The following is a 56,444-nucleotide window of genomic DNA, read 5'->3' on the forward strand; positions in this document are numbered from 1 at the left end:
ATCACCTCCAGGTAGCACTTCAGCTTCGGCTCGGTGCCGCTGGGCCGGACGATCACGCGGGCGCCGCGGACGCTTCCCTTCCCGGCGAGCTGATAGCGCAGGCCGTCCGTCGGGGGCAGCGTGTCCGTGCCCCGCGTCAGGTCCTCCGCCGAGGTCACGGCGAGCCCCGCCAGCTCGGTGGGCGGCTGTTCGCGCAGCCGCTTCATCGCGCTGCCGATCACGGAGAGGTCGGTGACCCGGACGGACAGCTGGTCGGTGGCGTGCAGCCCGTGCGCCACCGCGATGTCGTCCAACAGATCCACGAGGGTGCGGCCCTGCTCCTTGAGCTCCGACGTCAGCTCGGCCACGAGCAGCGCGGCCGTGATGCCGTCCTTGTCGCGTACGCCCTCCGGATCCACGCAGTAGCCGAGCGCCTCCTCGTACGCGTAGCGCAGCCCGTCCACCCGGGCCAGCCACTTGAAGCCGGTCAGCGTCTCGGCGTACGCCAGCCCGGCGTCGTCCGCGATCCGGGACAGGAGCGACGAGGAGACGATCGTGGTCGCGAACGCCCCGCGGGCGCGCTTGTGGACGAGGTGGGTGGCGAGGAGCGCGCCGACCTCGTCCCCGCGCAGCATCCGCCAGCTCGCGGCGTCCGTGGGGGCCGTGGGATTCGTGATCGTGGGGACGGCGACGGCGCAGCGGTCGGCGTCCGGGTCGTTGGCGATGATGATGTCCGGCGCGACCCTGCGGGCCGTGGCGAAGGCCAGGTCCATCGCCCCCGGCTCCTCCGGGTTGGGGAACGCGACGGTCGGGAACGCCGGGTCGGGCTCGGCCTGCTCGGGCACGACCGCGGGCTCGGGGAACCCGGCACGGGCGAACGCCGCGGTGAGGGTCTCACGGCCGACGCCGTGCAGCGGGGTGTAGACGACGCGGGCGTTCCGGGGCGAACCCTGGGTGAGAACCGCGTCGGTCCGCGCGAGGTACGCCTCCAGGACGTCGTCGTTCAGCGTCTCCCAGCCGGTCTCGGGCCGGGGCACGTCGTCCAGGCCGCGGATCGCCGCGATCTCGGCCGCGATCTCGGCGTCGGCGGGCGGCACGATCTGGGAGCCGTCGCCGAGGTACACCTTGTAGCCGTTGTCGCGCGGCGGGTTGTGGCTCGCGGTGACCTCGACTCCGGCGATCGCGCCGAGGTGGCGGATGGCGAAGGCGAGGACGGGCGTGGGGAGGGGACGGGGCAGAACGGCGGCGCGGAAGCCGGCGCCGATCATGACGGCGGCGGTGTCGCGGGCGAACTCGGCGCTCTTGTAGCGGGCGTCGTACCCGACGACGACGAGACCTTGACCACTCTGGTCCTCCCGGTCGTGGTACGTGCGCAGATACGCGGCGAGCCCGGCGGCGGCGCGGATGACGACGGCGCGGTTCATCCGCATGGGCCCGGCCCCGAGCTCACCCCGGAGACCGGCGGTACCGAACTGCAGCGTGCCGGAGAACCGCACGGCGATCGCGTCGACGGCGTCGTCCTGGAGCAGTTTCCCGAGCTCATCCCGCGTCTCGGGATCGGGATCCTCGGCAAGCCATGCGCGAGCCTGGGCGATGAGATCGGGCTCCGTGGCCATGGGGGCCTCCTGGGGGTGGTCGTATGGGTGCTGCGGGCTGCGGGCTGCGGGCTGCGGGCTGCGGGTGCGGGTGCGTTGGTGGTTGCTGGGGTGCGCCGTGGGTCCGTGGTCGGTTGCCGGGGGCGGGGCCTCCGGGGCGGGGCTCTGGACCGTATATTTACGGCGCCATTGGCCGGGGGCTTGCGTGGGCCGGAGATTGGCGCCACAAATACACGTAAGCGTCCAGAGCCCCGCCCCTGCGACCCCGCCCCCTCCCGAGCGTCGGCGACCGCCCCCCGGTGACACGAGCCCCGGCCGAGTCCCTGACCGTTCGAGGCGGGGTGCGCCTCCGTCCCTCGCGCCTTGTCGGCATCCGTGCCCGGTCCCGTCCGGGGGCGTCCCTTGGCCTCATCGGCGACCGCGCCCGGGGCGATGCCCGCCTAGGGCGAGCCACCGATGGCCTTGGCGGCGGAGAGCCGCCGTCGGGCGGTAGGGGCGGGGGACCGCCACTCGGCGAGGGGCCGGAGTCGGACAAGCGGCTTGTGCCACTCACGGGTAGCCGTGAGACGGAGGGCGGGGGCTGGGGCGCGTCCGGCAGCCGGGTCCCGGGCGATCCGGGGCCGGCAAGGCGCCCGCCACCGGCGGGTGGTCGCCGTTCCCGGGGGCCGGGGACGGCCAAGGCGCTCGTGCCACTCGCGGGTGGCCGCTGTGAGACGGGTTGGGCCGGGGACGGACGAGAGGCGCCCGTGCCACTGGCGGGTAGCCGCGGGACGGCGGGAGGGGGCGGGGTCGGAGGGGTGGTGTCCTGGACACTTACGTGTATTTGTGGCGCCAATCTCCGGCCCACGCAAGTCCCCGGCCAATGGCGCCGTAAATATACGGTCCAGGGCGCCGCCCCGGAGGCCCCGCCCCCGGCACCCACCACACAACCGACCGCACACCCCGGCCGGCCCCGCGCCCCCGGCCCGCCCCGCCCGCGCTCCCGGCTCGCCCGACCCGGTCCGACCCGCGCTTCCGTCGCGCCCCGCGTACCTCGCGCATCGCTGTTCAGTTAGGCAAGGAGTGAGTACCCGCGCAGGGCGCCGTGACGCCGCGCCCCGGGGATCAGAGGCGGTCGAGGACCTGGGACAGCAGGCTGCCCATGCGGGAGGCGGAGTCGCGGCCCGCCTGGAGGACCTCCTCGTGGTTGAGGGGTTCGCCCGTCATTCCGGCCGCGAGGTTCGTCACCAGGGAGATCCCGAGAACCTCCGCGCCCGCCTCGCGCGCCGCGATGGCCTCCAGGGTGGTGGACATGCCCACCAGGTCGGCCCCTATCGTGCGGGCCATGTTGATCTCCGCAGGAGTCTCGTAGTGCGGCCCGGGGAACTGGGCGTAGACGCCCTCCTCCAGGGTCGGGTCGACCTGCTGGCACAGGGCGCGCAGCCGCGGCGAGTACAGGTCGGTGAGGTCGACGAAGTTGGCGCCCACGATCGGCGAGGTGGCCGTGAGGTTGATGTGGTCGCTGATCAGTACCGGCTGGCCGGGGCGCATGCCCTCGCGGAGGCCGCCGCAGCCGTTGGTGAGGATGATGGTCTTGCAGCCCGCGGCGACGGCGGTGCGTACGCCGTGTGCGACGGCGGCGACACCACGCCCCTCGTAGTAGTGCGTACGGCCGAGGAAGACCAGCGCCCGCTTGTCGTTGATCCGGTACGACCGGATCCGGCCCGCGTGGCCCGCGACGGCGGGCGGCGGGAAGCCGGGCAGCTCGGTGACGGGGAACTCGTGCTCGGGCGCCCCGAGGGCGTCGGTGGCGGGGACCCAGCCGGAGCCCAGGACCAGCGCGACGTCGTGGGTTTCCGCGCCGGTCAGCTCGCGCAGGCGGGTGGCGGCGGCGTCGGCGGCGGCGTGCGGGTCGCTCTGATTGTCCCAAGAAACTGATGCGTTCACGCGCACGAGGGTAGCCGCTAACTGCCTACGCGCGTAGACGGACTTCGTCAGGGTGTTCGGATCGTTGCATTGCCGCAAACCGGGGAGCCGGGGCAACCGGGGAACCAGAGCAACCGGGAAGCCGGCTCAACCGGAAACACCGGACTCAGCAGGGACGCTTGCGCAGCTCCATCACATAGTCGTGCGGCGCCCCCGCCGACTCCGCCGCGTCGGCGATCTCACCCAGGTAGCGGGCCGAGGGCAGGCCGCCCTCGTAGCCGTTGAGGACGTAGAGCCAAGCGGCCTCGTCGCCGTCCAGCGTGTGGACGCGGATCCGCATCCGGCGGTAGATGTCGAGGCCGACGCCCTCCCAGCGGTCCATGGAGTCCTCGTCCATGGGGGCGATGTCGTAGAGGGCGACGAAGACCTGGGAGCGCGGGGCCTCCACGATCGTGGGGAGGGCGCCTTCCCAGCCCATCTGCTCACCGCCGAAGGTGAGGCGCCAGCCGTTCAGCCAGCCCGTTCCGCGCAGCGGGGAGTGTGGTGCGCGGCGGGACATCAGCCGCGCGTCGAGGTTGCCGGCGTACGCGGCGTAGAGCGACATGGGTCTGAGGGTACGGGAGTGGGGTGGAACGGCCCTCGGGGCGGGAGGTTCGGCGGGAGGTTTCGTACGGCGGTCGCTCCCGCGAAACCCCCCGGGCTGAAGGCATTCGAACCGGTGCGGGACAATGGAGCATGTGACTCGGATCGTGATCATTGGTGGCGGACCCGGCGGCTATGAGGCGGCGCTGGTCGCCGCGCAGCTCGGCGCGGAGGTGACCGTCGTCGACTGCGACGGTCTGGGCGGGGCGTCGGTGCTCACCGACTGTGTGCCGTCGAAGACGTTGATCGCCACCGCTGAGGTGATGACGACCTTCGACTCCTCCTACGAGGAGCTGGGGATCATCGTCGCCGACGACACCCCGCCGCTGGAGCAGGCGGCCCGGGTGGTCGGCGTGGATCTGGGCAAGGTCAACCGCCGGGTGAAGCGGCTCGCGCTCGCCCAGTCGCACGACATCACGGCCTCGGTCACCCGGGCCGGTGGCCGGGTCATGCGCGGCCGCGCGCGGGTGGAGCCGCAGCAGTCGCTGGACGGCTCGCGACGGGTGGTCGTGCGGGCCGCGGACGGCAGCGAGCAGACGCTGGTGGCGGACGCGGTACTGCTGGCGACGGGCGCTCATCCGAGGGAGATCCCGGACGCGAAGCCGGACGGCGAGCGGATCCTGAACTGGACGCAGGTGTACGACCTGGACGAGCTCCCCGAGGAGCTGATCGTGGTCGGCTCCGGTGTCACGGGTGCGGAGTTCGCGGGTGCCTACCAGGCGCTGGGGTCGAAGGTCACGCTGGTCTCCAGCCGGGACCGGGTGCTGCCGGGCGAGGACCCGGACGCGGCGGCGGTGCTGGAGGACGTCTTCCGGCGCCGGGGGATGAACGTGATGTCCCGGTCCCGGGCGCAGGCCGCCAAGCGGGTGGGGGACCGGGTGGAGGTCACGCTCTCGGACGGGCGGGTCATCTCCGGCACCCACTGTCTGATGGCGGTCGGCTCGATCCCGAACACGGCGGACATCGGCCTTGAGGAGGCCGGGGTCAAGCTGGCGGAGTCGGGGCACATCCTGACCGACAAGGTGTCCCGGACCAGCGCGCCGGGCATCTACGCGGCCGGTGACTGCACCGGTGTGCTGGCGCTGGCGTCGGTGGCGGCGATGCAGGGCCGGATCGCGATGTACCACTTCCTCGGGGACGCGGTGACCCCGCTGAACCTGAAGACCGTCTCGGCGAACGTCTTCACCGACCCCGAGATCGCCACGGTCGGCTACTCGCAGGCGGACGTGGACGGCGGGAAGATCGACGCCCGGGTGGTGAAGCTGCCGCTGCTGCGCAATCCGCGGGCGAAGATGCAGGGCATCCGGGACGGCTTCGTGAAGATCTTCTGCCGTCCGGGCACCGGCATCGTGGTCGGCGGTGTGGTGGTCGCGCCGCGGGCGAGCGAGCTGATCCACCCCATCTCGCTGGCGGTGGACAACAATCTGACGGTGGAGCAGATCGCCAAGGCCTTCACGGTCTACCCCTCGCTGTCCGGCTCGATCGCCGAGGTGGCCCGGCAGTTGCACACCCGGAAGACACAGGAAGAGTCATAGACTCGGTCCTTAGCACTTCGTGCCCTCACAGATGTACAACTTCTGCTAATTGGTGCAAGCTGCTGAAAACAGACGGTCGTTGGCGTTACTGTCAGTTTCGTGTTCGCTGCAGAACGTCGCCAATTGATCCTTGAAATGGTGCGTGCGAACGGAGCGGTGTCGCTCCGGGAGCTCGCCCGCGTCGTCCAGACCTCCGAAGTGACCGTCCGGCGTGATGTGCGGGCACTGGAGGCAGAAGGACTGCTCGACCGCCGGCACGGCGGTGCGGTGCTGCCGGGCGGATTCACCAGGGAGTCCGGCTTCCCGCAGAAATCCCATCTAGCGACCGCGGAGAAGACGGCAATCGCCGATCTCGCGGCCGGTTTCGTCGAGGAGGGCGAGGCCGTCGTCGTCGGCGCCGGGACCACTACGCAGGAGCTGGCCCGCCGGCTCGCGCGGGTCCCCGGGCTGACCGTGGTCACCAATTCCCTGCTGGTCGCGCAGGCGTTGGCGCATGCCAACCGGGTCGAGGTCGTGATGACCGGCGGCACCCTGCGCGGCTCCAACTACGCCCTGGTCGGCAGCGGCGCCGAGCAGTCCCTCCAGGGGCTGCGGGTCTCGCGCGCCTTCCTGTCCGGCAGCGGGCTGACCGCCGAGCGCGGCCTGTCCACCTCCAACATGCTCTCGGCCAGCGTCGACCGGGCGCTGGTCCAGGCGGCGGCGGAGGTGGTCGTGCTCGCCGACCATACGAAACTGGGCACCGACACCATGTTCCAGACGGTGCCCACCGATGTGATCACCCGGCTGGTGACCGATGAGCCGCCCGCCCATGACGACCGTGCCCTGACCGAGCTCCAGGCCCTCGCGGACCAGGGGGTTCAGATCGCCGTGGCCGGGCCGGGCGCGGGGTCCGGCCCGGCCGGGAGCGGTGAGGGCGGCGGTTCGGCGGGGCGGCAGTCGGGGCGGCTGGGCCCGTCGCAGGGCCGTGGCGGCGGCGAGGAGGGCCTGCCGCTGCCGGGGCCGCGCCGTAACCACCCCCACCCGCCGGGCGGGCCCGGCTCCGCCCAGTTGCGTACCGCGGTGCCGCTGGCGGAGCAGCAGCCGGGGCGGGTGGCGGACCTGGCGCCGCGCCGCCGCTAGGGGGTGTCCGACGGCTGGGGGGGTGTCCTACGGCTCGTGACGCCTGCGGCGGGCTGTTCCCCTACCCGCCCCTTCCCGAAACTGGGGCTCCGCCCCAGACCCCGGGGTCCAGGGGCGAAGCCCCTGGTATCGGGAAGGGGCGGGTAGGGGAAAGATCCGCCGGGCACCCTGGAGCTGGTGGTCGCCGACTCACGTCAGTGGGCCGTGGGGCCCGGGAGTCAGCGGGCCGCGAGCCCCCGGTGTCAGCGGGCCTTGAGTCCGGTGAAGGCCAGCGCCAGCAGCCGGTCGGCCAACTCCGGGTCGTCCGGCGACTGCTCCACGGCCAGCGCGATCGCGTTCGTGAGCTGCATCAGATCGGCGATGACCACATCGGACCGTACGGCACCGCTCTGCTGGGCGCGGGCGAGCAGTTCGCTGCCCGCCTCGCGCAGCGGCAGACCGCAGCCGCGGGACAGCTCCGAGGTCTCGTCGCCCGAGCACGCCATCAGGGCCTGGGAGAGCCCGCGGTAGGTGCTCGCGTGGTCCACGATGGCGCGCAGCCAGTCGATCAGCGCCTGACACGGCCGCGGCGCCTGGGCCAGTTCCCGCGACCGCTCCAGCAGGGCACATATCTCGCCCTGGAAGACCGCGCCCATCAGCGCGGTGCGGTTCGGGAAGTGGCGGTAGAGCGTGCCGATGCCGACGCCCGCGCGGCGTGCGATGTCCTCCAGCGAGGCGTCGGTACCGTGCTGGGTGAAGGCCGTGCGCGCCTCGGCCAGCAGCCGCTCGTAGTTGCGGCGCGCGTCGGCGCGCATGGGGCGCGGTGGCGTCTGCGCCGTGGCTGTCTCCATCGCCATCGCGGTCCTCCCTGCCGTGCCTGCCCGTGGGTCAAGCATGCCATTTCGTGACCGCAGGCACGCCCTGGCCAGGCAACGCGGGTGCCGGAGGCGGCATCAAACAGGGCGACGGCACCGTGCGTTGCGGTGCGCCGGAGTGGAAGAACAATGGGACTGACCAGTCGATCACTCGAGTATGTGATGATCGCCCTCGCCGTGGCGTGCGCGGGGCTGACGCTCTGGCTGTGGCCGCGCTTCGCGGGCCGGGGCGTACGGGCCTGGGCGGGCCGGCTGGCCGCCCTCGCCGTGACCCAGTGCGCGATCGTGGCCGCCCTGGCCCTCGCGGTGAACAGCGCCTTCCAGTTCTACGGGTCCTGGGACGAACTGCTGGGCGAGGACGATGCGGCACCGGCGGCCCTGTCCCGTGTGCAGGGCGGCGCCGCGGGGCCGGTCGGGGCGTCGGGCGGTCTGGTGCGGCCCGCCCCGCCGCAGGGGCTGAACACGGTGCACGGACTGCCGAGCGGGCCGCCCGCCGAGGCGGGCAAGGTGGAGTCGGTGCGGATCCTGGGCCGCCGCAGCCAGGTGGCCAACCCGGCGTATGTCTATCTGCCGCCGCAGTACTTCCAGCGCCAGTACGCCCGGCAGCGCTTCCCCGTGATCGTGGCGATCAGCGGCTACCCCGGCGGATCCTTCCTGCTGGCCCAGCATCTGCGGCTGCCCCAGACCGCGGGCGGGCTGATCCGCACCGGGTCGCTGCAACCGGCCGTCATCGTGATGGTGCGGCCCACCATCGCCCCGCCCCGCGACACCGAGTGCGTGGACGTCCCCGGCGGCCCCCAGGCCGAGACGTACTTCGCCCGGGACCTGCCGGAGGCGCTGCGGGCGAGCTACCGGATCGGCCATGACCCCAGCGCCTGGGGCGTACTGGGCTACTCGTCGGGCGGCACCTGCGCCCTTCAGCTGACCCTGCGTCATCCCCGTGTCTACGGCGCGGCCGCGGCCCTGTCGCCCGACTACCGCGTGGTCAACGACCCCACGACCGGCGACCTCTTCGGCCGGGGCCCGGCGGGCGAGCGCAGGAAGCGGGAGCACGATGTGCTGTGGCGGCTGCGCCATCTGCCTCAGCCGCAGGTGTCGGTGCTGGTGGCCTCCAGCCGCCGGGGCGAGCCCGACTACGGCGCCACCCGCGACTTCCTGGCCGCGGTCCGGCCGCCGATGAGCGCGCAGTCGATCATCCTGGACCGGGGCAGCCACAACTTCCGCACCTGGCGCCGCGAACTGCCCACCGCCCTGCGGTGGATGAACGGTCAGCTGACCTTCCCGCAGGACGTGGTGCACGGCCGCTGAGCGGGCCGTACGCGACGACGGCGGGCCCCAGCCGGATGATTCCGGCCGGGGCCCGCCGTCATGGGGCATGTGGTGGGGCGGTCAGCCCTCGATCTCCGCGTCCGTCCTCGACCTTCGCGTCAGCCCTCGATCTCCCCGTCAGTCCTCGTTCTCCGCGTCAGCCCTCGTTCTCCGCGTCAGTCCTTGATCTCGCAGATGACCGCGCCCGAGGTGAGGGACGCGCCGACCTCGGCGGCCAGACCCTTGACCGTGCCCGCGCGGTGGGCGTTGATGGGCTGTTCCATCTTCATGGCCTCCAGGACCACGACGAGGTCGCCCTCGGCCACGGTGTCGCCCTCGCCCACGGCGACCTTGACGATGGTGCCCTGCATCGGGGAGGCCAGGGCGTCGCCGGAGGCGGCGGAGCCGGACTTCTTGACCGCCTTGCGCTTCGGCTTCTTCGAGCCGCCCGCGGGGGCGGTGGCCACGCCCAGGGAAGCGGGCAGCGAGACCTCCAGCCGCTTGCCGCCGACCTCGACCACGACCGTCTCGCGGCCGGTGGGTTCCTCGGTCTCGTCGGCCCCGGTGGGGGTGAACGGGGCGATGGTGTTGTTGAACTCGGTCTCGATCCAGCGGGTGTGGATGGTGAACGGCTCGTTGGTGAACGCCGGGTCCTTCACTACCGCCTGGTGGAACGGGATCGCGGTGGCCATGCCCTCGACCTGGAACTCGGCCAGGGCGCGGGCCGCGCGCTGGAGGGCCTGCTTCCGGGTGGCGCCGGTGACGATCAGCTTGGCCAGCAGCGAGTCCCACGCGGGGCCGATGACGCTGCCGGACTCCACGCCCGCGTCCAGCCGGACACCGGGGCCGGTCGGCGGGACGAAGGAGGTCACGGTTCCCGGGGCGGGCAGGAAGTTGCGGCCCGGGTCCTCGCCGTTGATGCGGAACTCGAACGAGTGCCCCCGCATCGGCGGGTCGTCGTAGCCGATGGCCTCGCCGTCGGCGATGCGGAACATCTCGCGGACCAGGTCGATGCCGGTGACCTCCTCGGTGACCGGGTGTTCCACCTGGAGCCGGGTGTTGACCTCGAGGAAGGAGATGGTGCCGTCGTTGCCGACGAGGAACTCGACGGTGCCCGCGCCGACGTATCCGGCCTCCTTGAGGATGGCTTTGGAGGCGGTGTAGAGCTGGGTGTTCTGGTCCTCGGTGAGGAAGGGGGCGGGGGCCTCTTCGACGAGTTTCTGGTGGCGGCGCTGGAGGGAGCAGTCGCGGGTGGAGACCACGACGACGTTGCCGTGGGTGTCGGCCAGGCACTGGGTCTCGACGTGGCGGGGCTTGTCCAGGTAGCGCTCGACGAAGCATTCGCCGCGGCCGAAGGCGGCCACGGCTTCGCGGACGGCGGAGTCGTAGAGCTCGGGGACCTCTTCCATCGTGCGGGCGACTTTCAGGCCGCGGCCGCCGCCGCCGAAGGCGGCTTTGATGGCGATGGGCAGGCCGTGCTGTTCGGCGAAGGCCACGACCTCCTCGGCCCCGGAGACGGGGTCGGGGGTGCCGGCGACGAGGGGGGCGCCGGCGCGCTGGGCGATGTGGCGGGCGGCGACCTTGTCGCCCAGGTCGCGGATGGCGTGTGGCGGGGGGCCGATCCAGGTCAGGCCGGCGTCGAGGACGGCCTGGGCGAACTCGGCGTTCTCGGAGAGGAATCCGTAGCCGGGGTGGACGGCGTCGGCGCCGGATTCGGCGGCCGCGGCCAGGACCTTGGCCTGGTCGAGATAGCTGGCCGCCGGGGTGTCACCGCCCAGCGCATAGGCCTCATCGGCCGCGCGCACATGACATGCGTCCCGGTCCGGATCGGCGTAGACGGCTACGCTCGCGATCCCGGCATCCCGGCAGGCACGGGCAACACGGACAGCGATCTCGCCACGGTTGGCGATGAGCACCTTGCGCACGATGGCTCCCTCCTTGAAACAAGCCGAGTTTAGGTACAGGCGACACCTCGCGCCGAGCAGACCCCGGGCGTGAGCTTGACCACACGGAGCGTGAACCTCGCGTTGGACGAACGTCCGGATCCCCCGTCGCTCCACGGTACGCCCGGTTTTCGGGGCGGTGGCGCGGTCCGCGATGTGGGCAAGGTCTCTGGTACGCCGTGCTGCGGCGCTTCATGTTTCTTTGTGGAGACCCTACGAATGCCGGGCGGAAACTTTGCCACGGCGTTCAGCTCGTCCGCACCTCTTGTGGCGACGCTTACCCGTTAGTAGCGTGCTTCGGCACTGACAGAGTGGAGGGGATCGCGGTGGCGCGCAGACCAGTGGCCGCGGTGGCGGCAGTGACGCTGATGGTCGAGGCGGTCGGCATAGCGCTGCTGAACTGGATCCTCGGCCTGGTCGTGGACCGTCAGCAGATGTCCTTGGGCGGCATGGACACCGACGCGATGTCGATCGGGACCTGGGTCGCGGGCGGCCTCTTCGGCCTCTATCTGCTGGTGTGCGGGGCGGTGCTGCTGCGCACCGCCGTGCGCGACCGCGCCCCCGGCCGTCTGGCCCGCATCCTGCTCATCACCTGCGCGGTGGTGCACGGGCTGTTGGGCGCGTTCTCGGTCGGCCTGGTGGGCTGGGCGGCGTTCGCGTTCATGATGGTGGTGCTGGGGCTGATCGTGCTGAGCCTGCTGGGGTACGAGGCGGAGCCGCCCGCCGAGCCCTCCGTCGAGGCCGCGGGCGGCGGCCACGACGCCCCCAGCCCGGCCTGAGCCGGAAAGATCCAGGGAAAGGCCTAAGACGAGTCCGGGGAAAGACCTAAGGCAGATCCAGGGAAACGCCTAGCCGGAATTCCCTAGTCGCTCCAGAGGTCCGTGATCCGCACGTCCAGTTCGGCGAGCAGCCGGCGGAACAGCGGCAGGGACAGCCCGATCACGTTTCCGGAGTCGCCCTCGATGCCGTCGACGAACGGTGCCGAACGGCCGTCGAGCGTGAACGCGCCCGCCACGTGCAGCGGTTCGCCGCTGGCGACGTACGCCGCGATCTCCTCGTCCGTCGGCTCGCCGAAGTGGACGGTGGTGGACGCGGTGGCCGAGGCGCGGCGGCCGTCGGCCGTGTCGATCACGCAGTGCCCGGTGCGCAGCACCCCGGCCCGGCCGCGCATCGACTTCCAGCGGGCGGTGGCCTCCTCGCCGTCCGCCGGTTTGCCGAGCGCCTGACCGTCCAGCTCCAGCACCGAGTCGCAGCCGACGACGAGGGAGCCCGCCGTCTCCGGAAGCCCGGCCACGGCGGTGGCCTTCGCCTCGGCCAGCACCCGGGCCAGCTCGGCGGGGGTCTCGGCGCGAATCGCGTCCTCGTCCACCCCGCTGACGATCACCTTCGGCGCCAGCCCGGCCTGCCGCAGCAGCCCGAGCCGGGCGGGGGAGGCGGACGCGAGGACGAGAGTGCGCTGCGCAGTCATGCGCACCAGGGTAAGCCGGTCCCGGAGAGGGGCCGGGGGCCAGGGCCACCTGCCACGCGGCGGAGCCGCATATCGTCAGGTGTCGGGGAGGGGCGGGGAGGGGGAAGCATCGATATGCGGCTCCGCCGCGTGGCCCGCCGCAGGCGTACGCGTACCGCCGGACACCCCCTGGCTAGGGCCACATCCCCAGGATGCACATCGCCAGCAGCACGGAGACGGTCAGAACGGTGCGGGCGCGGCGGAGCATGGCCTCGGCGCGCCGCAGTTCCTCGGGCGGCTCATCGGGCGGCTCGGACCACAGCATGAATCCGATCCTGAGGCCGCAGATGCCGGGGCGCCTGAGTACGCGTACTCAGGCGCCCCGGCACGAAGCTGCCATCCGGCCCGCCGCGGGCCGCTCAGGCGGGCCAGTAGGTGGTGCGCCAGGCCTTGGGGCCCGGGTGCGGCACCCGGTGGCTGGGGACGGTGCGGGCCGGGTCGGACCACTCCTCCGGATCGTTCTCGGTCTGCGCAGCGGCCATGGAGGCCGCCGCGCGTGCTTGCACCACCGCCAGAGCGGCGGCCAACTCCTCGGGGGTCGGGTTGCCCCGGACAATGCGGATCATGGGAACAGCCCTTCGCTAGGGGGGCTAGAGGGGGATGTTGCCGTGCTTCTTCGGGGGCAGCGCCTCGCGCTTGTTCCGCAAGGTCCGCAGGCCGCGGACGATGTGGCGGCGGGTCTCGGAGGGCATGATCACAGCATCCACATACCCCCGCTCGGCCGCGATATACGGATTGAGGAGGGTGTCCTCGTAGTCCGCGATCAGCTCGGTGCGGGTGGTCTCCGGATCGTCGGAGGAGGCGATGGTGCGCCGGTGGAGGATGTTGACCGCGCCCTGGGCGCCCATGACCGCGATCTGCGCGGTCGGCCAGGCCAGGTTGAGGTCCGCGCCCAGGTGCTTGGATCCCATCACGTCGTACGCGCCGCCGAACGCCTTGCGGGTGATGACCGTGATCAGCGGGACGGTGGCCTCCGCGTAGGCGAAGATCAGCTTGGCGCCGCGCCGGATGATGCCGTTGTACTCCTGGTCGGTGCCGGGCAGGAAGCCGGGCACGTCCACGAAGGTCAGGACGGGCACGTTGAACGCGTCGCAGGTGCGCACGAAGCGCGCGGCCTTCTCGGAGGCGTCGATGTCCAGGCACCCGGCGAACTGCATCGGCTGGTTGGCCACGATGCCCACCGGGTGGCCCTCGACCCGGCCGAAGCCGGTGATGATGTTGGGCGCGAAGAGCGCCTGCGTCTCCATGAACTCGTTGTCGTCCAGCACGTGCTCGATGGCCTTGCGCACGTCGTACGGCTGGTTCGCCGAGTCCGGGATGAGGGTGTCCATCTCCCGGTCCTCGTCCGAGACCTCCAGATCGGCCTCGTCGGGGAAGGCCGGGGGCTCGGAGAGGTTGTTGGAGGGGAGGTAGGACAGCAGCGCCTTGACGTACTCGATGCCGTCCTTCTCGTCCCCGGCCATGTAGTGCGCGACACCGGAGGTGGTGTTGTGGGTCCGGGCGCCGCCCAGCGCCTCGAAGCCGACGTCCTCACCCGTGACCGTCTTGATCACATCGGGCCCGGTGATGAACATGTGCGAGGTCTGGTCGACCATCACCGTGAAGTCGGTGATCGCCGGCGAGTAGACCGCCCCGCCCGCGCACGGGCCCACGACCAGGCTGATCTGCGGGATCACCCCCGAGGCGTGGGTGTTGCGGCGGAAGATCTCGCCGTACATGCCGAGGGAGACCACACCCTCCTGGATGCGGGCGCCACCGGAGTCGTTGATGCCGACGACCGGGCAGCCGGTCTTGAGCGCGAAGTCCATGACCTTGACGATCTTCTCGCCGAACACCTCTCCGAGCGCCCCGCCGAAGACCGTGAAGTCCTGGGAGAACACGGCCACCGGGCGGCCGTCGACCGTGCCGTAACCGGTCACGACCCCGTCCCCGTAGGGCCGGTTCTGGTCGATGCCGAAGTTGGTCGAGCGGTGCCGGGCGAACTCGTCGAGCTCGGTGAAGGACCCCTCGTCCAGGAGGAGGTCGATCCGTTCGCGCGCGGTCAGCTTGCCCTTGGCGTGCTGCTTCTCCACCGCGCGCGCGGACCCGGCGTGGGTCGCTTCTTCGATGCGGCGCTGCAGGTCCGCGAGCTTCCCCGCGGTGGTGTGGCGGTCTGGAATCTCGGGGGCGGTCTCCGGCTCGGTGGACATCGGGATGCGGCTCCTGCTCGTCCTGGGGGTGGATACGGCGGGTCTTCAGGATCGGGGGAAGGCGGGGAACGGGGTCGTACGGGTCGTGATGGTGATCAGACGGGGTCTGTCGGGTTTCGGGGGTTCCGGACCGTTCGGCGGCTTTGCGCTGGCTGGGCTACCGGCACGTAGCGTATCGGCGGCACCGCTTGGTGGCAGTGCGTCGTTGGCCACACCTCCTGACCCTAGGCTGGCCCCCATGACGCCTTCTGACACCTCAGGGAGCCCAGGTGACGCGCGCGGACGCTGGTCCGACCTGGAGCGGCCACCGCTGAACGCCGCCGCGCTGCGCCGGGGGCTGGTGCGCCCCGGCGGGCTGTGGACCGAGCTCGAGGTGGTGCGGGCGACCGGCTCGACCAATACGGATCTGGTCACCCGGGCCCGGGCCGGAGCCCCCGAGGGCGCGGTGCTCATCGCCGAGGAGCAGACCGCGGGGCGCGGCCGGCTCGACCGCGCCTGGACGGCCCCGGCCCGGTCCGGGCTCTTCTTCTCCATCCTGCTACGGCCCGGCGACGCCGGCGTGCCCACCGAGCGCTGGGGCTGGCTGCCGCTGCTGGCCGGGGTCGCGGCGGCCGGGGCGCTCAGCCGTACCGGGGGCGTGGACACCGCGCTGAAGTGGCCGAACGACCTGCTGGTGACGGTCGCGGGCGAGGAGCGGAAGTTCGGCGGGATCCTCGCCGAGCGGGCCGGGGACGCGGTGGTGATCGGCATGGGGCTGAACGTCTCGCTGCGCGCCGGTGAACTCCCCGTTCCCACCGCCGGGTCGCTGGCCCTGGCGGACGCCATCTCCACCGACCGCGATCCGCTGCTGCGGGCCGTGCTGCGCTCGATCGCCGAGTGGTACGGGGAGTGGCGCCGCTTCGAGGGCGACCCCGGGGCGAGCGGCCTCCAGGAGACGTACGCGGCGGGCTGTGCGACCCTCGGGCGCCAGGTGCGCGCCGAGCTTCCGGGCGGCCGGGAGCGCGTCGGCGAGGCGGTCGCGATCGACGGCGACGGGCGTCTGGTTCTGGCCACAGAAGGCGGGGTTCAGGAGCCGGTCTCCGCCGGGGACATCGTGCATCTACGCTCCGTACCGAGGGAGGAATGACCCTCCCGCGCAAGAGTGAGCTACGGCACACCTGACGTATCGTGGTCGCGGTCGGTCCAGCTCGGGGCGGCTGTGGGCGAGCTCGGGACCGGGCCGGGAAGAGGGAACGGAAGGGCAGTGCGCAGGGATCGGACAGGGGGCGGGCGGTGACCGCCGACGACGCGGGTTCCGGCACGGCCGAGGAGCGCGAGGTGCTGGACGCCGCCGCGCCCGACGGGGCCGTACGGGACACCGGGGCGCGGGAGAGCGCCGCCGCGGAGACCCCCGACGACGAGGACCAGCCGGACCCCATCGCGCTCCGGCTGGAGCAGCTGATCCTCGGCGCCGAGCGGCGCTACACCCCCTTCCAGGCCGCCCGCAGCGCGGGCGTCTCGGTCGAGCTGGCCACCCGCTTCTGGCGGGCCATGGGCTTCGCCGACATCGGCCAGGCCAAGGCGCTGACCGAGGCCGACGTACTGGCGCTGCGCCGGCTGTCCGGTCTGGTCGAGGCCGGGCTGCTGAGCGAGCCGATGGCCATCCAGGTGGCCCGCTCCACCGGCCAGACCACCGCCCGGCTCGCCGACTGGCAGATCGACTCCTTCCTGGAGGGGCTCACCGACCCCCAGGAGACCGGGATGACCCGGACCGAGATCGCGTATCCGCTGGTCGAGCTGTTGCTGCCGGAGCTGGAGGAGTTCCTGGTCTACGTCTACCGGCGTCAGCTCGCGGCCGCGACCGGCCGGGTGGTGCAGGCGGCGGACGACGTCGAGATGGTGGACCGGCGGCTGGCGGTCGGCTTCGCGGACCTGGTGAGCTTCACCCGGCTGACCCGGCGGCTGGAGGAGGAGGAGCTCGGCGAGCTGGTCGAGGCGTTCGAGACCACGGCCGCCGACCTGGTGGCGGCGCACGGCGGACGGCTGATCAAGACGCTGGGCGACGAGGTGCTCTACGCGGCCGACGACGCGGGCATCGCCGCCGAGATCGCGCTGCGCCTGATCGAGACGCTGACGCATGACGAGACGATGCCCGAGCTGCGGGTCGGGATCGCGTTCGGCACGGTCACGACGCGGATGGGCGATGTCTTCGGCACGACGGTGAACCTGGCCAGCCGGCTGACGTCCATAGCCCCCAAGAACGCGGTCCTGGTGGACGGCGCGTTCGCCGAGGAGCTGAGCCGCACCGGGGAGGCCCCGGTGTCGGAGGCGGAGGCCGCGGAGGCGGCCGCCGCGGCGGAGAAGGAGGGCGAGGAGCCGCCCTCGTACCGCTTCGCGCTGCAGCCGATGTGGCAGCGGCCGGTGCGTGGCCTCGGGGTCGTGGAGCCGTGGCTGCTGAGCCGTCGCGCGTGAGCCCGTGCGGTGCGGGTGGTGTGCGGGTGGTGCGGGTGGTGCGGGTGCGTCCGGATTCCTTCCGGGCGGGGGCGTCCGGATCGTTCCCGCGGCTCTGTCCGGATCGTTCCCGCGGCTCCGGCCGGATCATTCCGGTGGCGCTGACCGGATCACTGAACTGGGCCCGGCGCGGGGCCCGTTGGGCTAGCCTACGTCCGCAAGATCCACTCGGTGGATCCCAGGTCCTGTCGTCGAAGTAGCACCGTCCGCGTCCGCCCGCGGGGTGGGCCCGGCGGTGTCCAGGAGCACGTGTGACCCAGCTTTACGATTCGAGTGCTCAGCGTCCGGGCGCCTTACCTCCGCCGGGCTGTCCCGCCCACGGGGAGACCGGTGCCGAACCGCTCCACGCGCCCGAGTTCGGTGCGGACCCCTTCGCGGTCTACCGGCGGCTGCGCGAGGCCCACGGCCCGCTCGCGCCGGTGGAGCTGGACAGAGGCGTACCGGCCATGTTGTGCCTGGGGTACGACACGGCGCTGGAGGTCATGCGGCGCCCCGAGACCTTCTCCAAGGACCCCCGTCACTGGCGGGACAGGAACGAGGGCCTGCTGCCGGAGTCCAGCTACGCCCCGCAGGTGATCAGGCCCCGGCCGCAGGTCGACTTCGTGGACGGCGAGGAGCACCGGCGGCTGCGCGGCGCCATCGAGGACACCACCGGCCGGATCGACTCCAGCGCCCTGCGGAACTATGTCGAGCGCATCGCCGACTCGCTGATCGACCAGTTCTGCGAGGCGGGCGAGGCCGAGCTGATCGGGACGTACTGCGCACTGGTCCCGATCATGGTCACGAGCCAGCTCTTCGGCTGCCCGCAGGAGATCATGGACCGGATGCTGCGGGGCGTGGCGGCGTTCATCGACGGCTCGGACCCATCGGGCGGGGACCGGACCTCGGGCGCGGCGCTGCGCGAGCTGATCGACCTCAAGCGGCGCGAGCCGGGCGCCGACATCACCTCCTGGCTGATCGCCCACCCGGCGCGGCTGAGCGACGAGGAGCTGGTCGAGCAGCTGCTGCTGCTGATCGGGATGGTGACCGGGGTGGTGCCCGGTCTGATCGGCAACTCCCTGCGGGTGCTGCTCACCGACGAGCGGTTCTCGGGCGAGCTGATGGGCGGCAGCATGCTCGTCGAGGACGCCCTCGACGAGGTGCTGTGGACGGACCCGCCGCTGGCCAACATGGGGCTCTACTTCCCGGTCCACGACACCAACCTCGCCGGGAAGCGGCTGCGCGCGGGCGACGCCGTGATGATCAGCTTCGCGGCGACCAACCGGGACGCCCTGCTGCGATCCCCGCACAAGCAGGGCAACCGGGCCCATCTGGCGTTCGGCGCGGGCGCCCACGCGTGCCCCGGCCGGTCCTCGGCCCGGCTGATCGCCTCCGTCGCGCTGGAGAAGCTGCTGGACCGGATCCCCGATCTGGCGCTCGCCGGGGAGATCGAGGAGCTGAAGTGGCTGTCCGGGATCTTCGTACGGGGGGTGATCACGCTGCCGGTGCGGTTCGCTCCCGTCCCCAGGCCGGGGAGCCGGCGCGGCGCGCCGCCCGCCGCCCGCCCGGGGGAGCCGGGCCCGCACGGGCCGCAGGGCCGGCCGGGTCAGCCGGGTCAGCCGGGTCAGCGGCAGGAGATGCCGCCGGGGATGCCTCCGCCGCCGCCCATCCCGCCGATCTCACTGCCGTTCGCCACCGACGCGGCGTCCGCGGCTGAGGCCCCGGCGGAATCGGGGGCGGACCCGGAGCAGGGGGAGGACGGGCAGAAGCAGCAGTCGATCCTGCTGGGCTTCCTGAACCGGTGGCGGCGGGCCCGCTGAGCGCTCCGCGGGGAGTGGCGCGGGGTGCGGTCGTTCATCCGCGGCCGCGTCGTGGCTGGTCCCACGCGGCGTAGCCGCATATCGACACAGCCCCGCGCCCCTTCGGGGGCGCAACCGAACCGCACCGGACTTCAGCGAGGGCGCTCAGAGCCTGTCCGGGCGCTCACAGGTTCCGCACGCCCCTGGGAGCTGCAATGATCGCGGGCAGTGTGTTCACGGTCGTTAACCGGGAGGGTGCGTGATGATTGAGCAGCGGTACGGGGAGTGGGTCGCGGTCCGCAGGGACGGCTTCGTGGCCGAGCTGGTGCTGGACCGGCCCAAGGCCATGAACGCCGTCTCGTCGGATATGGCGCGCTCCATCGCGGCGGCCTGTGCGGCGCTGTCCGCGGACCGTGACGTCCGGGCCGTGGTGCTGACCTCGACCCATGAGCGGGCCTTCTGCGTGGGCGCCGACCTCAAGGAGCGCAACTCGCTCACCGACGCCGAGATGATGCGGCACCGGCCGGTCTCCCGCGCCGCCTACACCGGGGTGCTGGAGCTGCCGGTGCCCGCCATCGCCGCGGTGCACGGCTACGCGCTGGGCGGCGGCTTCGAGCTGGCCCTGTCGTGCGACGTGATCGTCGCCGACCCCACCGCCGTGGTGGGGCTGCCCGAGGTGTCGGTCGGCGTGATCCCGGGCGGCGGCGGCACCCAGCTGCTGCCGCGCCGGGTGGGCGCCGCGCGCGCCGCCGAGCTGATCTTCTCCGCGCGCCGGGTGGCCGCCCCCGAAGCCCATGCGCTGGGCCTGGTGGACCGGCTGACTGCGGAGGGCGAGGACCGGACGGAGGCGCTGGAACTGGCTCGCGGCATCGCCGCCAACTCCCCGGTCGGCGTGCGGGCCGCCAAGAAGGCGCTGCGGCTGGGGCAGGGGCTGGATCTGCGGGCCGGTCTTGAGGTCGAGGACGCGGCGTGGCGGACGGTGGCCTTCTCCGGGGACCGCGCGGAGGGCGTGGCCGCGTTCAACGAGAAGCGTCCGGCGAACTGGCCGGGGCAGTGACGCACCCGGACCGGGAGGTGGCGGACTTTTCGGCAGGAGGAGTACCGGACCCGGACCGGGGAAGTTGACCGGATCCGGGGAGCGGCCCCGGCCCGGGGGGAGCGAAACGGCCACCGGGGGTGACCGTTCGCTCGGATACCCGGGGTGAACGGCCCGCAGCGGATTGTTCTCGACGTTCTTACGCTGGAGAGCAGAGCGAACGATGCATGGCCGTGAGGAATGCGAGGCCGTCGTGACGGACAACGGGGAGATCGGCGGACGGCCCGATGGGGTCGACGGACGATTGCGGGCCGTCGTGCGGCTCGCTCAGGAGATGGCGGCGGCCCACACCCCGCAGGAGTCGATGGGCGCGGCGGCCGAGGCGGCCCGCCGCGCTCTCGGCGGCAGCTTCGCGGCGATCTCGATGTGGGAGCGCGAGCGGGGGCGGCTACGGGTCCTGGTGAACGTGGGCGAGCTGATGGCGGGCGAGGAACGGCTGCCGGAGGACGAGTCGTACCCGGTGCACGACTTCCCGGAGATCGCCGAATTCGTACATGAGCACTGGGCCGCGGGCGGGGAGCCGCACGCCTGGGTCGAGACGGCCGAAGGCGTGGGCACGGGCGTCGGCGTCGGCTCGGCCTCGCCCAGCGGCAGCTGGGGAAGGGTGGCCGCGCTGCGGCGGCGCGGCCGCGGCAGCTGTGTGGTGGCCCCGATCGTGCTGCACGGGCGGGCGTGGGGCGAGCTGTACGTGGCCCGGGCGGCCGGACACCCCGTCTTCGACCGCGACGACGCCGACTTCGCGACCGTGCTGGCCTCGGTGACCGCCGCCGGGCTGGCCCAGACCGAGCGCCTGGAGGAGGCCCGCCGCCTCGCCTTCACCGATCCGCTGACGGGCCTCGGCAACCGGCGGGCGGTGGACATACGGCTGGACGAGGCGCTGGAGGCGTACCACGCGGACGGCACCGTGGTGAGCCTCGTGGTCTGCGACCTCAACGGCCTCAAGCGAGTGAACGACACCCTCGGCCATGCGGTCGGCGACCGCCTGCTGGAACGGTTCGGCTCACTCCTGTCCATATGCGGCGCGATGCTGCCCGGGGCGCTGGTGGCCCGGCTGGGCGGCGATGAGTTCTGCCTGCTGGGGGTCGGGCCCCCGGCGGACGAGGTGGTCCGGGTGGCCGACGAGCTGTGCCGGCGGGCCGCGGAACTGGAACTGGGCGAGGGGGTGGCCTGCGGAATCGCCTCCACGGGCGATCCGATCGGCCCCGTGCCGTCGGCCCGCCGCCTCTTCCGCCTGGCGGACGCGGCCCAGTACCGGGCGAAGGCGGCGCGGTCGCTGAAGCCGGTTGTGGCGGGGCGGGACGGGGGTGCGGAGGACGCGGTGATCCGCCTCGCCGACACGTCTCCCGCCCACCCTCCGGAACGCCGCCGCTTCCGAGGCCGCCGCTAACCCCCACCGGGCGCCCCGCCCAGGGGCTCCGCCCCCGCCCCGAACCCGGGGCCAGCCCCCCCGCCCCCCCGGCCCCCGCCGGGGCTCCGCCCCGGACCTCGCTCCTCAATCGCCGGAGAGGCTGAAAGCGGGCTCCCGCCCCTGGCGACACGGGGACTGAGAGGCGGCGCCGCAGCCCTGCGGGGCTCAGGGGCGCGGCCCCATGTTCGAGCCTCTCCGGCGATTGAGGAGCGGGGGCGGGGCCGGAGCCCCGGTTCGGGGAGGGGCGGGGTGGGGAATGACAGCGGGGTGACAGGCAGGGATTCACTCTCTAGGGTGCCTGAATATGGATATGCACACTGTGGTGGTGGGGACGTCCGGAACGACCGCCGACGATGTCATCGCCGTAGCCCGCGGCACCGCGCGGATCGAGATCTCCGAGGCGGCGCTCGACGCCATCTCCGCGGCCCGGCGGGTGATCGACGACCTCGCGGCCAAGCCCGAGCCCGTCTACGGCGTTTCCACCGGCTTCGGCGCGCTGGCCGTGCGCCACATCAGCCCCGAGCTGCGCGCCCAGCTCCAGCGCAACATCGTGCGCTCGCACGCCGCAGGCATGGGCGCGCCGGTGGAGCGCGAGGTGGTGCGGGCGCTGATGTTCCTGCGGCTGAAGACGCTCGCGTCCGGCCGGACCGGCGTCCGGCCCGTCGTGGTCGAGACGATGGCCGCGCTCCTCAACGCGGGGATCACCCCCGTCGTGCACGAGTACGGCTCGCTGGGCTGCTCCGGCGACCTGGCACCGCTGTCCCACTGCGCGCTGGCGCTGATGGGTGAGGGCGAGGCCGAGGGGCCCGACAAGATCGTGCGGCCCGCCGCCGAGCTGCTGGCCGAGCACGGCATCGAGCCGGTCGAGCTCCGCGAGAAGGAGGGGCTCGCGCTGCTCAACGGCACGGACGGGATGCTCGGCATGCTGATCATGGCCTGCGCAGACCTCGCCCGGCTGTTCACCGTCGCCGATGTGACCGCCGCCCTCTCGCTGGAGGCGCTGCTCGGCACGGACCGCGTCCTCGCGCCCGAGCTGCACGCCATCCGCCCCCATCCGGGGCAGGCGGCCAGCGCCGCCAACATGCTGCGGGTGCTGGCGGGTTCGGGGCTCACCGGGCACCATCAGGACGATGCGCCGCGGGTCCAGGACGCGTACTCGATCCGCTGTGCCCCGCAGGTCGCGGGCGCCGGCCGGGACACCCTCGCGCACGCCCGGCTGGTCGCCGAGCGCGAGCTGGCCTCGGCCGTGGACAACCCCGTGGTGCTGCCGGACGGGCGGGTGGAGTCCAACGGCAACTTCCATGGCGCGCCCGTCGCGTACGTCCTGGACTTCCTGGCCGTCGCGGCGGCCGACCTCGCGTCGATCGCCGAGCGCCGCACCGACCGGCTGCTGGACAAGAACCGTTCCCACGGCCTGCCGCCCTTCCTGGCCGGTGACCCGGGCGTGGACTCGGGGCTGATGATCGCCCAGTACACCCAGGCCGCGCTGGTGAGCGACATGAAGCGGCTCGCGGTGCCCGCCTCGGTCGACTCCATCCCGTCCTCCGCGATGCAGGAGGACCATGTCTCGATGGGCTGGTCGGCGGCGCGCAAGCTGCGTACGGCGGTGGACAGCCTGGCCCGCGTCCTGGCCGTCGAGCTGGTCGCGGCCACCCGGGGCATCGAGCTGCGCCGGGGTCTGGAGCCCGCGCCCGCGAGCCGGGCGGTGCTGACGGCGGCGCGCCGGGCGGGCGTCGAGGGGCCGGGCGAGGACCGTTATCTGGCGCCCGACTTGGCGGCGGCGGACGCGTTTGTACGATCCGGAGAGCTGATCGGGGCCGTGGAGTCGGTGACGGGCCCCCTGGACTGAACCGGGCCGGGGGCCGGTGCGCCCCCGATGCGGCTCGTAAGCGAAGGGGCTAGTACGCCTCCGGGCGGGTGCGCCGCACGGAGGCGGTCACCATCGCCACGCCCAGGCCCAGGAAGGCCGTGCCGCCGAAGAGGTACGGGGTGACGTCCACGCTGCCGGTGTCGGCCAGATCCCCGTCGGGCACGGCTTCGGTCCTGGGCCCGGAGCCGGACCCGGCCCCTGGCGAGCCCTCGGAGGTCCGCGAGGACGCCGATGACGATCCCGGGTCCTCCACGGTCGCGTTGGCGGACGGGACGAACCACAGGGCGCACAGCAGCGAACCGGCAGCGGCGGCGGTCAGCAGCGGTCGGCGTGCGTTCAACGGCATCCTCCTTGAGGCTGCGGCAAATTGACCCCGTGCGCCGATCGTAGTGACAACTGCGGGTCGTGCGGAAGCGAGACGGGTCGGCACCCTAACCTCCGTCGCATGACGAGTACCGAGACATCACGGTTTGTCCGGCTTCGGGCGGAGCTTGTGGTAGAGATCGCCGATGCGGACCGGCTACGGCGCGCGGCGTATGAGCGGATCGACGGCGACGATTCCATGGCCGCCGAGGAGCGGGGCCACGCACGCCGCATGGTGGAGTCGGACGAGGCCGAGGCGCTGGCCTATCTGGTCGAGCCGTTCGAGCTGGTGGGGGAGGTGCCGGGGGTGGAACTCGCCCAGGCGTCCTGGAGCAGCGAGCACGTCGACTACGATCCTCGCTCCGCCGAGTGGTCCGGAGCCTTCGTCGGCCCGGACGAGGAGGACTGAGCCCGGAGGGCCGTATCCGGAGGGCCATATTCCGGGTGACGAAGACGGCTGAGCCGTGCGGGTCCGGGTGTCGGCGGGTCTTACGCTTGACTGGCGCCTTTGCTAAGTGGTCTTGCGCACAGTTTTACTGTGCGTGGAACCGGCCAAAAGGTACAGGCGTTCTTATCGGGCAGGTCCGGGGTTTCTGGGGTCCAGATCAAGATCCAGGTCAAATGGAGAAGCGTGTGATGACGGACGGCAAGCGCCGTAAGGGGCTGGTGGCCGTGGCCGCCGTGCTCGGCGGCGTACTCACTCTCGCCGCGTGCGGCGGGGATGGCGGCGGCGACGACGCCAAGAACGACGGGCACAAGTCGCAGTCGCAGGTCGACGAGGCGGCGGCCAAGGACGCGTCGGACGCCCACATCAAGATCACGCCGAAGGCCGGTGCGACGAACGCGGGCATCAACAGTGACACCAAGGTGACGGTGAGCGAGGGCAAGCTCACCTCCGTCACGATGACGTCCGCGGCGACCGGCAACACCGTGGCCGGGACCATATCGCCCGACAAGACGTCCTGGAAGCCGAGTGGGCAGCTGGAGCGGGCCACTCAGTACAAGATCAGGGCGTCCGCCGAGGACTCCAAGGGCCGTAAGGCGACCGAGAACTCGTCCTTCACCACCGTCTCGCCCTCCAACAGCTTCATCGGCAACTTCACGCCGGAGGACGGCTCCACGGTCGGCGTGGGCATGCCGGTGTCCATCCGGTTCGACAAGGCGGTGACCAACAAGAAGGACGTCGAGTCCCACATCAAGGTCACCTCCAGCAGCGGCCAGCAGGTGGTCGGGCACTGGTTCGGCGGCAACCGGCTCGACCTGCGCCCGAAGGACTACTGGAAGGCGGGCTCGACCGTCTCCCTGAAGCTGGACCTGGACGGCGTCGAGGCGTCGTCCGGTGTCAAGGGCGTCCAGGAGAAGACGGTCAACTTCAAGATCGGCCGCTCCCAGGTCTCCACGGTGGACGCCGAGTCCAAGGAGATGAAGGTCGTCCGCGACGGCAAGCTGGTCAAGACCATCCCGATCTCGGCCGGCAGCCCCGACAACACGACCTACAACGGTCAGATGGTGATCTCCGAGAAGTTCAAGGAGACCCGGATGAACGGTGCGACGGTCGGCTTCACGGACGACGACGGCAAGGGTGAGTACGACATCAAGGACGTGCCGCACGCCATGCGGCTGTCCACCTCGGGCACCTTCATCCACGGCAACTACTGGGGCGCCAAGTCCATCTTCGGCAGCGTCAACACCAGCCACGGCTGTGTCGGTCTGTCGGACACCAAGGGCGCGGGCGACCCCAACACGGACGGCGCCTGGTTCTACGACAACTCCCAGGTCGGTGACGTCGTCATCGTGAAGAACTCCAAGGACAAGACCGTCCAGCCGGACAACGGCCTCAACGGATGGAACATGGACTGGAGCCAGTGGGTGGCCGGAAGCGCCGTCGGCAGCGCCTGACACACCCTCTTCTCACCACCGCCGGGCGGCGGCCGGCCTCCGGGCCGGCCGCCGCCCGGCTTTGCGCGGGGCTTTGCGCCCGGCTTTGCGCGGGGCTTTGCGCCCGGCTTTGCGCGGGGCTTTGCGCGGGGCCGTACGCAGGGCGGCGTGCGGGGCCTTGTGCGGCGGCTTCATGCCGGGGCCGGGAAGCCGTGTGCCGCGTTCACGGCCCGTCGGCGAACCGGTGCGCCCGGTAGCGGTCCGCGCCGAGTGGCGTGACGCCCGGGCCGGAGGAGAATGGGCCATGGGGGCATCCCGTACCGGCCGCGCACGGCCGGAAGTGGCGATACGGAGGCGGCCCCATGCCCGAAGTCACGTCCTATCAGCCTGGAACGCCCTGCTGGATCGATCTGATGGTCCCCGACCAACAGGCCGCCCTGGACTTCTACTCCGGGCTGTTCGGCTGGGAGGGAGAGGTCGGCCCTCCGGAGACCGGGGGCTATGCGACCTGGTCACTGCGGGGCAAGCCCGTCGCGGGGGTGATGTCCGCGCAGTCGATGGGGGAGGAGGCCCCGCCGCCGACCGTCTGGACCACCTACTTCTGCTCCGCAGACGCCCAGGCCACCTCGGAGTCCATCAGCCGGGCCGGAGGCACCGTGCTGATGCCGGTCATGGATGTGATGGACCTCGGGCGGATGCTGGTGGCGGCCGACCCGCTGGGAGCCGTCTTCGGCGTCTGGCAGCCACTCGGCTTCACCGGCGCGGGCCTCGTCAACGAGCCGGGCACGCTGATCTGGAACGAGCTCAACACCACCGACCGGGAGGCGGCTTCGGCCTTCTACGCGGAGGCGCTGGGCGTGGAGTCGACCCCCATGGAGGGCGAGGGCGCCGAGGGCTATTTCGCGCTCTCCGTCGACGGCCGCACGGTAGGCGGGCTCCAGCCGCTGCGGGAGGGGATGCCACCGGAGGTGCCCCCGCACTGGCTGGTCTACTTCGCCGTCGAGGACACCGACCGCATTTCGGCCAAAGTGTCCGCCGAGGGCGGCACGGTCCTCCGCCCGCCGTACGACATGGTCGCGGGCCGGATGTCGCTGGTGAAGGATCCGCAGGGGGCGCCGTTCGCCCTGATCGCCCCGAAGCCCATGCCTTCCAGCCCCTCAGGGGGCACCTCCCAGCGGTAGCTGGGCGAGTTTGAGGAGCGGGGTCCGGGGCGGAGCCCCCCACGCGGCGGAGCCGCATATCGATGCTGCCGGGAAGGGGCGGGGCGGGGAGCAGCCCCGCCGCAGGCGCCAAGCTCCGCCGGACAACCCCCAGCCGGACAGACCCTAGCCCCGCTTGAGGACGAAGTAGCCGGACGTGGAGCCCACGGGCGTGTACGAGCTGCCCGGGTGGAGCTGCCCGGCGTACTCGATCACCTGCCGCTCGGTGCGCTCCGGCGGCTCCTGGAGGGCTATGTAGTCCGGCCGTATGTCCTGCGTGGCGCCGACCCACAGCACCCGGCAGCGGCTGGTGAGGCGGCTTATCGGCCCGACGTTGGCCTCCACCGTCGCCCCGTCCGGGATCCGGTCCAGCAGCCGCTCCACCGCCCGCGTCTGCGGTGACTTGTCGTATGTGGCGCCCTGGGTGAGGCCGTACAGCGGCATGGAGGACGACAGCGCCAGGGCCGCGCCGCACACCGCGGCGGGCAGCTGACGGGCGTACGAGGCGAGCCAGGGCCGGTGGGTGTCGCGGACCCGGTCCAGGGCGTCCACCAGGGCCAGCAGGGCGACCGGCATCAGGACCGCGCTGTAGTGCCAGTCCGTGCCCCAGTAGTGGTCGTCGTGGGAGAGGAAGCGCCAGCCGAGGGTGGGCACGGCGGCCAGCAGCAGCGGGGAGCGCAGCGCCAGCAGACCGGTGGTCGGCAGCAGGATCCACAGCAGGGTGCGCAGCGCGGTGCCGAACGGGATCGTGCCGGTCTGGTCGCCGCCGCTGCCGACCTTGTCCCAATAGTCGTACGAGCCCGCGCCGTTGAAGCCGGGGATGACGACGCCGAGCGCGAGCGCCGAGACCGCGACGCCGAAGCCCATCAGCGCGACGGCGAGCGGGACGGCGCGGGGGCCGCGCTCCGGGTCGCGCCGGGCGCGGATCCAGACGACCGCGCCGATCGCGGCCACCGTGGCGCCCATGTCCTCCTTGACGAAGACCAGCGGGGCGGCCCACAGCAGCGCCGCGTACCAGCGCCCGCGGATCACCGCCTCCAGGGAGAAGGCGATGAGCGGGATGGCGAAGCAGATCTCGTGGAAGTCGAAGTCCACGGCGCGCTGGAGGCCCCAGGACACCCCGTAGGCGATGCCGATCGCGAGCCCCCGGCCGCGCCCCAGCAGCCGGGCGGCGACGCGGGTGACGGGGACGGCGGAGACGGCGAACAGCGCCGCCTGCGCGACCAGCAGGGTGACCGGGCCGGGGAAGACCCGGTAGACGGGGCCGAGCAGGGCCGTTATGGGGCTGAAGTGGTCGCCGAGGATATTGGCGCCCGGGCCCTTGAGATCGGCTATGGGGGCCTGGAAGTGCGCGTACGCCCGTATCGCCTGCTCGAAGATGCCCAGGTCCCAGGACATGGTGGCCATGCGGCGGTAGCGGCAGACCGACAGCGCCGTGAAGGCGGCGAAGAGGGCGAGGGCCAGCCAGTACGGATCGGCCCGTGGCTGCCGCAGTACGCCTGCCCTCGTGACAAGCCGGGTACGCCCCCTGATGGCGGCGGTCGCCCCCTCGGCGCCGGTGCCGGGCGGAGCGGTTGCGGCCGTGTCCATCCAGGATCCTTATCGTGTGGGCGGTCTGTGCGAAAAGATACGCGAAGGGGGCGGGAAGATTGCGGGGACGGTTTCGCATACCGATGCGAAGTTCCGCGGCGGTGCTGGCCGCGCTGCTGGCGGTCGGCGGCTGCAAGGCCGGTGACCAAGACGGCAAGGGCGCTGACGAGGGCGGGGGCGGTCCGAGCCGGCCCGCGGCGTCCGGCTCGGCCCTGGCGGCTGTGTCCTCGCTCACAGTCAAGGGCCGTGCGCCGAAGACGGGTTACGAGCGCAGTGAGTTCGGCAGTTCGTGGGTGGACACCGACGACAACGGCTGCGGGACCCGCGATGACATCCTCAAGCGCGACCTCGAGGGCGTGAGGTTCCGTGACGGCCACTGCCTGGTCGCCTCGGGCACGCTCGCCGACGATCCGTACACCGGCCGTGATGTCCGGTTCGTCCGGGGTCACAGCAAGGTGGACATCGACCATGTGGTCGCGCTGTCGGACGCCTGGCAGAAGGGCGCCCAGAAGTGGGACCGGGACAAGCGCCTGGAGTTCGCCAACGATCCGCTCAATCTGATCGCCGTGGACGCCTCCGCCAACCGCCGTAAGGGCGACGGCGACGCGGCGACCTGGCTGCCGCCCAACAAGGCGTACCGCTGTGCCTATGTGGCGCACCAGGTGGCGGTGAAGAAGACGTACGGGCTGTGGGTGACCGGGGCCGAGAAGGGTGCGATGCGGCGGGTGTTGGGCGGCTGCCCCGGCACGAAACTGCCCGCGCGCTAGCCTGCCGGGGCCGGGGGCGGCCGGGAGGCTGACCAAGACCGTGGTGAATCGTTGTCCAAGCAGTGGCCTAGGCCGCGCCGACTCCATACCATCGATCAACGCCAGATCGTTTGTCGCGCCGCACGATCTCTGCCGGGAGGCTTAATGATCCGCCGCCGTACTGCGCTCACCGTCTCCGCCGCGTCCGCGCTGCTGCTCTCCGCACCGCTGATCACCGCGTGCGGCGACGCCCCGCGGCCCGGTGCCGCGGCGGTCCTGGACGGTGGCCGGATCACCGTGTCCCAGCTCCAAGCGCAGGTCAAGGCCGTCCGGCAGGCTCAGAGCAGCGACCCGAGGGCGGCTCAGACGGTCGCGGGGAGCGGCCGGCTGAACCAGGACACGCTGATCCGGATGATCCAGTTCCGAGTGATCGAGCGGGCCGGTAAGGACAACGGGATCAGCCCCAGCCGCCGCGAGGTCCAGCGCGCCCGCTCCGCCGCCGAGAAGCAGAGCGGCGGGTCCACCGCCCTGCGCGCCCTGTATCTCCAGCAGGGCATCGCGCCCGGCGGGATCGACGAGGCGGTCCGGATGGACCTCACGCGCAACGCGCTGCTGCGCAAGCTGGGCACCTCCAAGGTCAATGAGGTGTTCACCCAGACCTCCAAGGCGCTCGACATCCGGGTGAACCCCCGCTACGGAAAGTGGGACAACACCCAGGGCACCGCCGTCCTGGCCAAGGAGGCCTGGCTGCGCACCTCCGGCGGTACCCCCGAGCAGGCGTAAGTTACGTTGCAAGGGTGACCGCACCCGACTCGCCCGCCCCTGCCGACGCCGCCCCCACCGGGCGCATCGTCCTCCTCACCACAAGTCACCGGGTGGCGCCCGGACTGCTGTCCTGGCCGGCCTGGCAGGCGCTGCGCGGTGCCGACCGGGTGCTGTCCGGCGATCCGGACCATCCGCAGCTGCCCTATCTGCGGGACGCGGGCGTCGAGGTGGAGCCGGGCGCCGCGCCGGGCGCGCGCGAGCTGGTCGACTACTGCGTGGCGGAGGGCGGCCGCACGGCCGTCGTGATCACCTCCGCCGAGGGCGAGTCCGAGCTGACCGACGGGCTGGCGCGGCTGGCCGGATCCGGCCGTGAGGCGATGCCGGACCTGGAGCTGCTGCCCGGTTCCTACGATCTGCCGGGCGCGCGGCTGCTCGATCTGGTGCAGGTCATGGACCGGGTCCGGGCCGAGTGCCCGTGGAGCGGCACCCGGACCAACGAGGAGCTGGTGAAGTACGGCATCGAGGAGGCGTACGAACTCGTCGAGGCCATCGAGGAGGGCGACCGCGAGGCGCTGCTCGAGGAGCTCGGAGATGTGCTGCTCCAGGTCGTCTTCCACGCCCGGATCGCCCAGGACGACCCCGAGCACCCGTTCTCGATCGACGATGTGGCGGGCGGCATCGTGGACAAGCTGATCCACCGCCATCCGCATGTCTTCGGCGACGAGGCCGCCGAGACCCCGGAGGACGTCCGGCGCCACTGGCTGCGGACCAAGGCGGCCGAGAAGCGGCGCGATTCGGTCACCGAAGGGGTGCCGCTCGGCCAGCCCTCGCTCGCGCTGACCGCCAAGCTGGCCTCCCGCGCCCGGACGGCCGGGCTCGACGTGGCCCTGCCGGACGGGGCGGGCATCGGCTATGAGCTGCTGGCGCTCGCGGCGCGGGCCGAGGCGGACGGCGTGGACCCGGAGGCGGCGCTGCGCGCGGCGGCCCGCGCCTACCGTGACGCGATCCGGGCGGTGGAAGGGGCCGCGGCGGAGGGGCCCTCGGCGGAGGGGCCCACGGCGCGGTGACGCCGGGCCGGGTGTGACGCCGAGGCGGCCGGAGTGATATCCGGGCGGGTCCGGGTACCCGGCCGCCATGGATACGTACACCGAGGATCTCGCCGTGACCCGGGACCTGCTGGTCGGGACGGGGCCGCTCATCGTCGGGCTGGTGGTCGTGATCCTGTGCTTCGGGGCCGTGTGGTGGGGGATACGGCTACGGGCCCGTGAGCCGGTCCCGCCCCAGCGGCCGCAACGCCGCGCCGGTTCCTGGCAGAAGGCCCAGGAGGCCGACCACGAGGCGCGGGCGGCGGGCCACGGCCCGGGGCACCAGGACGACGAGGACAGCGTCGGCTATGTCACCCAGAACCGCGAGCCCGATGAGGTGGACCGGGACGGCCGCCGCCGGTTCCCGTCCGAGCTGGGCGGCTCCGGGACCCGCGACTCCGGTAAGCGTGGCACCGAGGACAGGCCCAACTGGCGCGAGGGCAGCAGCGGTTCGTTCGGCAACGGCTGAGCGGTCGCGGGTGCACGGTGGGTGCGTACGACGACGAGACGACGAGGGCCCGGCACCGGTGGTGTCCGGTGCCGGGCCCTCGTACGGCCGTCGTGGAGGTCAGCGCCTGATGGGCACCGGCTCCAGCGTGGCGCGGAAGTGGCGCAGGATCGGGGACTGGTCGGTGATCCGGAAGCCGTAGACCTGGTCCGCGTTCTTGGCGATCTTCGCGAGCGTCTCGCCCACGTGGTCGTAGTGGCTGCGGGTGTAGACCCGGCGCGGCAGGGCGAGCCTGACCAGCTCGTACGGCGCGCTCTTGACCGGGTTGCCGTGCTCGTCCTCCTCGCCCAGGTAGAGCGACCCCAGCTCGGCCGAGCGGATGCCGCCCTCCAGGTAGAGCTGGCAGGCCAGGGCGTGGCCGGGGTAGTGGTGCGGCGGGATGTGCGGCAGCAGCCGCCCGGCGTTGAGGTAGAGGGCGTGCATGCCCGGGGGCTCGACGATGTCCACGCCCGCGGCGCGGACCCGGTGGGCGAGGTGGGAGGCGATCTCGGCGCGCTCGGCGAGATAGCTCGGCTCGGTCACCTCGGTCAGCCCCTGCGCCATCATGTCGAGGTCGCGTCCGGCCAGACCGCCGTAGGTCGCGAACCCCTCGGTGGCGATGAGGAGCAGTTCGCACTTCTGGGCGAGCTCGGGGTCGTTGGTGCCGATGAAGCCGCCGATGTGGACGATGCCGTCCTTCTTGGCGCTCATCATGCAGCCGTCCGCCAGGCGGAACGCCTCCTCCGCGACCTGCCGCGGGGTGCGGTCGCGGTAGCCCAGCTCATGACGGGTGACCAGCCAGGCGTTCTCGGCGAACCGGGCGGCGTCCAGGAAGAGCGGCACCCCGTGCTGACGGCACAGGGCGGCCGTCCGCTTGAGGTTCTCCATGGACACGGGCTGACCGCCGCCGCCGTTGTTGGTGATGGTCATGACGACCACGGCGACCCGGGAGCCATCGGGCCCGGACAGTGTCCGGGCGAGCGCGTCCAGGTCGATGTTGCCCTTGAACGGGTCGGTGCTGTCGAGGTTCTTGGCCTCGGGGCACGGCAGGTCGCGCGCCTCGGCGTCGTTCAGCTCGACATTGGCCCGGGTGGTGTCGAAGTGGGTGTTCGACAGCACGAGGTCGCCGCGCTCCAGCAGGGTGGTGAACAGCACGCGCTCGGCGGCGCGCCCCTGGTGGGCGGGGAGGATATGGGCGTAGCCGGTGAGCTCGGTGACCGTCTCGTGGAAGCGGTAGAACGAGCGGGAGCCCGAGTAGGACTCGTCGCCCGCCATCCCCGCGGCGAGCTGGGCGGCGGACAGCGCCCCGGTGCCGGAGTCGGTGAGCAGGTCGATGGTCACCTCTTCGGCGCGCAGGTCGAAGAGGTTGTAGTTGACACGCTTCAGCGCCGCTTCGCGCTGCTGCCGTGTGGTGACGGGTATCGGTTCGACAACCTTGATCCTGTACGGCTCCACGCTGCCCCTGCTCCTGTCTGTTCGTCGTTCGGTGTTTCGGCGTGCTCGGCGTGCGGTGTCCCGGAGTTCGATTTCCCGGTGTGCTCGGTGTGCTCGGTGGTTCGATGGCCCGGCGGAGTTCAGAGCCGAGCCCGCACCCGGTCACGGGTGGGGACCGTCTCGCGGGGCGGCCGGGTCTCGTACGCCTCGGAGGAGACGTAGACGGTCACCCGCCGGGGCCGGCCGCGCTGGTGGACGAGTGCCAGATAGGCGATCAGGCCCACGCCTTCGCCGAGGGGACGCGGGCTCACGGCGGCCAGCGCCCGGTCGAGGGCTGCGCTGTCCATGTCATTGCTGCGCAGTACGGCCACGGCCCGCTCCCGCGCCTCGCCGTCGTGCCGGACGTAGTCGCGGACGGGCACGTGGAGCGTGTATCCGCTGGGCAGCCCGGTCGCCGTCTCCGTGAAGGAGTGGCAGGTGAGGGCGGGGCGCCCGGCGAGCCGGTCGGCGCCCTCGTCGTCGGCGAGGTCCCCGGTGGGGAAGTCACCCACGGTGCGGAAGAACTCCTCCAGCCCCTCCCGGCCCGGTGCGGGGGTCATCCGGGGCAGGGAACCCGCCTCGGCGGGGGACATCCCGGGGTGCCTGAGGTAGACCTTCACCCTCGGGGCGTCCCAGTCGCCGAGGTCCAGGGCGAAGAACGGGAAGCCCTCCGCCCGGGGCAGCGAGTCGAACGCTTGGCCGTGGCCCAGCCTCGCCAGCGCCTCGCGGACCGTCTCGGCGGCCCGGTCGGCGCCGTTCGCCGAGGGGTTGAGGTAGACCTTGACCCCGGGGACGCCGCCGGGGCGGAGCTCCAGGGCGCACCACAGGGCCATCGGGCCCTCGGGGGACGGGGGGAGGAACAGGTCCTCGATCCGGTCGAGCTGGTCGGTCGAGAACCCCCAGCGGTCCGCCATGGCGTGAATCGACCGCAGACCGGTCCGGCCGTTCTCCGCCAGGTCGTTCCCGCTGGAGCAGCCCGGCTCCACCAGCACCCGCAGGTCCGGGGTCTGGCCCGGCAGGAAGGCCAGGGAGAACTCGACGGGGCTGTGGTCGTCGGAGAGAAAGGTGTGCGACGGGGGCGGCAGTGCCAGCGGCCGTCCGGCCGTGGCCCCGAGGCTCTCGATCAGCACCCCTGTGTACGCGGCCATATCGGCCTCGCTCAGCCCGGCCACGTGGCACAGCCGGGTCAGCTGGCCCGTGGTGAGGTCACCGAGCAGGGCCTCGCCCGAACGGAAACCGTTCATCGAACCTCCCGCTGAATCGAGAGGAACGGCTGTTTTGGTTTAGGCGGTGGGGATAGCCGGTGTTCCGGTACCACGAGAAGATACCCGCCCCGGGGGGCGGGTATCTGGGTTCCCATCGCGTGTGCTTCCGCGAAATTAGGGTAGGTGTTCGATTGGCCGCGGGTGTGGGGGTGCGGTCGGGATATGAGTGAAACCGCTGATCGTCGACCGACAGTGATGTCGCCGGCGGCGGGAGACCTCACGACAGCTCCTCTTAGATTTTGGCCAACATAAATTGCGCAACACTGCCTACCCGTTCACTTGAACATTCATGCGGTATGAAATGGGTTCCCGATGTGACCTAGATCACGCTCTCCACCACGAGAGGAACGAACTCCACAAGCCGCCCTTCTCCTGCTTATTCTGGGCGTGGGCGCGATGGTCGCCCGTGGGGATCTGTTGCTGCGTAACGGGCTGTTTTTCCGTACGTATCGGAGTGAATCGGGCAGGGAGTGCGTTCAGCCCTCGGTTGAATGGTCCGGGGCGCCACGTCAGGCTCGACTCGGGCACCGCGAGCTCGATGTCCGGCAGCTTGTTGAGCAGTTTTTCGATGGCCACCACACCGATCAGCTGGCCGGTGTCCTTGGCCGGGCAGGCGTGCGGACCGGCGCTCCATGCCAGGTGAGCGCGCTTGCTGAGCTGCTGCCGGGAGGCGGACAGCGCGGGGTCGCTGTTCGCGGCCGCGATGGAGACCAGCACCAGATCGCCCGCCCGCAGCCGGGTCCCGGCGAAGTCCACATCGGTAACCGGGTAATGCGGGGCGTAATTGGCCATTGGCGGGCTGTTCCACAGCACATCGTCGAGGGCGTCCTCGACCAGCAGCCCGGCCCCCGCGTACCGCTCGTCCGAGAGCAGTAGCAGCAGCGCGTTGGCGATGAGATTCCGCTGCGGCTCGGCCCCGGCGCCCAGCAACAGCACCAGCTGATGAACCATTTCACCGTCGTTCAGCTGGGCATGGTGTTCCATAAGCCAGGAGGTGACATCGTCTCCGGGCTGCTTGCGCTTCAACGCGACGAGTTCGGCCACGCTCTGGCCGAGTACCTCGTTCGCCTTCTCCGCATTGATTCCGTCGAATATCCCGGAAATGCCGAAGATGACCCGGTCGCCAATTTCCGCCGGACATCCGAAAAGCTCATTGAAAACAAACAGCGGCAGCAGTTTGGCATAATCGTTGAGCAGATCGGCCGAGCCGCGGGAGATGAACTGGTCCATCAGATATTCCGCGACGCGTTCGACATGGCGGCTCAGCCGATGCGTGTCCACCCGGGCCAGGCTGTCGGTCACCGCCTGACGCAGCCGCATATGCTCGGCGCCGTCGGTGAACATGCAGTTCGGCCGGTACTCCAGCAACGGGACGACCGGATTGTCCCGGGAGACCTTGCCCTCGTTGTATTCACGCCAGCGGCGCGAGTCCTTCCGGAAGGTGTCCGGGTTCTGCAGCAGCTGGAGCGCCGCCGAGTAGTCCGTGACCAGCGTGGCCTCGACGCCCGGGGAGAGCTCCACCGGCGCGGTCGGGCCGTACGAGCGCATGTAGGTGTAGTAGGCACCCGGATCGGCGGCGAACTCCGTCCCGTACAGCGGCACCCGCTTGCCACTGCCATGGGCGGGGCAGCCGGGTGGTGGCGCCGCCGGAAAATCCGATTGCATGTTCATCAGGTGCTCCTAGCGGGTACGTTCCTGTAGGTAACGGACAAGCGTTATCAGCGCGTTGGCCGATGACTTCTCGTCACGTGCGTCACAGGTGACGATCGGGGTCTCGGGCAGCAGATCGAGCGCCTCGCGCAATTCGTCGTCGGGGCGGTCCGGCGTGCCATCGAAGTGGTTGACGGAAATCGCATAGGGCAGTCCGTAGTGCTCCACCAGGTCGATCACCGGGAAGGATTCCTTGAGCCGTTCGGGATCGACGAGGATCAGTGCCCCGAGAGCGCCTCGGGTCATGTCCTCCCACACCTGGACGAAGCGCTCCTGTCCGGGCGTGCCGAAGAGATACAGGACAAGTCTGTCGCTGAGCGTGAGCCGGCCGAAGTCCATGGCCACGGTGGTCGTGGTCTTGCCCCGGGTGCCCATGAGGTCGTCGACATGGGCTCCGGCCTGAGTCATCCGCTCCTCGGTGCGCAGCGGAGGAATCTCGGACATGGTGCCGATGAACGTCGTCTTTCCGACCGCGAAATGCCCCACGACCAGGATCTTGGCCGCGATCTGCACCGCTTCGTTCAGATAGACGTCATCATCCGAAACGGGCCTGGAGCCCATCCAGCACCTCCTGAAGGAGCGAAACGTCGACAAGCTGCGCGGGAGGCGCGGGTGCGCGGGTGACGAGGTATCCGTCCGAGGAGAGATCGGACAGCAGGACCTTCACGATGCCGATCGGAAGTCCCATGTGTCCGGCAATCTCCGCGACCGAGAGATAACCACCCGAGCACAGCTCCAGGAGCCCGCGCTTCTCCGGGTCGAGATGGCTGGGGGGTCTCTCTTCGGAGGCGGTGACCAGCGTGATCAGGTTGAACTGGTCGTTCTCCGGAAGCCCTCGACCGTTGGTGATGACGTACGGTCGCACTAATTGAGCGGATTCGGGCTCCTGCTCGCCTGGCGCCGTCATGCCTGAATTCCGGTGTTTTCGCGAGGTGGTGTGCTCAGCGCCTTGCCGAGCTGCCCGACAAGCTGCTGCATCCGGAAGGTGATGTCGGCCATGTCGACATCCGGCGCCGAGGAGACCGCCAGATACGCGCCCTCACCCGCGGAGATGAGGAAGACCCAGCCACCGTCGAACTCGACCAGGGTCTGGCGCCACGTCATATGGGAGCCACCGCAGAAGCCGGCCATGGTGCGGCTCAGCGACTGGATGCCGCTCATCGCCGCCGCGACGGTGTCGGCCTCGTCCTTTTTGACCTCTTGAGAACGGGCCATCAGCAGACCGTCGGCGGAGACCAGGATCGCATGACGAGCCCCTGGTACTTCCAGGGCGCTCTCAAGCATCCATGACAGGTCGTTGTTCACTGAGGATCATGCCCTTCCCTGTTCGGGGTTCCTGCTGAGCGTCCGGACTGAGTGCCGCGCTGGAACGCGCCCATGATCGAAGCGGATTCCTCGCTCGTCCGGGCCGGGGCACTGGCGGAGTCTGCTCTGGGAACGATGGAAATCGAGCCCTTACGGCGACGTTTGGGCAGGCCCCCGGCGGTGGAACCGCCCACGGTGGAACCGGTCATGGTGGAACCGTCCGGCTGCGGCTGCGGCTGCTCGACCGCGGCGGGAGCGTGGGTCGTCGGCTGCTCTTCCGGCTCGGGCATATTGGTCAGAAGGTCCTCGGGGAGAAGCACGACCGCGCGAACACCACCGTACGGAGAGGCCGAATCGACGGACACCGTGAAGCCATAGCGCGCGGCGAGCACACCGATCACCGCAAAACCGAACTGCGGCGGATTGCCCAGTCCCGTTACACCGGTGGCGTGCGTGGCCGAGAGCAGCTTGTCCGCCCGGTTCTTCTCCTCCTCGTTCATACCGACGCCGGCGTCGTCGATGATGACGCAGACGCCCTTGGGGACGGTGCGAATGGTGATGTCGATGGGCGAGTCGGGCGCGGAGTAACTCGTCGCGTTGTCCAAAAGCTCGGCCAGCGCCAGCGCGACCGGTTCCACGGCCCGGCTGACCAGGGCGAAATTGCTCTGCGAGCGGATTTCCACCCGGGTGTAGTGACGGATGCGGCCCTTGGCGCTGCGCACCACGTCGTAGACCGAGGCGACGGCGCGCTGCCGGCCCAGCCAGCCGTCACAGAGCACCGCGATGGACTGCGCACGCCGACCGAACTGCGAGTTCATGTGGTCGATCTCCAGGAGGTCCTGGAGAAGCTGGTGCTCGCCGTACTTGTCCTGCGTCTTGGAGAGGGCCAGCTGCTGCTCGTTGGCGAGGCCCTGAAGGGTACGCATGGCGGACTTCAGCGCGCTCTTGGTGGCCTCTTCGGCGCGGTTGTGGGCTTCCTGCACCGCCTCGGCGTAATTGTTCTCGAGGTCGGCCGCGCGTTTCTCTAGGTCCGCCTTCTCCTGGCGCAGATTCGCTCGCGCCTTTCGCCCGCGGATAATGGCGGTTGCGGCGAGAGGCGTGCCAGCGATCAGGGCCCAGAGCGCTGGATCCTGTAGATATTGCGTCATTGAGACTCTCTTTAAACGACTAGACCGCCAGGGACTTTAGGGAGGTGTGGTGCGTTATGCGTCTGGAATGGTCGGGGCGGCGGTAAGTCAGCGCCCGTACGGCGCCCGCGGGTTCCGGGGACATCGCACTCGTCTTGCCGACGGCAGCGCACAGGAGTCGGTGCGCCGGAACGGCTCCGTATGCCCGACTGGCGGCATAATGCTCCTCAGAGTGGGGATCCTCTCGGCGTGATGTGCCGGATCGCCGTGTGTCTTACGCGCCCTTGGCTCGCCTGGCAAGCGCGGTGATCGTATCACCGGTATCACTGGGCCCCGTGCATGTGCCCCAGTCCCATTCGTTCACCTGACGACGTTTCAGCCACACCGCCAGTTCACCGCGTTGACCGACGTCAGGGCATGTTCCGGGGGTTCGTAACGGGGCGGCGCGGGCATCCGCCGAACGGCGGCCTCAGCCATCAGATATCCGGGCATTCGGCCCCGGCTGTGTGTGGGTGGTGAAGGGTGTGTGGAGATGAATTGGGAATTCCGCTAGACATTCATCCCGGTCATGACTCTCTTATTCTCTTTGTTCTGCTTATTCCCTTATTTCTCTTGTCTGCCGTTACTTCCGGCAGACCGGGAGAGAGCGGCCCGCGCCGGTATCGTCGGGGGGTGTCGGAACAGCCCCGTGACAGCTCCGCTCCCACCCTCTTCACCTGGGAGTTCGCCAGCGATCCCTACCCCGCGTACGCCTGGCTACGCGATCACGCCCCGGTGCACCGGACCACGCTGCCCAGCGGTGTGGACGCCTGGCTGGTGACCCGTTACGCCGATGCCAGGAGGGCGCTGGCCGATCCCCGGCTCTCGAAGAACCCCCAGCGGCACAGTGCGGCGGCCCACGCCAAGGGCAAGGTGGGCATCCCGGGCGAACGGCGCGCCGAGCTGATGACACATCTGCTCAATATCGACCCTCCCGACCACACCCGGCTGCGGCGGCTGGTGTCGAAGGCGTTCACCCCGCGCCGGGTGGCCGCGTTCGCCCCCCGGGTGCGGACCCTCACCGACCAGCTCATCGACGCCTTCGAAGAGAGGGGAGAGGCGGATCTCATCCATGAGTTCGCCTTCCCCCTCCCTATTTACGCCATCTGCGATCTGCTCGGGGTGCCGCGCGAGGACCAGGACGACTTCCGGGACTGGGCCGGCGCGATGATCCGGCACGGCGGCGGCCCGCGCGGCGGAGTGGCCCGCGCCGTGAAGAGGATCCGGGCGTATCTGGGCGAGCTGATCCACCGCAAGCGCCTGGAGCTCGCGGAGTGGAGGGAAGAAGAGGACGGGGAGGATCTGATCTCGGGGCTGATCCGGGCCGGCGACCACGGCGAGCACCTCACCGAGAACGAGGCCGCGGCCATGGCCTTCATCCTTCTCTTCGCCGGCTTCGAGACGACCGTCAACCTGATCGGAAACGGCGTCTACGCACTGCTGCGCCATCCGGAGCAGCGCGCCCTCATGCAGCGGGCCCTGGAAGAAGGGGACGAGCGGCTGCTCGCCGCCGGGGTCGAGGAACTGCTCCGCTACGACGGACCCGTGGAGATCGCCACCTGGCGGTTCGCCACCGAGCCGCTCACCCTCGCCGGGCAGCACATCGCCGAGGGGGAGCCGGTGCTGGTGGTGCTCGCCGCGGCCGACCGGGACCCCGAACGGTTCGCGGAGCCGGACGTCCTCGATCTCACCCGCCGGGACAACCAGCACCTCGGCTACGGCCATGGCATCCATTACTGTCTGGGTGCTCCGCTGGCCCGGCTGGAGGCCCAGACCGCGATCGCCACCCTGCTGCGGCGGCTGCCCGGGCTGCGGCTCGCGGAGGATCCGGAGGATCTGCGGTGGCGCGGCGGGCTCATCATGCGCGGGCTGCGCACGCTCCCGGTGACCTGGGATTCCGCGGACGGCTGAGACCCGCGAAACGGGTGGCCGGGACTCCCAAGGCCCCTGCGGGCGGACATACGTGACGAATGATCAGCCGTGTGACCGTGGCGTGACCTCGGATACATCGCCTTGTGATGATCGAGTGCCCTCGCTATGTTCACCGGCAAACCTTGTCGCCATAGGGCCATAGCGCCATAGGAGAGGTCAATCGCATGCGTTCCGGTAATGGTCGACACCGTCGCCCCCGTCAGGCTCCGGCCATCATCGTCGCGGCGGGGGTCACGGGAGCGGGCCTCGCCATGCCCCTCTTCGGGGCGACCGGCGCACAGGCCGCCCAGACCGCCACGTGGGATCACGTCGCCGAGTGCGAGAGCGGCGGTATGTGGAGCGCCAACGAGGGCAACGGCTTCTACGGCGGGCTCCAGCTGACCCTCGACATGTGGAAGAAGTACGGCGGCGCGGAGTACGCCCCGCGCCCCGACCTCGCCAGCCGCTCCCAGCAGATATCCGTCGCCGAGGCGATCCTCGGCGACCGCGGCCCCGACGCCTGGCCGAGCTGTGCGCTGGGCGCCGGGCTCACCGACGGCGGCGGCGCCCCCGATGTGGACCCCGGCAGCACGGCCACCCCGGACCCGGGGACGGGCCGCGGCGGGGACGACCAGGGGGACCGGGGGCGGGACGGCTCCTCCTCGGACGCGGACCGTTCGGGGACGTCCGACGGCGCCGGCAAGCCGGACGCGCCGGACGCGTCCGGGTCGGCCGAGGAGCCGGACGCGCCCCACACCTCCAAGTCCCCCGACGGCCTTGACGGCTCCGCCTCGGACGACCCGGCAGCGGACGACCCGGACTCGGACAGCCCCTCCCGTTCGGACGGTCCCTCGGTGCCGGACGGCTCCGAGAGCCCCTCGGCGGACCCCTCCGGCCGCCACCGCGGCTCCCCGGACGCCGGGGAGGAGGCCGACGACGGCGACGCGGGGAGCGCACGGCCCTCCGGGCGCCATGCCTCGCGCGGCGCTTCGGACCGCGACGAGGACTCCACGGACGACGATTACACTGTTCGCCCCGGTGACAACCTGTCAGGGATCGCCGAGCACCAGAATGTGTCCCGCGGTTGGGAAGGGCTCTACGAGACCAACGAGGACCTCATCGGGATCGACCCCGATCTGATCATTCCTGGTCAGCGACTTGACCTCACCATCAGGGAGCAGTGATTCGGGGGGAATTGCCCGCTCTGGACCCGGTGAGACATACATCTCGTCACATTTTCCGGGGCGCACCTCGTGTCCGATCTCTCCTCACCCGGCCCCACCTGCGTCGATGTGGGCCGGGTGAGATCAATTACAGCCCCAATCACTGCCCTTGGGGTGTTTGAACGTTCTTGGAAGGTGTGTTTAACGTCTTTCCGCTCGCCACCGCGGGCACCGTCGATCGTCACGCCGAATCCTGCCGGCGGTCGGGGGGAAACCGACGCGTCAGCGCCGAAGGCAGGAGCGGGGGACCCAAGGTAGGTGCCGAGTGGCCTGTGGATACGGGCTCGTCGGCTAGGGGTGAAGCCGGGAGCGACCATCGCGACCGGCCGGGCAACTCACGTCCGAACCCGACAGCTCACCTCGTAGGCGTCGGTGAGGAAACGAACCAAAATGCTCAAGTCCAACGGGAAGCACCGCCGCCCCTCCAAGGCCACCCGTATCGCCGCGCTCACCGGTCTCGCCGGTGCCGCCGTGGCGGCACCGCTCATCGGGGCGACCTCCGCCTCCGCGGCCACCACCTCCCAGTGGGACCAGGTCGCGCAGTGCGAGTCCGGTGGCAACTGGTCGATCAACACCGGCAACGGCTACTTCGGCGGCCTGCAGTTCTCGAGCTCCACCTGGGCCGCCTACGGCGGCACGGCCTACGCCTCCACCGCGGACAAGGCCAGCAAGGCCCAGCAGATCCAGATCGCCGAGAAGGTCCTGGGCAGCCAGGGCAAGGGCGCCTGGCCGGTCTGCGGCAAGGGTCTGACCTCCGGCGGCAGCCCGTCCGCCCCGTCCGCGCCCTCCGGCTCGCAGGACCAATCCTCGGCGACCACCAAGTCGGCCCCGGCCCAGCCGGCGCAGCCCAAGGCCCAGCCGAAGGCGCAGCCGCGCACCGCGCCCGAGCGCGCCGCCCGGCAGCAGACCCGTGGCCCGATCAAGAAGGGTGACGGCGAGTACAAGGTCAAGTCCGGCGACACCCTCGGCAAGATCGCCAAGGTCCACGACGTCAAGGGCGGCTGGAAGAAGCTCTTCGAGCTGAACAAGGACATCGTGGAGCAGGCCGACCTGATCTTCCCGGGCCAGCAGCTGCACCTCCGCTGAGCCACGGCCACGGTCACGGCCACCGTGAGAACGAGCCCCGGCCGGGGTGTGCCGCCCCTATGGCACGCCCCGCCGGGGCTTTCCCAATGCACATGAAATCCGGATTTTTAATCCAGAATCTCGCTTTTTGTGTCGCGCCCCTGTCTCGTGGGGCGGGCGAACGCGGGGCGCAGCCCTCCCGGCCCGTTAGGCTCGTGCTGCTACCGCAGACCCATACGAAGGAGAACCTCGTGCCGTCCATCGACGTCGTCGTAGCTCGCGAGATCCTCGACTCGCGAGGCAACCCCACGGTCGAGGTCGAGGTTGGCCTCGACGACGGCAGCACCGGCCGTGCCGCCGTGCCGTCCGGCGCCTCCACCGGCGCCTTCGAGGCCCTCGAACTCCGTGACGGCGACAAGAACCGCTACAACGGCAAGGGCGTGGAGAAGGCCGTCCTCGCCGTGATCGAGCAGATCGGTCCCGAGCTGGTGGGCTATGACGCCACCGAGCAGCGGCTGATCGACCAGGCGATGTTCGACCTGGACGCCACCCCGGACAAGTCCTCGCTCGGTGCCAACGCGATCCTCGGCGTCTCCCTCGCCGTCGCGCACGCCGCCTCCGAGGCGTCCGACCTCCCCCTCTTCCGTTACCTCGGCGGCCCGAACGCCCATCTGCTGCCGGTGCCGATGATGAACATCCTCAACGGCGGATCGCACGCCGACTCCAATGTGGACATCCAGGAGTTCATGATCGCGCCCGTGGGCGCGGAGTCCTTCTCCGAGGCCCTGCGCTGGGGCGCCGAGGTCTACCACACCCTGAAGTCCGTGCTGAAGGAGCGCGGCCTGTCCACCGGCCTCGGCGACGAGGGCGGTTTCGCGCCGAACCTCGGCTCCAACCGCGAGGCCCTCGACCTGATCCTCGAGGCGGTCAAGAAGGCCGGCTACCAGCCGGGCCAGGACATCGCGCTCGCGCTGGACGTCGCCGCCTCCGAGTTCTACAAGGACGGCACGTACCAGTTCGAGGGCCAGTCCCGCTCCGCCGCCGAGATGACCTCGTACTACGCCGAGCTGGTCGCCGCGTACCCGCTGGTCTCCATCGAGGACCCGCTGAACGAGGAGGACTGGGACGGCTGGAAGACCATCACCGAGCAGCTCGGCGACAAGGTCCAGCTGGTCGGCGACGACCTCTTCGTCACCAACCCCGAGCGGCTGTCCCGCGGCATCGACAGCGACACCGCGAACGCCCTGCTGGTCAAGGTCAACCAGATCGGCTCGCTGACCGAGACCCTCGACGCGGTCGAGCTGGCCCAGCGCAACGGCTACAAGTGCATGATGTCGCACCGCTCCGGTGAGACCGAGGACGTCACCATCGCCGACCTGGCCGTCGCCACCAACTGCGGCCAGATCAAGACCGGCGCCCCGGCCCGTTCCGAGCGGGTGGCCAAGTACAACCAGCTGCTGCGCATCGAGGAGATCCTGGACGACGCCGCGGTGTACGCGGGCCGTTCCGCCTTCCCGCGCTTCAAGGGCTGAGCGGACACGTCTGACGCCGGTCCCCGGCCGTGGTCCCGTACCGTGGCCGGGGACGGCGTCGCTCGACGGCGTTACCCAAGCGAAGTCATCACCGGGGAGGCGACGTGCCGGCGGATCGGGAACGGTTCTCCACCGCGACCAGGCTCAAGGCGCTCGGCGAGCACGCCGCCGCCCGGGTCTACCGCGTGCGCACCAAGCGCCGCCGCGGCCGGCTGACCGGCCGGGCCGCCCTGCTCGCGCTGGTCGTCTGCTCCCTCGTCGTGGCGCTCGCCTATCCGATGCGGCAGTACATCTCCCAGCGCTCCGACATCGCCGAGCAGCGGCACCAGGCCCAGCGGGCCCGCGAGGACGTGAAGAAGCTGCGGGAGCGGAAGGCCCGGCTGCGCGACCCCGCCTTCACCGAGCAGCAGGCGCGTGAGCGGCTGCACTTCCTGATGCCGGGGGAGACCGGCTACAGCGTGGTGGACGGCGGCGGTTCCACCGAGCGCTCCACCGACCAGGGCGCGGCCGGCCGCCCCTGGTACACCAACCTCTGGGACGCCGTGGACACGGCGGACGCGGCGGGGGCGGGCAGCGCGCGCCGCTGATGCGCCGCGCTCCGGCCGCCGGCCGCACCCGGCGTTCGAATCGACACGAAGAAGAAGAAGTTTCCCACTCATGGATACGCCCCCGCCCCAGACGGAGCCCACCGCGCCCACCGACGCGGACATCCACGCCGTACGGGAGCAGCTGAACCGCGTGCCCCGGGGTCTGCGTGCGATCGCGCACCGCTGTCCCTGCGGCAATCCGGACGTCGTGGAGACCGCGCCGCGGCTCGAGGACGGTACGCCCTTCCCCACCCTCTACTACCTGACCTGTCCGCGCGCCGCGTCCGCGATCGGCACGCTGGAGGCCGGGGGCGTGATGAAGGAGATGACGGCCCGGCTGGGCACCGACCCCGAGCTGGCCGCCGCCTACCGCTCCGCCCACGAGGACTACATCGCGCGCCGCGACGCCGTCGAGGTGCTCCAGGGCTTCCCCAGCGCGGGCGGGATGCCGGACCGGGTGAAGTGCCTGCACGTGCTGGTCGCCCACTCCCTGGCGGCCGGCCCCGGGGTCAATCCGCTGGGGGACGAGGCGATCGCGATGCTGCCGGAGTGGTGGCGCAAGGGCCCGTGTGCGAGCCCGTGCGGGACCGAGGCCCCGAGCCGGGAGGAGAGCGTATGACCCGCGTCGCCGCCGTGGACTGCGGCACCAACTCGATCCGGCTCCTGGTGGCGGACGCCGATCCGGCCACCGGGGAGCTGACCGAGCTCGACCGCCGGATGAAGATCGTCCGGCTGGGCCAGGGCGTGGACCGCACGGGCCGGCTCGCCCCCGAGGCGCTGGAGCGCACCTTCGCCGCCTGCCGTGAGTACGCGGAGGCCGTGCGTGAGCTGGGCGCCGAGCGCGTCCGCTTCGTGGCCACCTCCGCCTCCCGGGACGCCGAGAACCGCGCGGAGTTCGTGCGCGGGGTCGTGGAGATCCTGGGCGTGCAGCCCGAGGTGATCACCGGGGACCAGGAGGCGGAGTTCTCCTTCACCGGGGCCACCAAGGAGCTCACCGGCCATGACCGTATGGCCGGGCCGTATCTGGTGGTGGACATCGGCGGCGGTTCGACGGAGTTCGTCGAGGGCGGCGACGGGGTGCGGGCGGCCCGCAGCGTGGACATCGGCTGCGTCCGGCTGACCGAGCGCCATCTGGTGGTGGACGGCCGGATCACCGATCCCCCGACGGAGGATCAGATCGCCGCCATAAGGGCCGATGTGGAGCAGGCGCTGGACCTGGCCGAACGCACCGTGCCGCTCAGCCGCGCCTGCCGTCCCGCGGACGGCCACGCGCTGGTCGGGCTGGCCGGTTCGGTCACCACCGTGGCCGGGATCGCGCTGGGTCTGAGGGAGTACGACTCCTCCGCGATCCACCACTCCCGGATCACCCTCGGCCAGGTCCGCGAGATCACGGGCAAGCTGCTCGGCTCCGCCCACGCCGAGCGGGCGGAGATCCCGGTGATGCATCCGGGGCGGGTCGACGTGATCGGGTCGGGGGCGCTCATCCTGCTTTCGATCATGGAAAGGACCGGTGCCGAGGAGGTCGTGGTGAGTGAGCACGACATCCTCGACGGGCTCGCCTGGAGCATCGCCTGAGCGGCCGGGATAACGTATGAGCGGCCGCGGAACCCCCTTCGGGGGCCCTCCGCGAGCCGCCTCCGAGAAAGTTCGTGAAACTCTTCACATGAAAAAGGCGCCTGGTGGCCGCCCGATCCGGTGCTCCGGGGCGGTTTCGGCGGCCGGGCCCCGTAACTGACCGGATCGTGAAGTGTCAGGGCGGTGTACGGCGCCCCCGCGCGGACCGCCTGGTCTACTCGCGCGTTCAGTCACAAGCCCTGCTCAGAGGGGTGGAAACGTGCCGATCCAGCCAGTGGTTCCGCTCCGCGGATATGGCGTCCAGCACGGGAGCGGCGGAGTGTAGCAGATGCTCCCACCATGCTTGTGAAGGGGCTCACGAGGTCCCCCCCAAGGGGTGCTGGATACTCGAATCATGAGCACCACGGAGCGTCCCAGGATCCTCGTTGTAGGCGGTGGGTACGTTGGCTTGTACGCGGCGCGCCGCATTCTGAAGAAGATGCGGTACGGCGAGGCGACCGTCACGGTCGTCGACCCTCGCTCGTACATGACGTACCAGCCCTTCCTCCCCGAAGCTGCGGCCGGCAGCATCTCCCCGCGCCACGTCGTGGTTCCGCTGCGGCGCGTGCTCCCCAAGGCGGAAGTCCTCACCGGCCGCGTGTCGACCATCGACCAGGACCGCAAGGTCGCCGTCATCCAGCCGCTCGTCGGCGAGACGTACGAGCTGCCCTTCGATTACCTGGTCGTCGCCCTCGGCGCGGTCTCCCGCACCTTCCCGATCCCCGGTCTCGCGGAGAACGGCATCGGTATGAAGGGCATAGAGGAGGCCATCGGCCTGCGCAACCACGTCCTCGAACAGCTCGACAAGGCCGACTCCACCACGGACGAGGAGATCCGCCGCAAGGCGCTCACCTTCGTCTTCGTCGGCGGTGGCTTCGCCGGCGCGGAGACCATCGGCGAGGTCGAGGACATGGCCCGTGACGCGGCCAAGTACTACCCGAACGTCAAGCGCGAGGACATGCGCTTCGTCCTCGTCGACGCCGCCGACAAGATCCTTCCCGAGGTCGGCCCGAAGCTGGGCAAGTGGGGTCTGGAGCACCTGCAGAAGCGCGGTATCGAGGTCTACCTCGAGACCTCGATGAACTCCTGCATCGACGGCCATGTCGTCCTCAAGAACGGCCTCGAGGTCGACTCCAACACCATCGTGTGGACCGCGGGCGTCAAGCCCAACCCGGCGCTGGCCCGGTTCGGCCTCCCGCTCGGCCCGCGCGGCCATGTGGACACCGCCCCGACCCTCCAGGCCCAGGGCAGCGACTACATCTGGGCCGCCGGTGACAACGCCCAGGTCCCGGACCTCGCCACCGGCGAGGGCGCCTGGTGCCCGCCGAACGCCCAGCACGCGCTGCGCCAGGCCAAGGTCCTCGGTGACAACGTGATCTCCGGCATGCGGGGCTTCCCGCAGAAGGAATACAAGCACGCCAACAAGGGCGCCGTCGCGGGTCTGGGCCTCCACAAGGGCGTCGCGATGATCGTCTTCGGCAAGATGAAGATCAAGCTGAAGGGCCGCCTGGCCTGGTACATGCACCGTGGTTACCACGGCATGGCCATGCCGACCTTCAACCGCAAGATCCGGGTGCTCGCCGACTGGACGCTGGGGATGTTCCTCAAGCGCGAGGTCGTCTCGCTCGGCGCCATCGAGAACCCCCGCGAGGAGTTCTACGAGGCCGCCTCCCCGGTCAGCGCCGCCACCGCGGCCAAGCCCGCGGCCCCGGCCGAGAAGGCCAAGGCGTCCTGACCATACGGGCCCGACCGGCCCGCCATACGGGCCCGACCCGTACAACTGAACGCCGAGGGCGTCCGCCATCCGTGGGGCGGACGCCCTTACGTCTGCCCTCGGACACCCTCCGATGGACCGCTTTTTAAAGCTGTTTTGCCGATTCCAGACGTGTCGGCGGGACTGTACGGCGGGTCCCATGGTGTTTACGTGGTGAGTGAATCTTGTTGAGTCGCCATCACGGAGGTGCGAAATGGCCGACGCCGCTGGGCGGATCGCCACCCTGGCCGAGGAGGTGCTGGGAACCCCCCTCCCGATCCGCGTCCGGGCCTGGGACCACAGCGAGACCGGTCCGCCCGGCGGACCCACCCTGGTCATCCGGCGCCGCCGGGCGCTGCGCAGGTTCCTGTGGCGGCCGGGCGAGCTGGGCCTGGCCCGCGCCTGGGTCGCCGGGGACCTCGACGTCGAGGGCGATCTGTACGACGCCCTGGACCGGCTGTCCGGACTGCTGTGGGAGCGCGACCCCGCCACCGCGCCGCGGTCCCGGCTCCGCACCGGCATCCAGGCGCTGCGCGACCCCGGGCTGCGCACCGCCGCCCGGGAGATGATCGCGCTCGCCGGGCCGGGGCTGCCGCCGCCCCCGCCGCGCGAGGAGGCCAGGACCACCCTCGGTTCGCTGCACTCCCTGCGCCGCGACCGTAAGGCCATCAGCCACCACTACGACGTCGGCAACGACTTCTACGAGCTGGTGCTCGGCCCCTCGATGGTCTACTCCTGCGCCTACTGGGACCGGGCGGACTCCACGCTGGAGGATGCCCAGCGCGCCAAGCTGGACCTGGTCTGCCGCAAGCTGGCCCTGCGGCCCGGCCAGCGGCTGCTGGACGTGGGATGCGGCTGGGGCTCGATGGTGCTGCACGCGGCGCGCGAGTACGGGGTGCGCGCCGTCGGCATCACGCTCTCCGAGGAGCAGGCGGCGTACGCCCGTAAGCGCATCGCGGACGCCGGGCTCACCGACCAGGTGGAGATCCGGGTCCAGGACTACCGCGAGGTCCCGGACGGCCCCTACGACGCCATCTCCTCGATCGGCATGGCCGAACACGTGGGCGCCGTGCGGTACGCCGAGTACACCGCCATCCTGCACCGGCTGCTGCGGCCCGGCGGGCGGCTGCTCAACCACCAGATCGCCCGGCGCCCCCAGCCGGACGAAGAGGCGTACCACGTGGACGAGTTCATCGACCGCTATGTCTTCCCCGACGGTGAGCTCGCCCCGGTCGGCCGGACCGTGGCCCAGCTGGAGGAGGCGGGCTTCGAGGTGCGCGACGTGGAGGCCATCCGCGAGCACTACGCGCTCACACTGCGCCGCTGGGTCGCCAACCTGGAGCGGTCCTGGACCCAGGGCGTGCGGCTGACCTCCCCGGGCCGGGCCCGGGTCTGGCGGCTCTACATGGCGGCCTCCGCCCTCTCCTTCGAGCGCAACCGGATCGGGGTCAACCAGGTCCTCGCCGTGCGCACCCCCGAGGGCGGGGCCTCGGGGCTTCCGCTGCGCACCCGCGACTGGCGCGGCTGACCGCGGCCGAAGTCGGCCGAAGTCGGCCGAAGACGGCTGGACCCGGCCACGACGCGGACGTCCCCGTCCGCCCCGGAGAGGGGCGGACGGGGACGTCCCGTGTCCGGCTCGCCGCGGTGCGGCTTGCTCGGCTACTCGGCCTTGATGGCGGCCAGCATGTTCAGCTTGGAGGCCCGGCGGGCCGGCCACAGCGCCGCGATGACGCCCACGAACGCGGCCATCAGCAGGAACAGCCCCATCCTGGCCCACGGAAGCACCAGCTCGTAGCTCGGCAGCTCGGTGGCGATCAGCTCACCGGCCGCCCAGCCGAAGAAGCCGCCGAGGCCGAGGCCGAGCACCCCGCCGAAGAGCGAGATGACCAGCGACTCCAGCCGGACCATCCGCTTGATGCCGGCCCGGTCCAGGCCGATCGCCCGCAGCATGCCGATCTCCTTGGACCGCTCGAAGACCGACATCGCCAGGGTGTTGATGACACCGAGCACGGCGACGATCACGGCCATGGCGAGCAGCCCGTAGAGCATGTTCAGCATCAGGGTGAAGGCGCTGGCGATCTCGTCGGAGATGTCCTGCTTGTTCTGGATCTTGATCGCCGGGTTCTCGCCGAGCGTCTTCTGCAGCAGGTTCTTGTTGTTCTCCGTGGCGCCGCCCTTGGTCTTCAGCATCACCTGGAAGTCCGCGACGGTGGTCATGTGCGGGGTGACCGTGGCGCTGTCGACCATGACACCGCGGATCATCTGGTTGCCCTCGTAGACACCGCCCACGGTCAGCTTGCCGGCGCGGCCGTCCTCGTAGGTCACCGGGATGGTGGAGCCGACCTTCCAGTGGTGCTCATCGGCGATCTTGTCGTCGACGAGGGCCTTGGTGCCCCCGAGCGCGGCGAACGAGCCCTCGGTGAAGTCCACCTTCACCAGGTCCTTGATGGCCTTCGGGTCGACGCCCGTCAGGGAGTCGGAGTCGCCGGCGACCCGGGCCGGGGAGGAGCGCAGCGGGCTGATCGAGGTGACCTCGGGCAGCTTCGCCAGGGTCTTGGACACCTCGGGCGACAGCGGCCGCCCGCCGGTCCCGCCGCCCCCGCCCATGCTGACGACGTAGTCGGACCTCAGCCCGTCGGCCGCCATCTTGTCGATCCCCTTCTGCATGGATCCGGCGATCACCGTCATGCCGGTGATCAGAGTGAGACCCACCATCAGGGCGGAGGCGGTGGCGGCGGTGCGGCGGGGGTTGCGCACCGCGTTCTGCCGCGCCAGCTTGCCGGGCATCCCGAAGATCCGCAGCACCGGGGAGGCGGCCGCGATCAGTGGCCGGGACAGCAGCGGGGTGAGCACGAAGACGCCGATCACCAGGACGGCCGCGCCGAGCGCCATCGGGCCCTGGCCGTCGCCGCCCATGCCCGCACCGGACACCACCAGCGCGGCACCGGCCGCGGCGAGGATCGCGCCGATGGTGTTGCGCACCACCAGACCGCGGGTGGTCGGCGCGGCGTGCACGCTGTTCATCGCGGCGACCGGCGGGATCTTGGCGGCGCGGCGGCCGGGCAGCCAGGCGGAGAGCACGGTCACCACGACGCCCACGACCACCGAGGCCAGCACCGTGGTCGGCGCGACGATCAGCGGACCGTCCGGGACGTTGGCCCCGGTGGAGTTGAGCACCGAGCGCAGCGCGGCGCCGATGCCGACACCGGCGGCGAGACCCACCACGGCCGCGACGGCGCCCACGACGGTGGCCTCGATCAGCACCGAGCGGGTGACCTGACGGCGGGTCGCACCCACCGCGCGCATCAGGGCGAGCTCCTTGGTGCGCTGGGCGACCAGCATGGAGAAGGTGTTGACGATGATGAAGATGCCGACGAAGAGCGCGATACCGGCGAACACCAGCATCGCGGTCTGCATGCTGCTCATGCCCTCTTCGATCGCCTTGGCCTGGTCCTTGGCGAGCTTCTTGGCGGTGGTGGCCTTGGCCTGCTCGGGCAGGATCTTGTCGACCGACGACTTCAGGGTGGACTGCGAGGTGCCCGCGGCGGCCTTCACATCGATCTCGTCGAACTGGCCGGGCTTGCCGAACAGCTTCTGCGCGGTGGCCGTGTCGTACAGCGCGAGGGTGCCGCCCGCGGCGACATTGCCGTCGTCGGTGGTGAAGACGCCGACGACCTTCTCGGTGCGCACCGGGCCGTCGACGGAGACCCGGATGGAGTCCCCGGCCTTGTAGTGGCCGCGCTCGGCGGTCCTGGTGTCGAGCGCGATCTCACCCGCGGCCTCGGGGGCGCGGCCCTCGGTCATGTTGTACCGGGGGTCCTTGCCGTCGGCGCCCGGGTAGTAGTTGCCGCCGAGGTTGGAGAAGCCGCCGCCGAGCAGGTCGCCCTTCTTGTCGGCGAGGGAGGAGGAGCCCTTCACCACACCGTAGGCGGAGGCGGCGCCGGGCGCCTTGGCCGCCTGGTCCAGCAGCCGCTGGCTCAGCCGGGGGGCGTCACCGGGGTTGGCGGAGTCGTCGTCCTTCTTGTCGGGGGTGATGGCGACGTCGACGCCCTTGAAGCCCTTCTGGGAGCTCTTCTGGTAGGCGTCGGAGATGGTGTTGGTGAAGACCAGGGTGCCGGCGACGAAGGCCACGCCGAGCATCACGGCGAGCACGGTCATCAGCAACCGGGCCTTGTGCGCAAGCACATTGCGCAGGGCTGTACGGAGCATGAGGTGTCAGTCCTGAAGGGGTGGAGTGGGGAGTGCGAGGCGGGGAGGCGAACCGAGCCTTAAGAGGGGAGTTGGGCGCGCGCCTCGCGTCAGCTCGTGCGGCCCTTGGCGTCGAAGCGCTTCATGCGGTCCAGCACCGAGTCGGCGGTGGGGTTGCGCAGCTCGTCCACGATCCGGCCGTCGGCGAGGAAGACCACCCGATCGGAGTAGGACGCGGCGACCGGGTCATGGGTCACCATCACGATCGTCTGGCCCAGCTCCCGCACCGAGTTGCGGAGGAAGCCCAGGACCTCGGCGCCGGAGCGGGAGTCCAGGTTGCCGGTCGGCTCGTCGGCGAAGATGATCTCCGGCTGGCCGGCCAGGGCGCGGGCCACGGCGACGCGCTGCTGCTGACCACCCGACAGCTGGTTGGGGCGGTGCTTGAGCCGCCCGGCCAGACCGACCGTGGCCACCACCTGATCCAGCCACGCCTGGTCGGCCTTGCGGCCCGCGATGTCCATCGGGAGGGTGATGTTCTCCAGCGCGTTCAGCGTCGGCAGCAGGTTGAACGCCTGGAAGATGAAGCCGATCTTGTCGCGGCGCAGCTGGGTGAGCTTCTTGTCCTTGAGCGTGGTCAGTTCGACCTCGCCGATCCGGGCCGAGCCGTTGGAGATGGTGTCGAGACCCGCCATGCAGTGCATCAGCGTGGACTTGCCGGAGCCGGACGGGCCCATGATCGCGGTGAACTCAGCCTGGCGGAACTCGACGGAGACCGAATCCAGGGCGATTACCTGGGTCTCACCCTCGCCGTAGACCTTGCTCAGGTCCGTGGCGCGGGCGGCCGCCCCGGTGGAGTGGGCGGTGGTTTTGACGCCGAGGGGCATGGTGGTCACGGTGAATGACTCCTGTCGTGCTCTGCGGGAGTGGGCGGGACGTCACTCCATGGTTCCGGTTGTGAAGGGGGACGGGATCAGCCCGTGCTCCCGTTCTCGTGGGGGCCTCGCGATGTAGGTGGTGGTGGCGGAGTCCTCCTTGAGGAGGAGAGGGCGCCCCGTCCGGGGCGTCGAGATTGCGTCAATCCCCAGTTAATGGGGGTTCAGGGCATATCGGCAGGTCCAATGGACGTCGGCATCTTCGGGTACCCCGCCCCGCTGCTGATGCACCCTCAGTTGCCAATAAAATAAGACAACCTCGGGTCGAGGATTCACTGTGCGGGGGCATGTCCCCGGATAGGCTCGTGCTGCTCTCTTCCAGGGGAGGGCCGTATGCGCACCGTGCGGCCCAGGGGGAACCGCTGCCCGGATGGTGGAATGCAGACACGGCGAGCTTAAACCTCGCTGCCCCTCGCGGGCGTACCGGTTCAAGTCCGGTTCCGGGCACCTTCAGATCCGGTGGGCGCACTCAGCGTGTGTGGATGGTCGCCCCAAGTGCGTGCGCGGGGCCCGCAGGGGCCTCGCGCGGCCTCCTCCTGCGTGAAAAGATCCTCCCTGGGCACTAGGGTGCTTTCTTTGCTTACCCATTACTCTTGAGTCAAGGTCGCGCCCGGCGGCCACGGAGGAGTGAGATGAGGAGCAGTAACCCGGTCTTCTCGCGACGGGGGTTCAGCCGCAGCGGCGGCTACGCCGGTTTCGGCGCGGCGCCGCAGGCCGGGAGTCCCGCCGCCGGTCAGGCCAACCCGTACGCGGGCGGTAACCCGTACGCGCAGACACAGCCGCCCACGAACCCCTACGCGGCGGGCGACCAGCAGAATCTGACCCCCGAACAGCTGCAGCAGATGTACGGCGCGCCGCCGGCGGGCCCGCTGCAGACCGGCCGGATGACGATGGACGACGTCGTCATGCGCACCGGTATGACCCTCGGTACCGTCATCGTCGCCGCCGCGGTCGCGTGGATCGCGCAGCTTCCGGTGGGCGTGGGCTTCGGCGCCGCGCTCGTGGCGCTGGTGCTCGGTCTCGTCCAGTCGTTCAAGCGCACGGCCTCGCCCGCGCTGATCCTGGGTTACGCCCTCTTCGAGGGCCTCTTCCTCGGCGTCATCAGCCAGGTGTACAACGATCGCTGGTCCGGCATCCCGATGCAGGCCGTGCTCGGCACGATGGCCGTGTTCGTCGGTGTGCTCGTCGCGTACAAGACCCGTCTCATCCGGGTGAACGCGCGATTCCAGCGCTTTGTGCTCGCCGCCGCCATCGGCTTCATCCTGCTGATGGCGGTCAACCTGCTGTTCGCCGCCATCGGTGGCGGGGACGGCCTCGGCTTCCGCAGCGGTGGCCTCGGCATCGTCTTCGGCCTCGTCGGCGTCGTGCTCGGCGCGGCGTTCCTGGCGATGGACTTCAAGCAGGTCGAGGACGGCGTCCGGTACGGCGCTCCGCGCGAGGAGTCCTGGCTGGCCGCCTTCGGGCTGACGCTCTCGCTGGTGTGGATCTACCTGGAGCTGCTCCGGCTGATCTCGATCTTCAGGGATTAGCGCCCCTGAGCGTCGCGCAGCGCGCGGACAGCGCGTAGGCGGACAGCACGTAGAAGGGCCCGCGGAGGTGAAGACCTCCGCGGGCCCTTCTTCCTATGCGGCTTAAGCCGCTCCGTTCGGTGGGTCTGTCATACACGCTTCTGCCTCCGGGCAGCGGCTACAGCAGCTTGCGTGCCGCACGCCTCAAGTCGTGTTCATGGATGATGGCCTTCGCGTGGCCGTAGGCGAGCTGGTGCTCGCCGCGCAGCCAGCTGACCTTCTCCTCGAATCGGAAGAAAGCGGGGCCTTCGTCGACCGTGCGCAGCCAGTCGGCGACTTCACGGCCCGTGCACTGGGGGATGCGGGAGAGTAGGTTCCGGTGAGTCTCGTCGGAGAAGATTTGGGACATCGGCGCCTCCGGACGCTTCCATGCCGGACCCGGGTCCATGGCCCGGGTTTCCTTCAGCTCACCGTGCCTGAGTGTTCGCCCGTTGGCAACAGTCCCTCAGTGGCGCATACGCTCGGAGCGTGGATGATGTCTCCCCCCTCCTGACCGCCGTCGACCGGCTCGCCGACCGGTTGCGCGCCCTTCCGCAGTCCCGGCTGCGCGCGGGCGCGGCGGCCGAAGGACTGGCCCTGGCTAGGGAATTGTCGGTGCGCGCACAACGGCTCGAGGAGCCGGGGACCCCGCCGCGGATCATGCCGGACGCGGGGCTGTTCGTGGTCGCCGACCAGGTGGCGGTGGCCGGACATGACTTGGTGCACGCGCTGGAGCGTGCGCCGGTGGGCGCCGGGGGCGGCGATACGGCGCGGGGGGCCGCCGAGGCGGTGGCGCTCGTGGCGGGGGCGGCGGGGCGCTGCGGCGTCTGAGGGCCTGCTCACAGCGGGGCGACGTGTCTTACAGCGAGGCGATGACGCGGTCGGCGAGGACGTACACGTTCTCCTCGCCGCAACCGAACGTGAGCGCATAGGCACCGGAGACGCCCGAGCCGCCCAGCAGCACCGGGGCGGTGCCCTCGCGCAGCGCGTCCGCCAGCCGCTCGGCGGTCTCCCGGTGGCCCGGGGTCATGCAGATCGTGGTGCCGTCGGCGAAGACGTAGACATCGAGGGTGCCGAGGGGCCCGGGCCGCACATCGGACAGCGGGGTGCGGGCGTCGGCCAGCTCGGTGAGCCGGGTCACCGTACGGTCGTGGTCGGCGACCGGTGACGACGGGGTGAAGTCGGGGTGGGACGGATGGCGACGGCGGGCCGCCGCCAGCTCGGCGGACTCCCGGGGCTCGGCCGCGGGCTCCGCCCCGGCGCCCAGCTCCAGCTCCACCTCGGACTCGACCTCGGGCTCCTGGTCCCCGCCGGAGTCCATGGCCTCGGGGCCCAGCGCGTCCAGCCCGAGCAGCGGTTCGAGCCCGGCCAGGTCGGCCTGGCGGGGCACGAAGAGCTGCGCGTCCTGGGAGGCGTCGTCGAACCCGCCCGGCCCGCTCAGCAGCGAGTGGGCGTCGGCCGCTCCGGCGGAGTCCCTGGCCTCCTGGGCGGCCCAGAACGCCCGCGCCTCGGCCAGCTCGCGCTCCCGCTCCTCGGCCAGCGCGTCGGCGACGGCCGCGCGTATCTCGGCGGCCGGGGTGGCGCGGGGCGCGGGCACCGTCGCGCCGCACTCCGGGCCGCCGCCTCCGCCGCCTCCGCCGCCCGTCCGGGTACCGGCGGCGACGGTGGCCGCGAGCTCGGCGCGCAGCTCACTGATCTGCCGGCGCACACCGCGCGCGGTGTGCAGGGCGGCCGCCCCTACGGCCGAGGCGGTCACCGCGGCCAGGAGGAGGACAAGACTCGTGGGGCTCACTGACGTACTCCCGGTTGGCTGTAGATCCCCCGAATTCCTACCTCAGCTTG

General features: G+C 71.0%; 50 protein-coding genes, 1 tRNA gene and 1 riboswitch (1 of these 52 cut by a window edge). Of the genes, 29 read left to right on the forward strand and 22 right to left on the reverse strand.

Going from position 1 to position 56,444, the window contains the following annotated elements:
• The 3 genes from LIV37_RS29320 to LIV37_RS29330 all read right to left on the reverse strand — a co-directional run.
• Nucleotides 1–1,595, reverse strand: partial view of a phospho-sugar mutase gene (locus LIV37_RS29320; protein ID WP_020870714.1) — the 5' portion only. 178 nt of this gene lie to the left of the window's left edge; only the first 1,595 of its 1,773 coding nucleotides appear in the window; its start codon is at nucleotides 1,593–1,595; its stop codon lies off the left edge, out of view.
• 1,083 nt (nucleotides 1,596–2,678) lie between these two features.
• Entirely contained in the window at nucleotides 2,679–3,506 is an 828-nt protein-coding gene (locus LIV37_RS29325) for a purine-nucleoside phosphorylase (RefSeq protein WP_373920666.1), read from the reverse strand.
• Between the two features lie 139 nt (nucleotides 3,507–3,645).
• The gene (locus tag LIV37_RS29330; RefSeq protein WP_020870716.1) at nucleotides 3,646–4,083 is read right to left on the reverse strand and encodes a gamma-glutamylcyclotransferase family protein; all 438 of its coding nucleotides are present in this window, start codon (nucleotides 4,081–4,083) and stop codon (nucleotides 3,646–3,648) included.
• A 124-nt stretch (nucleotides 4,084–4,207) separates the two neighbouring features.
• On the opposite strand from LIV37_RS29330, the gene LIV37_RS29335 reads away from it, so the two are divergent.
• A complete protein-coding gene (locus LIV37_RS29335) occupies nucleotides 4,208–5,656 on the forward strand; it encodes an NAD(P)H-quinone dehydrogenase (RefSeq protein WP_121824373.1) in 1,449 nt (482 codons plus the stop codon).
• 135 nt (nucleotides 5,657–5,791) lie between these two features.
• Nucleotides 5,792–6,775, forward strand: a complete 984-nt coding sequence (locus LIV37_RS29340) for a DeoR/GlpR family DNA-binding transcription regulator (RefSeq protein WP_243146279.1) — start codon at nucleotides 5,792–5,794, stop codon at nucleotides 6,773–6,775.
• Nucleotides 6,776–7,017: 242 nt separating this feature from the next.
• Here the strand turns inward: LIV37_RS29340 and LIV37_RS29345 are convergent, their stop codons facing one another.
• A complete protein-coding gene (locus LIV37_RS29345; RefSeq protein ID WP_121824371.1) occupies nucleotides 7,018–7,611 on the reverse strand; it encodes a TetR/AcrR family transcriptional regulator in 594 nt (197 codons plus the stop codon).
• Between the two features lie 147 nt (nucleotides 7,612–7,758).
• Here LIV37_RS29345 and LIV37_RS29350 point away from each other — a divergent pair, with 147 nt between their 5' ends.
• Nucleotides 7,759–8,937, forward strand: a complete 1,179-nt coding sequence (locus LIV37_RS29350; protein WP_020870721.1) for an alpha/beta hydrolase — start codon at nucleotides 7,759–7,761, stop codon at nucleotides 8,935–8,937.
• A 176-nt stretch (nucleotides 8,938–9,113) separates the two neighbouring features.
• On the opposite strand, the gene LIV37_RS29355 is transcribed toward LIV37_RS29350, so the two are convergent.
• Nucleotides 9,114–10,862, reverse strand: coding sequence for an acetyl/propionyl/methylcrotonyl-CoA carboxylase subunit alpha (locus tag LIV37_RS29355; RefSeq protein ID WP_121824370.1), 1,749 nt, complete (start codon nucleotides 10,860–10,862; stop codon nucleotides 9,114–9,116).
• Nucleotides 10,863–11,206: 344 nt separating this feature from the next.
• On the opposite strand from LIV37_RS29355, the gene LIV37_RS29360 reads away from it, so the two are divergent.
• Complete coding sequence (locus LIV37_RS29360; protein WP_121825191.1) at nucleotides 11,207–11,659, forward strand: hypothetical protein; 453 nt, start codon at nucleotides 11,207–11,209, stop codon at nucleotides 11,657–11,659.
• A gap of 83 nt (nucleotides 11,660–11,742) precedes the next feature.
• Here the strand turns inward: LIV37_RS29360 and LIV37_RS29365 are convergent, their stop codons facing one another.
• The 4 genes from LIV37_RS29365 to LIV37_RS29375 form a co-directional block, all read right to left on the reverse strand.
• Nucleotides 11,743–12,348: a Maf family protein gene (locus LIV37_RS29365; protein WP_020870723.1), complete on the reverse strand. Its 606-nt coding sequence runs from the start codon at nucleotides 12,346–12,348 to the stop codon at nucleotides 11,743–11,745.
• Between the two features lie 172 nt (nucleotides 12,349–12,520).
• Nucleotides 12,521–12,652: a morphogenic membrane protein MmpB gene (mmpB, locus tag LIV37_RS51820; protein WP_020870724.1), complete on the reverse strand. Its 132-nt coding sequence runs from the start codon at nucleotides 12,650–12,652 to the stop codon at nucleotides 12,521–12,523.
• 94 nt (nucleotides 12,653–12,746) lie between these two features.
• On the reverse strand, nucleotides 12,747–12,953 hold the full coding sequence (locus tag LIV37_RS29370; protein ID WP_020870725.1) for an acyl-CoA carboxylase epsilon subunit: 207 nt from the start codon (nucleotides 12,951–12,953) through the stop codon (nucleotides 12,747–12,749).
• 24 nt (nucleotides 12,954–12,977) lie between these two features.
• Complete coding sequence (locus LIV37_RS29375) at nucleotides 12,978–14,576, reverse strand: acyl-CoA carboxylase subunit beta (protein ID WP_121824369.1); 1,599 nt, start codon at nucleotides 14,574–14,576, stop codon at nucleotides 12,978–12,980.
• 238 nt (nucleotides 14,577–14,814) lie between these two features.
• Between LIV37_RS29375 and LIV37_RS29380 the strand changes: the two genes are divergently transcribed.
• From LIV37_RS29380 to hutH, 6 genes are all read left to right on the forward strand, one after another.
• Nucleotides 14,815–15,702, forward strand: a complete 888-nt coding sequence (locus LIV37_RS29380) for a biotin--[acetyl-CoA-carboxylase] ligase (RefSeq protein WP_121824368.1) — start codon at nucleotides 14,815–14,817, stop codon at nucleotides 15,700–15,702.
• Between the two features lie 146 nt (nucleotides 15,703–15,848).
• Nucleotides 15,849–17,027, forward strand: a complete 1,179-nt coding sequence (locus tag LIV37_RS29385) for an adenylate/guanylate cyclase domain-containing protein (RefSeq protein WP_020870727.1) — start codon at nucleotides 15,849–15,851, stop codon at nucleotides 17,025–17,027.
• 290 nt (nucleotides 17,028–17,317) lie between these two features.
• Nucleotides 17,318–18,865: a cytochrome P450 gene (locus tag LIV37_RS29390; protein WP_020870728.1), complete on the forward strand. Its 1,548-nt coding sequence runs from the start codon at nucleotides 17,318–17,320 to the stop codon at nucleotides 18,863–18,865.
• 241 nt (nucleotides 18,866–19,106) lie between these two features.
• Nucleotides 19,107–19,901, forward strand: a complete 795-nt coding sequence (locus tag LIV37_RS29395) for an enoyl-CoA hydratase/isomerase family protein (protein WP_020870729.1) — start codon at nucleotides 19,107–19,109, stop codon at nucleotides 19,899–19,901.
• A 313-nt stretch (nucleotides 19,902–20,214) separates the two neighbouring features.
• Nucleotides 20,215–21,327, forward strand: a complete 1,113-nt coding sequence (locus LIV37_RS29400) for a sensor domain-containing diguanylate cyclase (RefSeq protein WP_121825190.1) — start codon at nucleotides 20,215–20,217, stop codon at nucleotides 21,325–21,327.
• 325 nt (nucleotides 21,328–21,652) lie between these two features.
• Complete coding sequence (gene hutH / locus LIV37_RS29405) at nucleotides 21,653–23,197, forward strand: histidine ammonia-lyase (RefSeq protein WP_121824367.1); 1,545 nt, start codon at nucleotides 21,653–21,655, stop codon at nucleotides 23,195–23,197.
• 49 nt (nucleotides 23,198–23,246) lie between these two features.
• Here the strand turns inward: hutH and LIV37_RS29410 are convergent, their stop codons facing one another.
• Entirely contained in the window at nucleotides 23,247–23,564 is a 318-nt protein-coding gene (locus LIV37_RS29410; protein WP_167525787.1) for a hypothetical protein, read from the reverse strand.
• Between the two features lie 99 nt (nucleotides 23,565–23,663).
• Here LIV37_RS29410 and LIV37_RS29415 point away from each other — a divergent pair, with 99 nt between their 5' ends.
• From LIV37_RS29415 to LIV37_RS29425, 3 genes are all read left to right on the forward strand, one after another.
• A complete protein-coding gene (locus LIV37_RS29415; protein ID WP_121824366.1) occupies nucleotides 23,664–23,990 on the forward strand; it encodes a hypothetical protein in 327 nt (108 codons plus the stop codon).
• A 212-nt stretch (nucleotides 23,991–24,202) separates the two neighbouring features.
• Nucleotides 24,203–25,480, forward strand: coding sequence for a L,D-transpeptidase (locus tag LIV37_RS29420; protein ID WP_121824365.1), 1,278 nt, complete (start codon nucleotides 24,203–24,205; stop codon nucleotides 25,478–25,480).
• Between the two features lie 341 nt (nucleotides 25,481–25,821).
• Nucleotides 25,822–26,640 (forward strand): VOC family protein, encoded by an 819-nt coding sequence (locus tag LIV37_RS29425; RefSeq protein ID WP_020870735.1) that lies wholly within the window; start codon nucleotides 25,822–25,824, stop codon nucleotides 26,638–26,640.
• Between the two features lie 144 nt (nucleotides 26,641–26,784).
• Here LIV37_RS29425 and LIV37_RS29430 read toward each other — a convergent pair whose 3' ends face one another.
• Nucleotides 26,785–28,248, reverse strand: a complete 1,464-nt coding sequence (locus LIV37_RS29430; protein WP_020870736.1) for a DUF2079 domain-containing protein — start codon at nucleotides 28,246–28,248, stop codon at nucleotides 26,785–26,787.
• An 83-nt stretch (nucleotides 28,249–28,331) separates the two neighbouring features.
• Between LIV37_RS29430 and LIV37_RS29435 the strand changes: the two genes are divergently transcribed.
• From LIV37_RS29435 to LIV37_RS29450, 4 genes are all read left to right on the forward strand, one after another.
• A complete protein-coding gene (locus LIV37_RS29435; protein ID WP_020870737.1) occupies nucleotides 28,332–29,015 on the forward strand; it encodes an HNH endonuclease family protein in 684 nt (227 codons plus the stop codon).
• A 144-nt stretch (nucleotides 29,016–29,159) separates the two neighbouring features.
• The gene (locus LIV37_RS29440) at nucleotides 29,160–29,777 is read left to right on the forward strand and encodes a SurA N-terminal domain-containing protein (RefSeq protein ID WP_020870738.1); all 618 of its coding nucleotides are present in this window, start codon (nucleotides 29,160–29,162) and stop codon (nucleotides 29,775–29,777) included.
• Between the two features lie 14 nt (nucleotides 29,778–29,791).
• Nucleotides 29,792–30,826 (forward strand): nucleoside triphosphate pyrophosphohydrolase, encoded by a 1,035-nt coding sequence (locus tag LIV37_RS29445; RefSeq protein WP_020870739.1) that lies wholly within the window; start codon nucleotides 29,792–29,794, stop codon nucleotides 30,824–30,826.
• 67 nt (nucleotides 30,827–30,893) lie between these two features.
• Nucleotides 30,894–31,313: a DUF6479 family protein gene (locus LIV37_RS29450; protein WP_020870740.1), complete on the forward strand. Its 420-nt coding sequence runs from the start codon at nucleotides 30,894–30,896 to the stop codon at nucleotides 31,311–31,313.
• A 99-nt stretch (nucleotides 31,314–31,412) separates the two neighbouring features.
• Here the strand turns inward: LIV37_RS29450 and LIV37_RS29455 are convergent, their stop codons facing one another.
• From LIV37_RS29455 to LIV37_RS29485, 7 genes are all read right to left on the reverse strand, one after another.
• Nucleotides 31,413–32,786, reverse strand: a complete 1,374-nt coding sequence (locus LIV37_RS29455) for a tryptophanase (RefSeq protein WP_020870741.1) — start codon at nucleotides 32,784–32,786, stop codon at nucleotides 31,413–31,415.
• Between the two features lie 119 nt (nucleotides 32,787–32,905).
• On the reverse strand, nucleotides 32,906–34,048 hold the full coding sequence (locus LIV37_RS29460) for a tryptophan dimethylallyltransferase family protein (RefSeq protein WP_020870742.1): 1,143 nt from the start codon (nucleotides 34,046–34,048) through the stop codon (nucleotides 32,906–32,908).
• A 345-nt stretch (nucleotides 34,049–34,393) separates the two neighbouring features.
• A complete protein-coding gene (locus LIV37_RS29465; RefSeq protein ID WP_020870743.1) occupies nucleotides 34,394–35,740 on the reverse strand; it encodes a cytochrome P450 in 1,347 nt (448 codons plus the stop codon).
• A 9-nt stretch (nucleotides 35,741–35,749) separates the two neighbouring features.
• Nucleotides 35,750–36,340, reverse strand: coding sequence for a GTP-binding protein (locus LIV37_RS29470; protein ID WP_020870744.1), 591 nt, complete (start codon nucleotides 36,338–36,340; stop codon nucleotides 35,750–35,752).
• Entirely contained in the window at nucleotides 36,315–36,686 is a 372-nt protein-coding gene (locus LIV37_RS29475) for a DUF742 domain-containing protein (RefSeq protein WP_044574205.1), read from the reverse strand. Before LIV37_RS29475 ends, LIV37_RS29470 begins: the two co-directional genes overlap by 26 nt.
• Nucleotides 36,683–37,084: a roadblock/LC7 domain-containing protein gene (locus LIV37_RS29480; RefSeq protein ID WP_014061271.1), complete on the reverse strand. Its 402-nt coding sequence runs from the start codon at nucleotides 37,082–37,084 to the stop codon at nucleotides 36,683–36,685. The genes LIV37_RS29475 and LIV37_RS29480 overlap by 4 nt, the downstream gene beginning before the upstream one ends.
• Entirely contained in the window at nucleotides 37,081–38,232 is a 1,152-nt protein-coding gene (locus LIV37_RS29485) for a sensor histidine kinase (protein WP_121824364.1), read from the reverse strand. The genes LIV37_RS29480 and LIV37_RS29485 overlap by 4 nt, the downstream gene beginning before the upstream one ends.
• A gap of 651 nt (nucleotides 38,233–38,883) precedes the next feature.
• Here LIV37_RS29485 and LIV37_RS29490 point away from each other — a divergent pair.
• From LIV37_RS29490 to LIV37_RS29530, 9 genes are all read left to right on the forward strand, one after another.
• Entirely contained in the window at nucleotides 38,884–40,161 is a 1,278-nt protein-coding gene (locus LIV37_RS29490; protein ID WP_020870747.1) for a cytochrome P450 family protein, read from the forward strand.
• Nucleotides 40,162–40,346: 185 nt separating this feature from the next.
• Nucleotides 40,347–41,345: a LysM peptidoglycan-binding domain-containing protein gene (locus LIV37_RS29495; RefSeq protein WP_121824363.1), complete on the forward strand. Its 999-nt coding sequence runs from the start codon at nucleotides 40,347–40,349 to the stop codon at nucleotides 41,343–41,345.
• A gap of 255 nt (nucleotides 41,346–41,600) precedes the next feature.
• Nucleotides 41,601–41,768, forward strand: a riboswitch (cyclic di-AMP (ydaO/yuaA leader).
• A 6-nt stretch (nucleotides 41,769–41,774) separates the two neighbouring features.
• Nucleotides 41,775–42,470 (forward strand): LysM peptidoglycan-binding domain-containing protein, encoded by a 696-nt coding sequence (locus LIV37_RS29500; RefSeq protein ID WP_020870749.1) that lies wholly within the window; start codon nucleotides 41,775–41,777, stop codon nucleotides 42,468–42,470.
• Nucleotides 42,471–42,700: 230 nt separating this feature from the next.
• The gene (eno, locus tag LIV37_RS29505; RefSeq protein WP_020870750.1) at nucleotides 42,701–43,981 is read left to right on the forward strand and encodes a phosphopyruvate hydratase; all 1,281 of its coding nucleotides are present in this window, start codon (nucleotides 42,701–42,703) and stop codon (nucleotides 43,979–43,981) included.
• Nucleotides 43,982–44,085: 104 nt separating this feature from the next.
• Complete coding sequence (locus LIV37_RS29510; RefSeq protein ID WP_020870751.1) at nucleotides 44,086–44,568, forward strand: FtsB family cell division protein; 483 nt, start codon at nucleotides 44,086–44,088, stop codon at nucleotides 44,566–44,568.
• 70 nt (nucleotides 44,569–44,638) lie between these two features.
• Nucleotides 44,639–45,187 carry a DUF501 domain-containing protein gene (locus LIV37_RS29515; RefSeq protein ID WP_020870752.1) on the forward strand — a complete coding sequence of 183 codons (549 nt, stop codon included), beginning with the start codon at nucleotides 44,639–44,641 and terminating at the stop codon, nucleotides 45,185–45,187.
• The gene (locus LIV37_RS29520; protein WP_020870753.1) at nucleotides 45,184–46,143 is read left to right on the forward strand and encodes a Ppx/GppA phosphatase family protein; all 960 of its coding nucleotides are present in this window, start codon (nucleotides 45,184–45,186) and stop codon (nucleotides 46,141–46,143) included. Before LIV37_RS29515 ends, LIV37_RS29520 begins: the two co-directional genes overlap by 4 nt.
• Nucleotides 46,144–46,537: 394 nt before the next feature.
• A complete protein-coding gene (locus tag LIV37_RS29525; RefSeq protein ID WP_121824362.1) occupies nucleotides 46,538–47,917 on the forward strand; it encodes an NAD(P)/FAD-dependent oxidoreductase in 1,380 nt (459 codons plus the stop codon).
• 232 nt (nucleotides 47,918–48,149) lie between these two features.
• Entirely contained in the window at nucleotides 48,150–49,463 is a 1,314-nt protein-coding gene (locus LIV37_RS29530; protein WP_020870755.1) for an SAM-dependent methyltransferase, read from the forward strand.
• A 131-nt stretch (nucleotides 49,464–49,594) separates the two neighbouring features.
• On the opposite strand, the gene LIV37_RS29535 is transcribed toward LIV37_RS29530, so the two are convergent.
• The gene (locus tag LIV37_RS29535) at nucleotides 49,595–52,144 is read right to left on the reverse strand and encodes an ABC transporter permease (protein WP_020870756.1); all 2,550 of its coding nucleotides are present in this window, start codon (nucleotides 52,142–52,144) and stop codon (nucleotides 49,595–49,597) included.
• An 89-nt stretch (nucleotides 52,145–52,233) separates the two neighbouring features.
• A complete protein-coding gene (locus tag LIV37_RS29540; protein WP_214663895.1) occupies nucleotides 52,234–53,007 on the reverse strand; it encodes an ABC transporter ATP-binding protein in 774 nt (257 codons plus the stop codon).
• A 412-nt stretch (nucleotides 53,008–53,419) separates the two neighbouring features.
• Here LIV37_RS29540 and LIV37_RS29545 point away from each other — a divergent pair.
• Nucleotides 53,420–53,502: transfer RNA gene (locus LIV37_RS29545), tRNA-Leu, on the forward strand.
• 185 nt (nucleotides 53,503–53,687) lie between these two features.
• Entirely contained in the window at nucleotides 53,688–54,584 is an 897-nt protein-coding gene (locus LIV37_RS29550) for a Bax inhibitor-1/YccA family protein (RefSeq protein ID WP_020870758.1), read from the forward strand.
• A gap of 157 nt (nucleotides 54,585–54,741) precedes the next feature.
• On the opposite strand, the gene LIV37_RS29555 is transcribed toward LIV37_RS29550, so the two are convergent.
• Nucleotides 54,742–54,972 (reverse strand): DUF4287 domain-containing protein, encoded by a 231-nt coding sequence (locus LIV37_RS29555; protein WP_037954490.1) that lies wholly within the window; start codon nucleotides 54,970–54,972, stop codon nucleotides 54,742–54,744.
• 119 nt (nucleotides 54,973–55,091) lie between these two features.
• Between LIV37_RS29555 and LIV37_RS29560 the strand changes: the two genes are divergently transcribed.
• Nucleotides 55,092–55,433 carry a hypothetical protein gene (locus LIV37_RS29560; RefSeq protein ID WP_020870760.1) on the forward strand — a complete coding sequence of 114 codons (342 nt, stop codon included), beginning with the start codon at nucleotides 55,092–55,094 and terminating at the stop codon, nucleotides 55,431–55,433.
• Between the two features lie 28 nt (nucleotides 55,434–55,461).
• Here LIV37_RS29560 and LIV37_RS29565 read toward each other — a convergent pair whose 3' ends face one another.
• Nucleotides 55,462–56,394: a hypothetical protein gene (locus LIV37_RS29565; protein WP_020870761.1), complete on the reverse strand. Its 933-nt coding sequence runs from the start codon at nucleotides 56,392–56,394 to the stop codon at nucleotides 55,462–55,464.
• Between the last annotated feature and the right edge of the window lie 50 nt (nucleotides 56,395–56,444).

It is taken from the genome of Streptomyces rapamycinicus NRRL 5491, assembly GCF_024298965.1.
Classification (GTDB): Bacteria; Actinomycetota; Actinomycetes; order Streptomycetales; family Streptomycetaceae; genus Streptomyces; species Streptomyces rapamycinicus.

What these genes read in the sequence shown, in the direction of transcription:
- LIV37_RS29420 (WP_121824365.1), top strand. Translation starts at nt 24,203, where the DNA reads ATGGAGAAGCGTGTGATGACGGACGGCAAGCGCCGTAAGGGGCTGGTG.
- LIV37_RS29470 (WP_020870744.1), bottom strand. Translation starts at nt 36,340, where the DNA reads ATGGGCTCCAGGCCCGTTTCGGATGATGACGTCTATCTGAACGAAGCG.
- LIV37_RS29410 (WP_167525787.1), bottom strand. Translation starts at nt 23,564, where the DNA reads ATGCCGTTGAACGCACGCCGACCGCTGCTGACCGCCGCCGCTGCCGGT.
- LIV37_RS29500 (WP_020870749.1), top strand. Translation starts at nt 41,775, where the DNA reads ATGCTCAAGTCCAACGGGAAGCACCGCCGCCCCTCCAAGGCCACCCGT.
- LIV37_RS29365 (WP_020870723.1), bottom strand. Translation starts at nt 12,348, where the DNA reads ATGACTGCGCAGCGCACTCTCGTCCTCGCGTCCGCCTCCCCCGCCCGG.
- LIV37_RS29540 (WP_214663895.1), bottom strand. Translation starts at nt 53,007, where the DNA reads ATGCCCCTCGGCGTCAAAACCACCGCCCACTCCACCGGGGCGGCCGCC.
- LIV37_RS29370 (WP_020870725.1), bottom strand. Translation starts at nt 12,953, where the DNA reads ATGATCCGCATTGTCCGGGGCAACCCGACCCCCGAGGAGTTGGCCGCC.
- LIV37_RS29460 (WP_020870742.1), bottom strand. Translation starts at nt 34,048, where the DNA reads ATGAACGGTTTCCGTTCGGGCGAGGCCCTGCTCGGTGACCTCACCACG.
- LIV37_RS29330 (WP_020870716.1), bottom strand. Translation starts at nt 4,083, where the DNA reads ATGTCGCTCTACGCCGCGTACGCCGGCAACCTCGACGCGCGGCTGATG.
- LIV37_RS29520 (WP_020870753.1), top strand. Translation starts at nt 45,184, where the DNA reads ATGACCCGCGTCGCCGCCGTGGACTGCGGCACCAACTCGATCCGGCTC.
- LIV37_RS29340 (WP_243146279.1), top strand. Translation starts at nt 5,792, where the DNA reads ATGGTGCGTGCGAACGGAGCGGTGTCGCTCCGGGAGCTCGCCCGCGTC.
- LIV37_RS29350 (WP_020870721.1), top strand. Translation starts at nt 7,759, where the DNA reads ATGGGACTGACCAGTCGATCACTCGAGTATGTGATGATCGCCCTCGCC.
- LIV37_RS29525 (WP_121824362.1), top strand. Translation starts at nt 46,538, where the DNA reads ATGAGCACCACGGAGCGTCCCAGGATCCTCGTTGTAGGCGGTGGGTAC.
- LIV37_RS29435 (WP_020870737.1), top strand. Translation starts at nt 28,332, where the DNA reads ATGCGAAGTTCCGCGGCGGTGCTGGCCGCGCTGCTGGCGGTCGGCGGC.
- LIV37_RS29530 (WP_020870755.1), top strand. Translation starts at nt 48,150, where the DNA reads ATGGCCGACGCCGCTGGGCGGATCGCCACCCTGGCCGAGGAGGTGCTG.
- LIV37_RS29430 (WP_020870736.1), bottom strand. Translation starts at nt 28,248, where the DNA reads ATGGACACGGCCGCAACCGCTCCGCCCGGCACCGGCGCCGAGGGGGCG.
- LIV37_RS29375 (WP_121824369.1), bottom strand. Translation starts at nt 14,576, where the DNA reads ATGTCCACCGAGCCGGAGACCGCCCCCGAGATTCCAGACCGCCACACC.
- LIV37_RS29485 (WP_121824364.1), bottom strand. Translation starts at nt 38,232, where the DNA reads ATGACGCAATATCTACAGGATCCAGCGCTCTGGGCCCTGATCGCTGGC.
- LIV37_RS29335 (WP_121824373.1), top strand. Translation starts at nt 4,208, where the DNA reads ATGGAGCATGTGACTCGGATCGTGATCATTGGTGGCGGACCCGGCGGC.
- LIV37_RS29400 (WP_121825190.1), top strand. Translation starts at nt 20,215, where the DNA reads ATGGCGGCGGCCCACACCCCGCAGGAGTCGATGGGCGCGGCGGCCGAG.
- LIV37_RS29550 (WP_020870758.1), top strand. Translation starts at nt 53,688, where the DNA reads ATGAGGAGCAGTAACCCGGTCTTCTCGCGACGGGGGTTCAGCCGCAGC.
- LIV37_RS29425 (WP_020870735.1), top strand. Translation starts at nt 25,822, where the DNA reads ATGCCCGAAGTCACGTCCTATCAGCCTGGAACGCCCTGCTGGATCGAT.
- LIV37_RS29475 (WP_044574205.1), bottom strand. Translation starts at nt 36,686, where the DNA reads ATGACGGCGCCAGGCGAGCAGGAGCCCGAATCCGCTCAATTAGTGCGA.
- LIV37_RS29345 (WP_121824371.1), bottom strand. Translation starts at nt 7,611, where the DNA reads ATGGCGATGGAGACAGCCACGGCGCAGACGCCACCGCGCCCCATGCGC.
- LIV37_RS29415 (WP_121824366.1), top strand. Translation starts at nt 23,664, where the DNA reads ATGACGAGTACCGAGACATCACGGTTTGTCCGGCTTCGGGCGGAGCTT.
- LIV37_RS29465 (WP_020870743.1), bottom strand. Translation starts at nt 35,740, where the DNA reads ATGAACATGCAATCGGATTTTCCGGCGGCGCCACCACCCGGCTGCCCC.
- LIV37_RS29535 (WP_020870756.1), bottom strand. Translation starts at nt 52,144, where the DNA reads ATGCTCCGTACAGCCCTGCGCAATGTGCTTGCGCACAAGGCCCGGTTG.
- LIV37_RS29395 (WP_020870729.1), top strand. Translation starts at nt 19,107, where the DNA reads ATGATTGAGCAGCGGTACGGGGAGTGGGTCGCGGTCCGCAGGGACGGC.
- LIV37_RS29495 (WP_121824363.1), top strand. Translation starts at nt 40,347, where the DNA reads ATGCGTTCCGGTAATGGTCGACACCGTCGCCCCCGTCAGGCTCCGGCC.
- LIV37_RS29555 (WP_037954490.1), bottom strand. Translation starts at nt 54,972, where the DNA reads ATGTCCCAAATCTTCTCCGACGAGACTCACCGGAACCTACTCTCCCGC.
- mmpB (WP_020870724.1), bottom strand. Translation starts at nt 12,652, where the DNA reads ATGCTGTGGTCCGAGCCGCCCGATGAGCCGCCCGAGGAACTGCGGCGC.
- LIV37_RS29380 (WP_121824368.1), top strand. Translation starts at nt 14,815, where the DNA reads ATGACGCCTTCTGACACCTCAGGGAGCCCAGGTGACGCGCGCGGACGC.
- hutH (WP_121824367.1), top strand. Translation starts at nt 21,653, where the DNA reads ATGGATATGCACACTGTGGTGGTGGGGACGTCCGGAACGACCGCCGAC.
- LIV37_RS29515 (WP_020870752.1), top strand. Translation starts at nt 44,639, where the DNA reads ATGGATACGCCCCCGCCCCAGACGGAGCCCACCGCGCCCACCGACGCG.
- LIV37_RS29440 (WP_020870738.1), top strand. Translation starts at nt 29,160, where the DNA reads ATGATCCGCCGCCGTACTGCGCTCACCGTCTCCGCCGCGTCCGCGCTG.
- LIV37_RS29450 (WP_020870740.1), top strand. Translation starts at nt 30,894, where the DNA reads ATGGATACGTACACCGAGGATCTCGCCGTGACCCGGGACCTGCTGGTC.